Raw genomic sequence first — 57,671 nt, forward strand, 5'->3', positions numbered from 1 at the left:
TCCATCTATCTTTTTCCACTTAATCGGCAAATCCATATCCTACCAACTCCTCATTTACAATTTTTAAAGCATCATCAACTGAACGTGCAATACCATGAATTGTATTAGTTTGCATCAAGTGTTTATGAAAACGTATTTGGTCTTCCCGTGGTCTACCTTTATCGTCTTTCATTTCAATAAAGAAAATTTTATGGTTTGAATGTTTATAGCCAAAAATATCTGGAAACCCATTGGGTAAACCTGTTCTAAACATTCTTAGAAACTTTCCTGAACTATCGCGTAAGGGTACTTGACCAACATTAGCACGAAATACATCACACCCATTAGCCGATAATGCTGCTAATACTTGATTTTGAATATAATGTTCACTAGTCATTTACTTCGGTCACCATCGTAATATATTTCGGATTAACTAGAATTAATCCTCCAGTATTTTTTTCTTTAATAAGTTGAATATCAGTCGTTGACATTCTTTGCATCCAGAAATTTAAATCACCATCATTAGTTTCGATCACATCTCCAGTAATCGTTTCAATTTTAATCATCATGAACACCCTCTTTAATACATTTCTCTACGATTTCTGTTGCTTTATCTACTAACTTCTTCCATCTATCAGAAGGCTCAATATAAGATAATTCATATTCCTTATCATAGATTTCTAGAATTAGTTTCTGTAAATATTGCTTATTCATGTTTATTTAAACTTCATAATAATTGTCTAGTGCATTAATAATTGTTTCTTTAAGTCCTTTAAAGCTAGTTGACTTCATATCTTTTTGCAATTCATTAAATACTTTATACGGCACTTCTAACTCGCCAATATTTAAATTAATATTCTTGGGATGTTTAGTGAATTCAACATAAACTTTAGCTTCAATAGCAGAAACATAAGTTACTTTGTAACTATCAATTTTAAAAGCGTAACCTTCACCTAAGTAATCTTCTACCCTATTCTCAATTAATCCAAGTTGTGGATCTTTAAAATTAACCGTAAAACTCATATTACCTTTCATTTATCTTCCTCTATTCTATAAAGTAATTTTTTTCGTCCGCCTTTATGTCTGCTTGGGGTTGCGTAACATCTTAATGTAGTTTTCTTAATTTTGTATTTTTCAGATAAATAATCTATTGTACCCAAATCAATAAATTTGTCGCCATTATACATTGCATACTCAATCATTGCTATTTTTCCTTTTCAGGTTCATCTAACAATTCAGTTTGAACACTGGTTAAATCAACAACTAAATCATTTTCTGCAATTTTACTCAATTGGTTTAAATCAATTTGTTGTGCGTCAGCAGTTAAATTAATAGTTACTAATGAGCCTTTAACTTTAAAGTTTTCAATATCTGAATTAAAAGTAACTTTTCTACCTGTTAATTGTTTATTCATTGTTATTTACCTCGTTTTTATTTATTTAAATTATCTATTGTTTGTTTTAGTGCTTTAACGCAATCAAATACGTTTAAATGCTCCATTCCCCAGTGCATAGTATCGAAACCTGCATATAAATCGTTATCAGATACAACTTGCAATTGATCTAGAAATGTCATTCCTCCTGGGAATGGGTCAAATGCTGATAGAAATTGTGAATCATTAGCCATAATTGGATATTTAGCATTATCTTCTGACAATAATTGAACATAGCCAGTAAACCAGCCCCTCATATTATCTGAAGGGTAGAATTTTTTAATTAATATATTTCTTCCCCTATATTTTTCCCAAAATACAATCCGTATTTCATCCATCACATCGTGCTCACTTTCCAGATAAATAGAGCTAAGACCGATAGTGCTATTACTGCACAACCGAAATTAACTAAATCGAATTTATTCATCGGTATCCTCTCCGAATTTACGTCCACACATCGGACAGTATTTAATTTCTGCCGTTACATCTTCAAAAGTTTCAATCCAATAGGTTCCATTGTCTGTATCATAAACAATTGCAGATTCACCATAGCGGTCTTCCCACTTTTTACCTCTTAACCATGTTTCTTCTGGTTCATCAGCTTTATTAAACGTGCAATACTCGCATTTAGTTTTCATAAACAGGCATATCCTTTCCACTCTAGAAATATAATTTGCTGCATGTTTAATATCAATAACTTTATGATTCTTGATAAAATCGTTAATTTCTTCGTTAATATTCTCGAAATCATTCTCAAAAATTTTCACTTTCATTTTTCTACTCCTAAATTTAACTAGACCAATTTTGTTTACCACTTTTTAGGTGTTATATTAAACCAATCTTCAATAAAAATTTGAATTTGCTCATCTGAATAGCCTGCTTCTTCGGCAATTTCAATAACTTCTTCTTTGCTATATGCACCTTGTAAATATTCCACGCTTACACCAAAGAATTTTGCTAATTTATTCCATGTTTCATTAGTTGGGGTGTTTAAACCTTTTTCCCATCTAGAAAAAGTGGCATAAGTTGGAGCCTTTTTTGAGTGAGTACCATTAGTGAACGTAAATTTATTAAATTCGTGAGCTAGCTCTTTTTGAGAAAGTCCTTTTTTCTTTCTTAATTGCTTAATTCTATTCATAATTCGTCCGCTAAATGTAACAGTAAAAATCCGCTTGCTGTCACGCTTTTTATCCTTACTCTATCAAGAGGTTTGCCTGTGTTGTGAACAGTAGAACAGTAAAATCGGGGTCGCCTTTATATAGGCACGCTTACTACTATATATACTTATATATAAATATTTTATTAATAAATATATATATTACTGTCACTAGTACTTAGTAACACTGGCATATCAACATTTGTCGTGTTGACAGTTAGTGTTTATTTACTGTTACTTAACTGTCACTTTTCTTTAAAAAACCTCTTACAACTTTTCCTTCAACCCTTTTTCTTGCTCCGACATCGTAACCAAGATGCTCCATGTAATATCTAATGCTTCGTGCATCTTTACTATTTCTACCAAGAGCATCTTTATCAGAAAATAATGAGAATGCTAATTCTTGATTAGTAATAAATTCAGTATCTTTATATTTATTTTCAAGAATCGACATTAGTTCTTCTTCAAGACCAGTAGTATAGATAAATTGCGTCTTATTATCTTCTAATAATTGTTCTTGATGTTCAGTTAATAGGAATGGATCTTGAGCAATCTTGTATAAATGAACTGCTTCACCCCAAAGCTTCTTTACATACTCATCTGTTAAATCTGAAACTGGACTTTTTTCCTGCTTTTTAGGATTAACATAAATTGAAATAAATCTTCTATCTCCAGAGCGATCTTTCAAGTGCCTAACTTCATTAGTGGTACGGGCAATAACAAAGCTTTTTGCAAATCTAACTGTTTTTCTTGCGTAACTTTTACGATATTCAAAAGTCTGCATAGTGATGAATTTTTTCAATTCTTCTGGTGATGCGGCATTTGATGCAGTCATTTCATCATCATTGACAATCAAAGCATTCTTCATGACTTCAAAATCATCTTTTTGCTTGAAGGTATTAAACTGGTCGGTATATAACCCGAGTGGTGCTATTTTCTGTAATAATGATGTTTTACCAGTCCCTTGGCCACCTACTAAATCCAAAACATAATCAAATTTAGTTGTAGGATCATATACCTTAGCTACAGCGCCCATGAACCATAATCTTGTAATTAAAGCCGTGGTTTCATTCTTTTCTGCACCTAAATAGGTTGGGAAAAAATTATCTAATCTGTGTTTTTCATCCCAATGCTTACAAGCATCATCCATATAATCAACTACAGGATTGTATGAGTTCATATAAGCAACATTAGTAATCCCTTGGTCAATCACCGAATTTTTAAAAGTTGCACCAACATAAGTAGGATTAGATTCAATATATAGTTCAATTGAATTAATCACTTGATCTGTATATTGACCTTTTGAAATCTCAATGGTCCCCAGGGATGTTTCTAACTTAACGTCTTTAACCACATCGACTTCTTGGGTAAATTCATTAAACTTAAATAATCCAACTAGCTTAGGATCGTTCTGTAAAATCAAAACTACATTTTTGACTGAAGTCGTTTTTAGTCCACCATCTCTAGTCAATTCGAAAGGCGAGCGTTTATTTTCATTATTTCTGACTACATCAGCAGCTTCTTTATTAATTTTTATGACTTTCTTTTTATCATCCGCCACTTCTACGTCTTGCCTCCTTTTCGATCATGGAATTTACAGTTCGTTCAAGTTCGTTCATTGGTAGTGGGTCTGGGGTATTTTCATTAGCAATCACTGCTAATTTTGCTGCAACTTCTGGATCAACATTGCGTAATAATAAACCGCCCATAAAACTAGCCAAACTATCATTTCTTTGCCCAGTGTCACCAAATCCCTCAATAATAGTTTCAAACAAACCTGTCGTTTTTGTCTTTTTGTTCATCCCAACATAAAGTTGAGCAACTTTAGTTTTAGGGATTTTATCAGCTTTTTCTTTTAAAAGATCTAATAATCCTTGAGGAGCTGGTTTCATTGGAGCTTGATTAAGCCACTTATATTGCTTATCTCCTAATGCACTTGGAGCAACAACCACGTAATTATTTACGTGTGCCTTCAAATCAACACCTGGTAAGAATCCAATGTTTTGAGTTATTTCGCCATTAGCTGGTTTTTGAAAATAAAAATGATAACCATCGTGCGCGGTTTTTTCGGTCAACGTGTCTTTAAACCATTCATCATGATTTATTTTTTTTATTGACTCTAGCCCATCGACATCCCCGTGACGGTCGACATCAACCACGAAGAATTTATCAGTTTTTAAAGCGATATTTGCTAAAGGGTGTGTTTGCCAAATTTTCCTAATTTCATCAGGTGTAAGAGCTGGCTTACCAGCAAACTTAATTAAAGGCTTTTTGCCGGCTCCAATTGGAATTACTGAAAATCCTTTTTCTGCATAATCAACCGCATAATTAACTAAGTTTTGTAGCATACCTTACCCTCGCATAATTTAAAATGGTAAATCATCATCAGTGACTGTTACGCCAGTGGCTTTAGCTGCATTTGGATCAATGGCTTTAGGCTGCTCCACTTCATCAAATTCTAAATTTCTGTAAGGTCTATCAGGGTCTTTTTTATTTTCAGTGGTTTTAATAGTTAACTTAAGCAATTTACCTTTGTAAGGCTGGAAGGCATCTTGTAATTTTTCATAGTCTTCTGATTCGGTTTCTTGTAAAAAACATTCGTCCGGAACAGGATCAAGACCAACCATTGCTCCCAATCTTTGAATTTGCTTGATATTTCTGGTTAACACACCGGCTGGCATTTTTTTACCTTTAGAAGTGGTTTCCGCAAGTGTAGGTGTAAAGAATTCTTGTCTTCCAGCTTCATCCCCAGTCGCTACTTCTAGACTAAATCTAATAAAGTCTGTTTGACTGTTCGGCCATACTCCGTGAGTTGCCCCGCTTAAGGAAACGATATATTCACCATCTGGAATTCGCTCAAATCCAGAACCTGGCTTGTCCTTCTTAGGGTCGTAATTTTCTTTTTTAATTTGATTAAGTGCATCTGCTAAACTCATTATTTATCACCTTTCTTTAACTTTTCCATTTGGTCTTTTGTAAACATACCTTGGCAACTTTCAAGTAATTGCAACACTCTTTTATCAGTGATGTTTTCAGGATCGTATTTTGTTCTTACAGCTTTAACTTCACGCATGTAAGTAATATTTTGTCCTTGACCAATCTTTGAAGTTCTGATTACTAGATCACAGTTACCATTTACGATGTTGTAGTACTTATCCTTAAGGGATTGCTTGAAAGTAGTCCTATTTGTGTCTTCATCAGTAATACTAATTTCACGGCTAATATAAATTACATTCATTGGTAAAGCTTTTAAGTCCATGACAAATTGTTGTAATGCTGCATTAAACATTGCATAACCTTTACCATAGGCAATATCAGCTAATGATTGAACGCCATTTTCTAAACAAATAGCTTGTTCGATCATGACGCAAATATCATCAATAACATCAACTACTACAGTTTTAAATTGTTGGTCTTCACTACCTTTTTGGTTTTGCAAAGCCACAATAATATCATCTAATTGTTGGATTGCCGAATGGGTTAATTTACCGTTTTGGTCACGTTCGTTTCTAATTTGAATTGATGGTGCTTGCCCTTGTTCGCTATTACCATCGGTATTCAAAATTAGTGGGTTTGGGAAGTAACTAGCAAAATATGATTTCCCTGACATTGTTTCTCCCCAAATAAAGAAGTTATGTGGTTGTGATTTTGGTTTTAATGTTTCTACCTTTGGTAATGTAATCATGATTATTTAAATATTCCTTTCTTTTTAGCCATGATATAAACCCATCCTGGTTTAAATCCATGTAACTTTTGATAAGCTTTCAATTCTGCATAAGACTTAAGTTCACTAACACTTTTATTCATAACGTTAGTCATAACCGTATCGTGAATAGCGTCCTCAATGATCTTTTTACGTTCTTTACCTCTTTCAATTAAATCAACATCGGCTATTTTTTTAGCTTTATCAGGTACTTTAATTGGATTGCCACAAATTGGACATTTACCGTCTTTTACCTGTGAAGCTTTAACTACCGCAAAGCAATAATCGCAAGTAGCAATCGCAAAAGTTGGTTCGCTTTCTTTAACCTTTTTACTTTTAGAACCAGTTATCATTGCCGACTTCCAGTCTCTTTCATCGTCTGGATAACCAAACTTTTTAAAATTATTAGCATGGTCAATGATAATCGCTGTTTTATCAGGTCTAGGATTTAAACAACGCATTGAGAATTGTAAATATAATGCTAGTGAGGCTGTCGGTCGTGCCATTATGACGCAATCAACGTTAGGTAAATCTACACCTTCAGTAAATAGGTTCACGTTAACTAAGATTTTTAATTTCTGATCTCTAAATTTTTGAACTATTTTTTCACGTTTATCTTTAGGCGTAGTTCCATCTACTTCGCTTGCTGATATTCCTGCCTCATTAAATTCAGCCGTAATTTTTAAAGCTGCATCAATTGAGTGGGCATAAACTACTGCTTGTTTATCATTAGCAATTCTTTTATATTGCTTAACAATGTGACCAAACAATTTATTACTTAAAGCTTTATCCATAGAATCTTTTGTATAGTCACCGGTAGATGATTTTTTTAACTGCTTAACGTCAAAATCATTAGGTGGTTGAAAATATCTAAATGGTGCTAAAAAGCCTTTTTCAGTTAATTCTTGGATTGATTGACCAACGATAATATCATCGGCTATTAAATCTAATTGCTGCCGCCCTGTTCTAATAGGTGTTGCTGTAAATAGCAAAATAAACGCATTCGGAAACTGCTTTAAAATTCTCTGGTAACTTTTAGCCAAAGCATGGTGTGCCTCGTCTATTAGAATTAATTGCGGCTCTGATAATTTGTCAACTTTACGAGTTAATGTTTGAACCATACCTGCAGTTAGTAGCTCAGGAACTACATTCTGTTCTTTAAATGTTCTAACCGCTTGATCTAGAACTTCTTTACGATGAATTAGAAATAAAACTCGATTAGTTTTAAGCGTGGTTCTTCGTGCAATTTCTGCCATTACTACTGTTTTTCCAGTACGAGGCGGCGACTGTACGACAATTGATTTATGACCTTTTTTCATTGAATTAGTGATTTTAGTGATTAAGTCTTGTTGATAAGGTCTTAGTTCATACATCTCTTAGACCACCTCCCATTTAAATCCTTTAACCATTACTTACGTTTTAATTCATTCAAAATATATACTTGCTGTTTGTTTGATCTATCACTATATTTTTTGAATTCTGTTTTCATAAAACTCATAAAATCATCAATCTTTTTATTTAATAATTCGATTTCTTTTCCTTGAGATTTGATTTTTTCTAATATCAATTCAAAAGAATAATCATTGTGTGATTCAACATTGTTGTTAATTGAAATAGATTGCTTACTTGAATTATGATTAATGTTTAATTCCTTATGGGTTTCAATCATTTTGTCGGTTGGAAAGTAATCAATCATATAAGATTCTGAACAATGGAAATACTCTGCAAGCTGCTTTCTCTTTTCTTTGCTAATAAGACAACGGTAAGTTAAATACTCTCGCAGAGTATCTTTTCCCCAATTTAAATCCTCACTCACTTTGGTTGGAGTTAAATTTAATACTTCTAAATAATGATTAACTTTTTTGTGTTTAAGTAAGTTTTGTTTGATGCTACTGAATATTCAGATCTTGGTTTACTCATTACTTTTTTACCTCTTCCTTTAGTGCTAATTTATAAACTTCATGAATCGCATCATCATAAGTTGTTCTTACAATGTTTTGTAGTTGGTCTTCCAGGGTTCCATTTGAAAAACCTTTAAGTTCTGGTTTGTTTTTCTTTAACCAATTAATGGCTTTCTGATAAGTTCCTTGCTTTAAAGCTTCTCTCACTAAATTCTTAGTCCAGTCATTAAAAGCAAGTTTTGATTCTTCATAATACTTTCGATAAGCTTCAATCATAATTTTTCACTCTTATAGATGTCATTTAATATATCGTCTATCCATTTATCAGGTGGCATTTCATTAGTATTTTCTAGTAGCTCTACTATTAGTTCGTTTTCATCTACGTCTAATTCTTCCGCAAATTTTTCTGGTCCTAATTTTTCTAAACGTGATTTTAGAAATTCGACACCATTGTCGAAATCTGCTTCAGTGATTTCTGATGAAATAAACCAAGGTCGGTTATCTGCGTAAGCGACTAAACAGCCAGAACCTTTAAGACGTTTCATTTTGTCTGCTATGTAATATGGATCATTAATCATTTACAATTTCCTCGCCTTCTACATAACTAATTTCATCTAGTTGACCTGAATTAATCTTGTCAATAATTGGAATGCTGTCGAACCCGTAAATAGGATTATGTGGTTTAGCATTGATTCCTTTGCCGTAGCCTAAAGCAGTCATTATTACGTTTGGAAAAGATCTTTTATTAAAAACTTTCATCATTACTCTCCTAAATCCAACTAAACAATAAGTAACCAAAGTACATTGTTAGAAACACACCAATACCGATAATTTCCATACAAAACGCTTTTTCTAGTTTGCCCATTTCCAATTAATTTCCTTTCTGTGGTTCTCCATCCATTCAGCAGCAGGGTATTCAAAGATAGTTATCTTTCTACCTCTACCAGGGTGGATATCATCAACCCAATCAGGCTTAAATTTATAAAAGATTTCTTGCTTTACCCATGCTTTACTTCGACCGCCGCAATACTTTTTTCTAAATTCATCAAGACTGATTGTTTGTCCCATGAGGGTATGTCTTGGGACTAAATCAAGCTTGATTACTGCTTTTTGTATTGCTTCATCTAATTCATCGGGTGGAATTACAACTTGCATTGCTATTATTCCTTTCTATTTTTTTATAGAACCCTCTAGCTTTCATTAATTTTTTTGGCTGAGTAATTGGTTTAAAAGTACTTGATCTGCTAAATCAAGTGCTTTTTTTTATTTCAAAATAATCAGCATTTTCATTTTCTAGAGAGTGAATAATCGCATTGGCTAAATTTCTTGTTTTAGAATCTGAACTCATAACAGGTTCTACTACTCTTAATTGATATCTCTTCATTTACCTTTCCTTTCTAGATTTTGAAATCTTGAATGACCTTTAAAATGAATTTATTAGCAGTACTACCAGTTCTTTTCCCGCTTAAATACATGCTTACTTCCGATTTGGTCATTCCATACATTTTTGCTAGATCAGATGGTTTAATGTTATTTTCTTTTAAATAATCATTTACTAGGTCTAATCCAGGTTTTGTAGTTGGCATTGTTAACCCTCCCTTTTATCAAAATTAACTAAAAAGTTAACAATCTTGTTGACAATTTGACCCAATAGGATAAAATGAGAGTGTAATAAATAAGCGAAACAAACAAGCCCCTACTTGGTTTTTGATTCTCGCTATTATATTATTTTGTGAACATTTTTGTTAACGAATTAGCTTACAAAAATATATTAACCCTATTGGATAAAATATGCAACATTTTTTATCCAATTTAGCTAATTTTATTTTTGCATGCTCTAGAAAGCATTGATATGAATACATTTGATAGAATTAAAAAATTAGCGAAAAAGAATGGAATGAGTCTTCAAATAGTTGCTGAAAAGTCCGGCATTGGAATTAATACTATCTATAAATGGAAAAATTATGATCCTAAAGGAACGGATTTAGCTAAAGTGGCTAAACAATTACATACAACCACTGATTATCTTTTGTGTAATACTGATGATCCGAAAATCCCTGATAGTACTACTAATGATGGGTTATCTTGGTCGGACCTTGGTATGCCATACGGTGGCTCTATTCCTGATGATTTAAAAGGCTACTATAAAGTTATGGCTGAACAATATGTAAAAGAGCATCCCGATTTATTTAAGGGAGATGAGTAGTAATGTACGATGATATAATTGCGTACGAATTAAATTTTGCATTAGATCATGGTATTGGTTGCCTTATGGATAAAAATTTACCATCTGATGCTCCTAGCGTTGGATATGCCGGTAAATTCCCTATGGTGCATATAAATACTAATTGGCATGAGAAAGATGAACTACCGTTTATTATTGCCCATGAGATTGGTCATGTTTTACTAGAAAATGGTATATATTATCATTTGGCATTTTTAGGTAAGCAACGGGGTGAAGCAACTGCTAACGCTTTTGCAATTCAACTATTATTAAGATATTGCCAAGATAACGATTTATATTTTGATACTTACTATAATTTTGCGGAATGCTTTAAAATTCCAAAAAATCAATATTATTTATTTGAAAGCATTGCATAGTCCACACCGTCAATGACTATAAACTTAAGGCAATATAGGAGGCTTATATGAAAAAGAGATATGTATTAGGTGCTACTGCACTTGTATTATTAGGTTTAGGTACTAGTGCTTGTTCAAGTGATGGTTCAAGCGGCAGTGATAATTCACACTCAAAGACTGCTTCTACCCCTAAATACAACACCTTCAAAGGTAAGACTTTTACCACAAAAGATGGTGTATTAAAGATTGATAAAGTAATTAATGTTAAAGTTCATGATCCAAACTTACCTGATTCAGATTCAAACTATAACGTTGTTATGATTACTGCTTCATTCAAAAACACTTCAAAGAAATCAGTAAGTCCAAACGATTTCTTCAGAGAAAATATTAAGTTGGAGCAAAAACTATCTAATAGTACTCACGAATTAAATACTATTGGTGGTTCATACGATGAAGGCTTATTTGGCAAGTATGCTGATTTAATCAAAGCCAATGATAATAAAGTTGATCCTGGTAAAACTGTTCAAGTAGCATTCGACTTTGACCTTGATTCTAAGAATGGAGACAAGTTAGTCGACAAATATATTTTCCAACCTGTAGATGGTTTAGGTAATGAAAATGGTAAAGCGTTAACCATGACGGCCACTAGTGAAAGTCTAATTGCTACGGATGAAACAAATACTGATGATTCATCTACTGACACTGATACCAGTTCTGATAATGACACTGACACTAATTCGGATTCTGATTCATCTAATGATACAGACACTGATAACAACTCTGATTCAAATTCAGATAGCGATAAAGAAAATAATCAGTCGGACAGTAACACTGCAGATACTAATGACAATAGCGATACAGATACTGATGATTAATTAATTGCAAACAAAAAAGCCCCACACGGGCTAGGTGTAGAGCTTAGGCAATATTTAATATTTAAATGTTATCAAAATATAAGAGATGGGCATTTACTCGATGCCTATTTCTTATACCCTATTTTAGCAAAAATGGAGGTATTTTTAAATGGCATCTGTTTATAAACGTGGTAAAACATGGACAGTCAGGTTTACTAAGAGAGAAAATGTCTATGATCCTGAATTACAAAAACGTGTTTCAAAATTAAAGCAGAAATCAAAGGGTGGTTTCAAAACAAAGGCAGAGGCTACTCAATACGGGATTAAACTTGAAGCTGAATCTATTTCAGGAGTAGATGTTACTAAGAATCCAATCTTTGCTGATTATTATAAAAATTGGATTGATGCGTTTAGATTACCTGGTGCTCGTCCTGCTACTGAAAGAAGATATCAAGTATATGTAAAACATATTAGAGATTATTTTTCTGATGAAAAAATAAAATCTATTACCAATATTGAATATCAGAGAATAATAAATAATTTCGGGCAAAAACATGCTCCTGAATCAGTTAGAAAATTAAATGGTTCTATTAGAGCTTGTGTTAAATATGCAATAAATGAAGGAGTACTGAATAAAGACTTTACTGCCAATATTAAAGTTACTGGTAATGAAAAGAAAAAGCGAAAGGTTAGCTATTTAAATGCCAATGAAATAGAAAAAGTTCTTAAAGAATGTGAAAGCAATTTACAGTCCAAGTATACCAGTCGCTACATTATTTTAACTGCATTTTTAACTGGTGCTAGAATTGGCGAAATTACCGCTTTGCACTGGGAAGATATTAATTTTAAAAATAAAACAATTGATATTAATAAAGCACTTGATCAGGCTACCCACGAATTAGGTCCTACTAAAAATAAATCCTCTGTTAGAAAAATAAGTGTAAATGACAAGTTACTAGACTACTTAAAACAACTTAAAGAAAACAATGAAGATTATGTGTTTGGTTTAAAAGCTACTCACATGCCACCTACAAACAATGCAATTAACAATACACTTAGAAGCCTTTTAAAGAAAACTGGTATTAACAAACCTTCTTATCATATTCATAGTATTAGACACACCCACGTAGGCTATTTAATTTATAAAGGTGTAGATATTTATGCAATAAGTAAAAGATTAGGACACTCAAATTTAACAGTTACTTTAGATACCTACGCTAATTTACTTGACGAATATAAAGACAAGGAAAATAAAAAGATAGTTGGTTTACTTGGACAATTATTTTAAATTTGTGCATCATTTGTGCATCACTTATAAAATTTATATGTTTTCTTAATTTCTAAAATACCGTTAAATCAACATTCTTTATTCTTAATTTCTTATAATTTCTTATAATTATGACCCCCGTGAGATTCGAACTCACCTCTACGGTTTAGGAGACCATTATTCTATCCAGATGAACTAGGAGGTCAAACTAGTTTTACTTTATCATAAAACTAATTTTTACACTATTATTTCTTAATATTGTGGCATATAAAAACTTCGGTTTGGATTATCTTCACTAGCAATCTTATCAGCAGCAAATACAAATGGCATCCAAATTAAAAGAGCTATGATGATATTAACGATTGACAAGACAATAGCTCGCCAGTCATAATTACAAGCCAGATAGGGGCCTATAATTGGAGGCATAATACTAGGAACAAAAATTTGTACCGGATTAACCCAACCTATCTTTGTAATCCAATAAGCCAAAGACACATTAATTAGAGGTGCAACAATAAAGGGTATCAAATAGACGGGATTAAATATTACTGGTAATCCAAAAAGAACCGGCTCATTAATATTAAAGATTGATGGCGCTAGAGCCATTTTAGCAATAGTTCGAAAATCAGCCCGTTTTGAGAAAATCAAAATCGCAATTACTAATGCTAATGTTCCACCTGCTCCTCCAAACCAAACGAAGACATTAAATGAATCTTTTACCCAAATGAATGGGACATGAGTTCCAGTGTGCACAGCAGCCACATTACTATTTTCTGGAGTTAACCATAAAGAATCAATTACTGGGGTAAATACACTAATACCATTGATACCAAAAAACCAAAAGATTTGTACTAAAAGTGTTACTAATAGGACAACGCCAAAGCCTTGCCCCAATTTTACTATTGGACCTTGAATAGCAGTCAATAACCAATTTCCAAAATATGTACCTGTTAATCTTTGAAAAATATAATTAATAATTCCAACCGCAAATACAGAAAAAATTGATGGTAACAAAGTTGAAAATGCTACCCATTCAGCATGAGGCATATTACTCTGAACTTTTAGTGTAATTCTAGCTTTATAAAGTAAAATAAATAAACCAGCACCTAAAGCACCAAATAAAATTGCCGTAAAGAGACCAGAAGTTGAAAATTGCGTTACATCAATCGCATGTTTTAAACTTACAGTATCTTCAGTGGAAATTTTAAGTTTGACAATGTTGGTGATGCTCATGACAAACGCAATTAAGGCAACGATACTTGTTACAAAACGGTTTACTTCAAATGCCCTTCCAAGATGATAGCCCCATGAAATGGCGAAATAAACTGCAAAAAGTGCAAATGTACCATTCCAAACAATATTGTCAACTACCATTAAGGGCTGAAGAATAGACGCTAAATTATTCCATCCCCATTGCAACTTAAACACATTAATCATACTATTGAACAATATTGCCAAGGATCCCGCCATAGTAACTGGTAGCAAAGTCACAAAAGCATCTCGCATCGCAACAAGCCATTTTACAGAAGCTAATTTTGCTGCTAAAGGTAAAATATATGTCTCAAGCCATTTAACTATTTTTGCCATTACTCTTTAGCTCTCCTTTTTTGGGATGATATCCTTTATTTTTTTGTTTTTTCCAACGTCTCTTTTTGTGTTTATTCTTTTTATTAACAGCCATAGAATTTTTAATGTTACTTTTCTTTTTCTGTGTTTTTGGTGGCGTGATAGTTAGCTTATACCCATCAAAATATACCCGTTCTAACTTGTACTCACTATCTAGTAATTTTCGCAAATTACGCAAATCATGATCATCACCTAAAGTAACAACAGTGCCAGCCTTATTCATACGTCCCGTTCTTCCGCTACGATGAATATAGGTATTTAAACTATCTGGAACTTCAAAATTAATTACATAAGTAACATTAGCTATATCTAATCCACGAGCAGCCAAATCAGTTGCAAGTAATAATTTTATTTTTCCTAATTTAAAGTCCTTAAGAATTCTTTCTCTTTTCTGTTTATTAGTTTCATTATTCAATACTTCAAACGATGTCTTACTATGACTAAATATTTTAGCAAAATGATGTTCATTTTCGTTTGAATCAAAGAATACCAGCCCCTTAAAATGGTCTAGTTTTGTCAAACGTTGTAAATACTGTAATTTATATTCATTGGATACTTTAAGAAAATAATGTTTTACCACTGATGCTTGTTCTGGCCTCACATCAATTACTAAAAATGTTCGGTTGAACAAATTCTCAGCATTTTTAGTAATTGTTGACTCAGAAGCTCCGAATAACAAAATCTGAGACTTAGAAGCAAGATTTTGCCCTAAACTAGAAATTAAATCAGCTTTTGAAAATTCTAAAATATCATCAGCTTCATCAATAACTAAGCTTGTTATTGAATCGATGTTGATTTTGTTTTCTGACACAAAATCAAATAATCTTCCTGGCGTACAAACTAAGACACTTGGCTTTTCTTTTTTTAATTTTTCAAGTTGACGTTTTCTGTTACCCGCCCCTACTAATGCCAACATTTTTAAATCCAATGAATTAGCATAAGGTAATAAAGCATTTCGTGTTTGGATAGCTAATTCTGTGGTTGGTTCAAGAATTATCGCTAGGCCTGCAGTTTCTTTTGTCCTAATTAACGTTGGCAAACCATACGCAAGTGTCTTTCCTGTACCGGTTTTCGCTAATCCTACTAAACTGGCACCGTTTTTTATTGGTTCATAGGTTCTTTCTTGAATTAAAGTTGGTTTATCTTTATGATATTTTTTCAAAATTTGTTTAATCGAATCTGGATACATCTTTTTATTCCTTATTGTGTAAAACTACTACCATATTGAGCTTCATAATTGCTCATTCCTCCAATGTATGCAAACATAGTAACATTACTATTTAAGTTATCAACATTTTTTACTTTACCAGTTTGGGTATAACACCAAAAAGTATACTCTTTTTTATCATGCAAACTTGAACCGGTGTACAAAAAATCTGTTCCTGTTGGAAAATACTTCTTTTTACTATAATCGCCAGCAATTAGAACCCTTTTCCCTACATTATTCAATTTTTGACTAAATTGCGCCATTCTTTTCCAATATGCCTCTGAATCATCTTTAACCGCCGGCACAATCATGACTGGTAAATTACCAGTATTATTCCCAACTTGCTGTTCAAAGTAATTAAATTGATCTGCCACACTACTTTGATTACTAAAGGTAATGATTGAGCCAAATGAGAGTTTGGTTCCTAGCAGGCGTTCACGATATATAAGATAATTATCATCAAAATATGTTTTTCCTTGTGTTGCACGTAAGTATACAAATGAGATTCCATTTTGCTCTAATTTATGCAGATCTACTCCATCCGTATTTTGATCCAATTCTATTCCTAAAATACTCATATTTGAACCACGCGGAACCGTAGTATTAGTGCGCATATTAAAAAAAGCAAATAAGAACCCACATACTATAATAATCAAAAGTATAATAATAGCAGGAAAAGTAAAACGATGTTTAAAACGATGCACAGTAAATCCTCCTAGTGAATATTCTAACTAATTTTTAGCAACTGCTGCAACACTTGTAAATAATATAAGAGGATCATATTCTAACTTGTGAAAAAGACGTATTCAAATGAATGATATGAACCCTAAAATTAGGACATATTATTAAGCCATTTGATTTAAAACCATATTTCGATATTGAATCGGAGTATGGTTTTTTATTGAGCTCTTAATTCTTTTGTTATTGTAGTAATAAATATATTCTTTGATTGCTTCTTCCAGCTCATCTAAATTCTTAAATGTTTTCTCAAAGCCATAGAACATTTCTCGCTTTAAAATGCCAAAAAATCCTTCCATTAATCCATCATCTAATGAATTACCTTTTCTAGACATTGATTGTTCAATCCCGTGATTTTTAAGCCAATTTTGAAAAGCTGGATGTTGATATTGCCAGCCTTGATCAGTATGAAAGATAAGCCCATTTAATGCAGGATGATCTTTATAAGCTAATTCAAGCATGTTCATTACTTGTTCTAAGACTGGATGACGACTAAGAGTGTAAGAAATTATTTCATGAGTGCAACCATCCATAATGGTGATAAATATAGTTTTTCTCCATTTAAATGAAATTCGGTTATATCAGAGTACCACTTTCTATCTGGCAAAATAGCTAGAAAATTGCGACAGATCAAATTAGGTTTGATTTTACCTACGGTACCCTGATAACTTGAGTATTTTCTTCTACGTCTAATTGCAATACCAAATAGATGCATCTTTTTCATTAGACGCTTTACTTTCTTGTGATTAATTTTAACGCCTTCAATGTGTAATTGGGCTGTAATTCTCCTATAGCCGTATCTATGCTTGTGTTCCTCAAATATTTCTTTAATCCGTTTCATGATATCTTGATTTTTTAAATCTTTATCATCCTGTTTTAAAACATAGTAGTAATTGCTTTTAGATAAATGAGGCAAATCAGGATTAGAATTAATTGTATTTAAGATAAAAGTTACGGTTACATGAAGTTCATGCCTTAGTTCAGTAACCACCTGAGCTATTTCTTTGGCTTTTGGTTTTTTCTTTGAGAAACTAAGGCGCTTAATTTTTTTACAAATTCGTTTTCGACAGTAAGCCTTAAGTTCTCTTGTTTTAGGTCTTTTAGTTGTTTTTGAAGTTCTTTGATTTGTTGGTCTTTGTTTTTCATGAGATGGTTTGCCTTTCTTGTGATTAATGACATTATACCCATCTTCTTTATATTTGCGAATCCAATTATGGATTAGACCCTGGCTAGGCAAGGCTAAATCTAAGGATACGTGTTGCGCAATTTCATTGTTAATAAGTACTCTTCTAATTGCTTCTTCCTTAAATTCAATTGTATAAGCAGAAGAAGATCTATCTAAAATATTGATTCCATGACGATCTATCAAATTAAGCATATAACGGATATTACCTGAGTTTATTCTGTATTTTTTACTTAACCATGTAGAAGTTTTTCCATATTTTTTCCAATAATTATAAATATCAATTTTATCTTGTTTTGTTAATTTAGACATAATAAAACCCCGAAATTCTTGTCCAAATTTCGGGGTTCATATCAGAATACGTCTTTTTCGTTAAATATTAATATTCCAAATCTTCTTAACTAATCTTTGTAAACACAATTCTACTACTCCGACCCACATTAGAGCGAATGCGAGTGAGCCACACACATCAGATGGGTAATGTGCTAACAAATAAACTCTTGAACACATTACTAATATTAACCAAATAATTAAAAGTACATCAACCCAAATTCTGGTTGTTCTATTTTCCATTACTTTTGGTAACAATACCATTATTAGCCAAATAACTAAAATTCCCATGCCTAGAGTATGGCCGCTGGGAAAACTAAAACCATCATCAGATGGCATATGACCGATAGGTCTCGCTCTCTGTACAAGATGCTTAACTATAAATCCAACAATATCCGCACTAATCAAAGTAATTACAAGACTTGACGCCATGGGACGCATTCGCTTCAACCAAAGAATTACTGCTAAAATTACCATCCAGAGCAGATCCATTTTTGGTGAGGCAAGAAATGAAATTCCAATCATTATACCACGCAATCCTGCAATACTCTTAATTAGACCTTGATAAAAGCTATCAAAACTATTAATCCAACTCGCCTGGATCATGATTGAAATAGCTAAAATCAAGAATATAGGTAAACCAAAATAAATTGCTATCTTAAATCTTTTCATAAAAATTCTCATTTCTTTCAAATTGACATTTCAATTCTATCATCTTAAAAACTTGCTGAAAAGATTCGAAATCAATTCATTCAAAACATAATGTCAATATGTGATATTTCCCGGGTTATTAATTATTCTCTCACATTAATTTTGCTGTGGTGATAACCGTAACCAAGATAAATAATTAATCCTAATCCAAACCAAATCGCAGCAAAAATGAAAGTATTTATTGGCAAAAAGCACATCATGCCAACACATGCCAAACCAGAAATAATTGGCAAGACTGGATAAAAAGGTACCCTAAAACTTGGTTTTGGTAAATCTTTTCGTCTTCTAAGTAGCAAAACACCAAATGAAACAAAAGCAAAGGCTAGCAAGGTACCAATTGAAACTAAATGAGTTAATTCATCTAAGGAGAAGAATCCACCCATCAATACAATGATTAAAGTTACTAACCAAAGTGCATTTTTAGGTAAGCCATTTTCGTCAATTTTTCCTAAAGATTTTGGTAATAAGCCGTCACGACCGATTGAATAAACCAATCGGGAACTGGAGTAAGTCATTGAGATCATCATTGTCGTCATCCCCACCAAAGCACCTAAAGAAAGTAAATCAGCAAGCCAGCCCTGGTTAACTTGACGCAACGCGAAAGCTACTGGATTGGCAACATTCAATTTATTAAAATGAATCATTCCCGTTAAGATAATTGATACAGCCATATAAAGAACCGCCGCAATTAACAAGGTGCCAATGATTCCAATTGGCATATTCCTTTTAGGATTTTTCACTTCAGCTGCAGAAGCAGATACACAATCAAACCCTAGAAAGGCAAAAAACACTGTAGTTGCACCGTGGAAAATACCATTCGTTCCAAATGGTAAAAATGGATGATAATTTGCTGGTTTAATGAAAAAGAGTCCTACTCCCACAAAGATAAAGATAATAATTATTTTTAGAATAACTGCAATATTATTAATCTTCATCGACTCTTTTAATCCTCGAGATAAGAGCAAAGCAATTAATAAAACACTCACAGCAGCCATCAGATTAAAGTATGTACCCTCATACGGATTAAACGCATTGGTTAAAGCATGTGGAATTGACAAGCCAATGCTATTTAGCAGGGCATTAAAATATGCTGCCCAACCAGACGAAACGGCTGCTACAGAAAGCATATATTCTAAGATTAATGCCCAACCTAAAATCCAACCAATAATTTCTCCAAAAAGTAAATTCCCATAGGAATATGCTGACCCCGCAACTGGAATGCTAGAAGATAATTCCGCATAACACATACTACAAAGGCCACAGACAATCGCTGCTACTAAAAAAGAGAGAGTTACTCCGGGACCTGCGGTAGTTGCAGCAACAGTTCCTGGTAAAATAAAAATTCCAGTACCAATTACTGCACCAATTCCCATGGCTAATAAGTCTTTTGCTCCCAAGCTTTTAATAAAACCTTTATCCGTTGCCAAATAACGATCAATACTTTCTTTCCTTAAAAGGTTTAACTTCATAATTATCCTCACACGTTTAAAATCTTTTTATGAAAAAATGCTAACTAGTATACCTTCTTGGTAATCTAGTTAGCATCGATAGACTTATCAACAAAACTTTGTGCAATATAACTTTAATGCTTCACTAGATTCATTCCTAGCAAAGCCACATTACAAATAACTTTGCTTAGGTACACACTTTAGAGCACATACCTAAGTAGAAAAGGCATATGCTCTACATAAAGTAAGCAAAGTTAAAAAAGGATTGTGTTAAATGTAATGCGTTTAAGTTATTCATTGCAAAACTTCCTTTCAATTGTTGTATAACATTAAAACATTATAAATATTTTTTGTCAATTTTCATTTAATAAAAAAAGTTGCCCATCAGGCAACCTTTTAACGATTTAAATTAGCTTGAATAACTTCTGGCTTAAGTACACCAATATATGGTAAATTACGGTATTCATTTAAATAATCTAAACCATAACCTACTACAAATTCATTTTCTACATTGGCACCATAATAATCAACTTCTACATCTTCTTCACGACGCTCAGTTTTATTTAAAAGTGCACAACATTTTACACTCTTAGCTCCGCGCTTAAGTAAATGTTCTTTCATAAACTTCAAAGTATGACCAGTATCAACAATATCTTCTACCAAAAGAACATCACGTCCCTTGACATCTGCTTCAACATCAATATCTAATCTTACTTTTCCACTAGATTCAAAGCCATTGCCATAGCTTGATACATCCATAAAATCATTTTGCATTTTAACATCCATCTGACGTACCAGATCTGTTAAAAAGAAAACTGCCCCCTTCAAAACACCAACAACAATTGGATTTTTTCCAGCATATTCTTCAGTTAATTGTTTACCAAGTGTCTGACACATTTTTTGAATATCTTCTTGACTATATAAAACGCGGTCAATAATTTGATCAATATTATCGCTTTTTGCCATTTTATCTCTCCACTACTAATTACTCTAAAATAATACAGATGATTTTATAAATTGAATTAATTATTAGTTGAATTATAACATTTTCATATAAAAAAAAGCACTTACTCTAAGTACTTTTTGAGAATTATTTTTATTTTTGATAAAAAGTATCATTCACAGCACGGGTAATAGCAATCTTGTCATGCGCATAGGAAAGTCCGCCTTGAATGTAAAGCATGTAAGGATCTCTTAAAGGTCCATCAGAAGACAATTCAATCGTTGAACCTTCAATAAAACTACCAGATGCCATGACCACCTTATCTTCATAACCTTCTTGATGGTAAGGAATTGGATCAACAAACGAATTCATTGGAGAATAATGTTGAATGGCAGCACAGAATTTCACCATTGGATCTGGTTTACCAAAAGTAACAGTTTGTACAATATCAGTTCTTGGAGCATCCCATTTTGGTGCTACATCCATGCCCATTTCTTCACATAGGGCTGCAGTATAAATCATTCCTTTAAGAGCCTCCCCAGTAGTATGTGGTGCCATAAAGAATCCTTGATACATATCACGTAAATAACCCCAAGTAGCGCCCTCACTTTTTCCAGCACCAGGAACGGTTAAACGACTCCCTGCCCCATCAATTAAATCTTGACGGCCAACAAGGAAAGCTCCACTTTTGACTAATCCTGCACCAGCATTTTTATAAAGTGAGCCAGCCATCAAATCTGCTCCATAAAAACTAGGTTCAATACTTTCAGAAAATTCGCCATAACAATTATCAATAAAAATATTAACATCTGGACGAACTTGTTTTACAAATTCAATCATTTCTTTAATTTTATCAACAGTAAAACTTGCACGTGTTGAATAGCCTAAAGAACGTTGGATAGCTACAACTTTAATTGAAGGATCCATAATATCCTTCTTTGCTTGCCCATAATTAACGTTACCATCAAGTAACTCAGTAGTCTTGAAATTAATATCGTATTCTTTCATATTACCTGGTTTATTACCAGCTAACCCAATTACTTCTTGAATGGTGTCATATGGTGTGCCAGTTAAATAATACAAAGTATCATGAGGACGCAACATGCTAAATAGTGCAACTGCAATTGCATGAGTTCCAGATGCAAATTGCGGACGAACTAAAGCATCATCTACTTTGAAATAATCAGCATAAATTTTTTCTAATTTATCACGGCCCATGTCATCATAGCCATAACCAGTTGATGGAACCAAATCTTCTTCTGCAACATGATGTTTTCTAAATAAATCTAACACTCTTTGTTGGTTGTAAAGAACTTGTTCATCAATTTCATCAAGCTTAGGTTGAATTTTCTTTTCAACCTTTGCTACTTTTTCTTGTAACTCTTGTGGTAAATTTTCTTTCCAGGATAAAACCACTCTTAGATCTCCTTTGATTAATTATTTTCTTTCAAGACTTCTGCTTGGACTTTTAGTTTACCATTTTTATCTGGCTTAAAATAGACTCCCTGAATTTCTGGTACAAAACCAGGAAACCGTTCAATTGCGCCTTGCAGCACTTCAAAATACTTTTGATCTACCTTACTCCATCGTTCCCCTGGTGCTACGACAAAGATCCCAGGTGGATATGGTAATGCTCCTTCAAGGGCAATCCGAGTATCAATATTTTTTAAATCAACTAATTCACTTTGATTCTTCATAAATTGATAATCTGCTTCTTTAGGAGTAAGAGAATAATTTTGAAAATTATCTTTTGCAAATAATTCTTTTTGCAGTGTAAAAGTTTTATTTTTTCGATAATAATCATGCATCTCACTAGCAAGCTGTTGAATTGTATAATTTCGATAGCGAGCTGGATATTGTTTAGCTAGTTTTGGCAATACTTTTTCCAATGGAGCATTTTGCGCAAAAAGCTCTTCAAACCTAAGTAACGCATCCAATAATACATCTAAATCATAGTTTGTATCACCCGGCGTCAGCAAAAATAGTAATGAATATAAGTCATTTTTGGCACGAATAATCCTTTTTTCCATTAAGAATTCTGAAACAATCGCTGCTGGTACTCCTTGATCTTCATAGCTATTTTTTGAATTATTAATCCCTGCAGTAGCCAAAGTGATTTTCATTGGATCAATCATTGCTTCATTTGAGGCAATTTCATTAAAGCCATGCCACTTTTTCCCAGGAGTTATTTGCCACAAAGCACTATTGGTTGCTAGTTCCTCAGTGGTATAGTTATCAAAGCTATCTGGTACAAATGGCCTAAACAATTTGGAATGTTTAATTAATTGTTTTCTGAATTTAATTCCCGCACGTAAAATTTGATCCCACCATTTTTTATTACCACTTCCACTAGTTAAGGCAGAATTAACTACTAATGAAGCATAAAGTGGATATGAATAGCTAGTTGTAACAAATTTTAAGTAGGCATTATTAAAGTGCTTATGATCAACGTAACGATCTTGTCCTTTAAGATGACGATCCTTTTTTAAAATTTGTGAAGCCTGCCCCATTCCAGCTTGCTGCTTATGCAAAGATTGTGTAACAAGTATTCCGGGATCATCAGGTCCTAACTCTAAATTAAGCGGAGAAAGATCCTTCATAATTGGTAAGAAGCTTTCAAATCCTCCCCAGGCACAATCAAATAAAATATAATCACACAAGTGGCCAATTTTATCCACAATCCACTGTGGATGATAAAAAATACCATCATAAGTTTCCAGTTGGATAATTGCTAAGCGAAAGGGCCTTTTTTCCTTAGCTCGGTTTGGATCAACTTTAGCAATCTCTGCTCTGATTGCTGCTTCAGAGAGTTTAGCTGGATCCATCCCACCAATTAAGCCGAAAGCATTTCGATCAGTCGGAATATATACTGGTTTAGATCCTGTCATTACCAATGCACTATTATAGAGTGACTTATGATTATTACGATCAAATAATACCAAATCATCTTCTGTTAATAAGGCTGCCGCACAAATCGAGTTAGCGCTTGTTGTCCCATTGGTACAAAAGTAAACTTTATCAGCATTGTAAGTTTTAGCAGCTTGTTGTTCCGCTGTTAATGGGCTGCCACTATGCATCATCATGTCTCCGAGTTCCGGTACGGTGTCGCTTGTATCAGCATACATCATATTTTTGCCAAAAAAGCGGTTAAAAACAACTCCCGCGGGATGTTTATCGTAATATTGACCATTATGGTGTCCAGGAGTGGTGAAACTTACAGGTCGATCAGTTGAAAAATGAATTAAATCTCTTAAGTATTTTGGAACCATCTTCTTGTAATAGTCAGTTGCCTGCTCAAAGATAAATTGATAATTAATATTTTTCTGTTCAAGATTAATTTTAATAATAGGAGGTTTTAACCCTGACAAAGTCTGCATCTTTTTAACAAGATCTAAATCCTGTTCATTATTTGCATCGATTACAAATGCTGCAATACTTGCTATATTTAGCTCAGTATCAAGAGAAACCAAATTCCAGTCTCGATTTTGAGGTAAAGTAATATTTTCCCCAACCGCAATATCTAAAAAGTTCAAAATTAACCTCCAATAATCAACTTTTTAATTCGCCTTGAATTATTTATAAAAATCTATATAATTTTTGGCGGACATCCTTTAGGGATAAATTATAAGGATTTCGGAGATAAGTACAAATGAAAATATTAAGTCCACTTTTACCTTTACGCCCTCCAAACCATGTTTTTAGCTAATTAATCATTAATACTAAAAACTAATTCGGAGGTTGTTTTTATGGAACATATGGAATATATCGATCTTGAGCCACAAAAAAAGCATTATATGGCGTGGCCGGTTATTGCTTTAATTGATTTTGTAACAATTATCAGTTTTGAAAATATTTTTTATCCTTTTCAAAACCAAGGTCTATCAGTTGTTATTTCATGGATCTTTTTATTCTTTTCTTACATTTTGCCCTATGCACTTATTTCGGCACAGATGAGTTTAACCTTTGATAATCAAGCCGGTGGACTAGCTTCCTGGGTACGGCGTAGCAGTAATGATACCTTAGGCTATTGGACTAGCTGGATGTACTGGGTACAAAGTGTGCCTTATATTGTCGATGTTTCTAACTCAGTAATTGTTTCAGTTAGTTGGATGATTCTTGGCAATAACAGTTTAGACAAAAAAATGTCAACTTTTTGGTTTGGAATCTTAACTTTTGTCATCATCTTACTGTTTATTCTTTTAGAAAATCTTCTTAAGAATTCACTTGAAGTGCTATCACTTATTGGTGGCGGTGCAATGTTTATTATGTCATTTTTATTTGTCTTATTAGCTGGCTATGCAGTAATGCATGGACATCACATTGCTACCCAACCCTTTAATTTAGCAGCATTTAAACCATCATTTAGTTTGAATTATTTCTCAACTACTGGTCTTTTAATTTTTGCTATTTCTGGAGCAGAATTAGCTGCACCTTATGTTTCTGAAATGAAAAATCCTAAACGTGACTTTCCTAAGTCCATGTGGTTGCTAGCTTTAATGACAGGATTTCTAACCATTTTTGGTACTTTGGCATTAGCTATGTTCTTCAACGCTCATCATATCCCCCATGACTTCAAGATGAACGGACCTTACTATGCCTTCCAATTACTCGGTGAGAGTTTAGGAATGGGTAAAGCCCTAATGTATATTTTTGCAGTAGTTCAAGCAGTCTTTATGATGGCGCAGCTTGCTGTTCTGCTAGATGCTTCTAGTCGTGTCTTTGCTGGAGACGTTGCAGACAAATTTATGCCCAAATGGCTTACTAAAAAGAATAAAAATGGTCGTCCGATTCACAGTTATACCATTACCGCTGGTTTGAGTTTATTCTTATTACTCCTAACTGGTACCTTGCCTAATATCAATACTATTTATAACTGGCTCTTAAATGTGAACGGAATTATTTCTCCCTATAAAACCTGTTGGGTGTTCTTTGCTTTTGTAGCAATGCGCATGCACCAAGAGAAATATCATTCTAGTTATACCTTTATTAAAAATAAGGCTGGTGCCTTAGCTATTGGTTTTTGGTGTTTAATTTTTACCTTTATCTGTGCAACTTTAGGCTTTATACCTCAAAATATTGCCTTTGGTACACAAGGATTTAATCACCAATTAATCATGAATATTATTACTGTGCTCGTTCTATTTGGTCTTGGTTTTGTAATGCCATGGCTTAGAAAAAGAGAAAAAGCACGCGAAAATAAATAAATTTAAAATTAAAAGACCAAGTTTCGAGTAATTGAAGCTTGGTCTTTTATTATCTTATTCATTATTTTTTGATGAATTTAAATCAGTTGTTTCTGAACTACTTGATTCTTCTTTAGTGTCTTTAAGCTTAGAAACTATAAACCAACGCATAAAGCCTTGTTCAACGCTATTAAGTTTAAATTTGAAACCATCAAATTCAACACTTTGGCCTTGTTCTAGATCAGGATAATGTTCCATCATATATCCACCGATAGTAATTACATCACTATCTTGAAAAGTTTTAATTTTTACATGGAAATAACGTTCAAAGTCATAAAGAGTTGTTTTACCAGAAACGTGAATTTGACCATGATCATCCTTAATAATATATTCATCTGAAACATCATCAATTTCATCCTTGATTGTACCAAATAACTCTTCATAAATGTCTTTATCAGTTACAATTCCACTAGTTCCACCATATTCATCTACTACTAAGACAATTGGTGTATGACGCTTGATCATTAATTGTAAGATTTCCTGAATAAGCATTGACTCAGGCACTGTAATCATGGCACGAATAATTCTGGAAATTGGTGCCTCAGGGTCTTCTTGATATTGACTAATGATGTCATAGGCATAAACATATCCTACTACATCATCCTTATCATTATCCCGAACAACTGGGAAACGGCTAAATCCTTCTTTTAGATACATTTTTAAGGCTTTTGCTACATTATCGGTTGCATCTAAAACTTCTAATTCAGTTCGATCCGTCATAATGTCTTTTGCAACTTTATCATTAAGTTCAAAAGCTCTTTCCATATACACCAAGTCATTTTTATCTAGTGATCCACTAGAGACGGCATTTTTGGAAAGCTTTAAAATCTCCGATTGAGAATAAACTTGCTGCTCTTCATCTGCAGACTCCATTCCTAAGAGATGGAGAATCCCACTTGCAGAAGCATTTAACAGCCATACAAAAGGATAAACAAGCCAATGAAACGCATTTAAAGGATTAACAATTGCCATTAAACATTTTACTGGCATATCAATTGCAATATTCTTTGGAACGATTTCCGTAATCACAACTTCTAAATAAGTTAAAAGGATGATCCCACAGACAGCTCCTAAAACTCCAGCTGTTTTTTCACCAAAAAAATGTCCAATTCCAAATAGATCGGTTAATAATTCTTCTATCGTCGACTCACCGAACCAACCTAAAATAACCCCGACCAAGGTGGTCCCAACTTGTGTCGTAGATAACGATTCATTTAGGTTATGGACCATATGTAAGGCACGTTCAACCTTTTTTTTATTACCAGTTCCATTTGCAAGCATTTCTTCTAATTGACTTGGTCTCGTAGTTACCAAAGAAAATTCAGCAATTACAAAGAAAATTGCCACAATAAAAGTAATAAGTATAATTATTAAATTTGTAGTTATTGTATTCGCAGACAAATCATTCACCTTTTTATTAATTCTTTCTCACACCTATATTCTAGCATTAATTAGATTTTTGAAAATAAAAAGAACTGGAGTAAGATCCAGTTCCTCTCATTATTAATTTTTAATCTTAGAATATTACTTCAATGCATCTTTTGTTAGTAATATACTTCCTATTATCATTAAAATTAGGGAAAAAATAAACAACGATGTCATCTTTTCATGGAGAAAGAGAACTGAAAGTAAAACTGATAAAAATGGTGCAACCGCATAATATGCACTAGTTTTTGCTGCTCCAATATATCGTTGTGCCAAAATATAAAAGACAATACTAATACCATAAGCAAAAAAGCCTAAAATCAAAGCTAAAATTATTACCTTTATATTAGGTAGCTTTTCATTAAAAAGTACTGCTAAGATTAAACTCCCTATTCCTACTCCTAATCCTTTAATCATAGTTACCTGTATTGGATTTCTTTGAGAAAGAACTTGAGTAAAATTATTCTCAAATCCCCAAAAGATAGTTGCCACAACAGCTAAAAAAGACCCCAAAGATAGACTTAAATTCCTTATATCACTACTACACAAGACACAACTTGCTAGTGTAATTAGGACGATTGCTGCCCAAAGAACTTTAGAAATTTTTGATGAAAAAATATTAAAGCTACAATGGCTGTCGCAACTACTTCAAAATTACCTAGTAAGGCAATATTACCTGCACTTGTTAATTGAACACCCCAATTCATAAATATACTTGCCGCAATATTGGTGAATATTACAAATAGGAGTGCTTTATAATCACTTTTTTGAATACTTTTTGCTTTAAGGTTCGCTTTAGTTAAAGGAGTAAAGAGAATCAAGCCGCCAAATGTTCCTAAATATAAGAATGCCGCTAAATAAATTGGTGGACAATTTACAATCAAAGACTTAGCAATTGGAGGGTAAAGAGCATATAGCATAGCTGAGAAAAGTGCACAAAAAATTGCAATTTTAATCTGAGAATTTTTCATTTTTACTCTAATTAATCTTATTGTATTGCTTAATCACTTGTTGCAATTTTTCCATCTCGTCTGCAACATTTGCGCCATCTTCTACTCTCAATAGTGCATGATCAGCCTGTGCTTCTAATAAAATCTGACTTACTCTTTGAAGCGCAGATCGTGCAGCATTTATTTGAATCAGAATTTTATCATAATTATCTTCATTTCCTTCTTCAACCATTTTTTTGACTGCATTCACTTGTCCGCTTATTCTATTAAGGCGTTTTAACAATTTATCTTGATGGTGTTCTTGGTGTTCTTTTGAAATCTTCATTTCAATCTCTCCTCTTTACAAAAAAGAATACCCCTGAGGGGTATAATTGTAAAGAGTAAATTAAACTAATAAAAAAATTCCGAATACAATTCGGAATTTACAAAAGTACTTATTAAATTAATCTTTAACAAATTTTACTACTCGATCAAGAGATTCACGCTTTGAACGATAATCATTAATTGAAGCACGTCTATCTTTATAGCCTAGACCAATTCCTATACCAATTGCCTCATCCTCTGCAATTGGCATATATTGACGAATGATATCAGGATAACGCACAATTGCATGTGCTGGCATGGCAGAGATACCATGATCTACAGCAGAAAGCATTAAAGTTTGTGCGAAAGCTCCTAAATCAAAAATAGACCAAGCAGGTGATTTCTTTGGAATTGTTAAGAAAACCAAAGTTGGTGCATTAAATAAATTAATTTGAGCTTCATCAAATTGCTTCATTTCACCATGTAAAAAATAATTTAATGTATCACTCATTGTAGCCATATTTTGGCTTGGATAAGTATCCCACTCAACTTTCATTAGAGAAGCAAAATCTTCTCTAGGCTGTTCACCCGCTTCTGTTAAAGTCCTAAACTTTTCTCTAATTTCTCTAACTACTTTTCCAGATGCAACATATGCACGCCAAGGTTGAGAATTTAATAAAGATGGAGAACGTTGCGCATCAGCCAAGATTGCACGAACAGTTTTTTCACTAACTCTTTGATCAGTAAATTTTCTAACTGCACGTTCTTTCTCTAAAACTTCTTCAAATTCCATAGATATTCTCCTAACAACTTAAATATTCTTCCAAATACCCTATCCTAATATTACGTAATATTAGCTGATATTTGCAAGTATTTTATTAAAAAAATATTTGGTTAATATAAAAAGAGGCTACTTTTTGCCTCTTTTTATTTATTTATTTTTCTAAACCTGTCCATTTCCATTCAGTAACTTCTGGCATATCTTTACCATTATCACGAATGTATTGGTGGTGTTTTGAAATCATATCATCCATTTCACTAAGGAAAGCAGCGTTCTTTTCTACCATGCCTGGAACACTTTCAACGACATCTTTTGCTAAATCGAAACGATCCATGTGGTTTAAGACACGCATATCAAATGGAGTAGTAATGTCACCATTTTCTTCATAACCATGAATATGAACATCATCTTTACCACGGCCACGATCAAACCAAATAGATTCCATCATTGGTTTGAAACCATGCCAAGCAAATACTACAGGAATATCCTTAGGGAATAAGCGATCAAATTCTTCTTTGCTCATTGCCTCTGGATTCTTTTCTGGAGTCATCATCTTCATTACATCAATTACGTTTACGTAACGGATCTTAAGATCTGGGAAACGCTTATGAAGTAAATCGATAGCTGCCAAAGTTTCGATTGTTGGTTCAGTACCAGTTGAAGCTAACACGATATCTGGTTTTGCATCTTTATCGGTAGATGCCCAATCAACATATCCTAATCCTCTGTCTACTAATTTTTTAGCTTCTTCAATTGTAAACCATTGTGGACGTGGTTGTTTTGAAGTAACTAAAACGTTGATAACTTCACGATCTCTAAATGCCTTATCAGATACTGCAAGTAAGGAGTTAGTATCTGCTGGAAGATATTCATGAATTAAATCTGCACGTCCCTTTTCAAATAAGTGAGTAAGTAAACCTGGATCTTGGTGAGTATATCCATTGTGATCTTGTTGGAAAACAGTGGAGGTATCCACAATATTCAATGCTGGATAATCATGACGCCATTCTTGTTCTTTAGCTTTTCTCAACCACTTCATATGTTGAGTTAACATTGAATCTACTACACGGCCAAACGCTTCATAAGTAGCAAAGAAGCCATGACGTCCAGTAAGAACATAACCCTCAAGCCAACCTTCATCTTGGTGTTCTGATAATTGAGAATCAATTAAACGACCAGTCTTGCTTAAGTCTTCATCGTTTGGTTCGTGAATACTTTCCATCCATTGACGTTTTTGATTATCAAGTAATTGGAATAAGCGGTTAGATTTAGATTCATCTGGACCAAAGCCACGGAAATTATCTGGATTTAATTTAGCGATTTCATCTAAATATTTTGCCCATTCGGCCATATCTTGTTTTTCAACAGAACCTGGCTTATCAAACTTAATCGCAAAATCACGATAATCTGGCATGTTCAAAACTTTAGGATCAATTCCACCATTAGTTACAGGATTCATTGCCATTCTTTGGTCACCTTGAACAGTATTTTCCAAGACAATATCCTTTGGAGAACCATCTTCATTGAACAATTCTTCTGGCTTGTAGCTCTTCATCCAGTCGATCAACATATCTTTATGCTCCATATCACCTTGAGCTACTGGAATTGGAATTTGGTGAGCACGGAAACTATTTTCAATTGGGTTACCATCGAGATCAAACTTAGGACCAGTCCATCCCTTAGGAACTCTAAAGACAATCATTGGCCATTTAACTTGAGAATCATCATTATTTTCACGAGCATTCTTTTGAATAGCCTTAATTTCTTCAACTACTTGATCCATAGTCTTAGCCATTTCTTCATGAACTTCCATGTGATCCTTGTAGCCATTAAATTCACCATCTTTATAAGCAGATACAAAGTATGGCTTCCAGCCCATTCCTTCAAAGTATTTAGTTAAATCTTCATCACTCATACGTGAGACGATAGTTGGGTTAGAAATCTTAAATCCATTAATTTGTAAGATTGGAATTACTGCTCCATCTTTAATTGGGTTAATGAACTTACTTGAGAACCATGATGCAGCTAATGGACCAGTTTCAGATTCACCATCACCGATTTCTACAGCAGCAATTACATCTGGATTATCTAAAATTGCACCTACACCATGAGAAAGTGAATAACCTAGTTCCCCACCTTCATGAATAGAACCTGGTGTTTCAGGAGCTGCATGTGAAGCAACTCCACCTGGGAAACTAAACTGTTTAAACAATTTAGTCATTCCCTTTTCATCTTGGGTAATCTCTGGATATCTTTCAGTATATGAACCATCAAGATAAGAATTTGAAACCATTACTTGGCCACCGTGACCAGAACCTTCAATATAAAACATATTTAAATCATACTTCTTAATTGCACGATTTAAATGTGCATAAATAAAGTTCTGTGGCACAATTGTACCCCAGTGTCCAATTGGCTTAGGCTTAACATCTTCAGCTTTTAGTTCATCTTTTAAAAGTGGATTAGACATTAAGAATAATTGACCAACTGATAAATAGTTGGCTGCGCGCCAATATGCATCTACACTATTTATATATTCTTTTGAATCGTAATTTACTGCCATAATTTTCTCCTTAAAGTTATGTTGTAAACTTTTATTCTTCCTACAGTTAATAATAAAATAGTTAACTTCGTTATTCAACCATTTTATCAATTGGTAGGTTCCAATTTTAATTTTTCTTAATAAAGCAAAAGAAGGCAGTCTTCTCCGCCTTCTTTACTATAAATACTTGCTACCTTCTTTAATTGAAAGCGGAGCTAATTTATCTGAGTATTTTTCGATAAAAATTTTTACCCAATTAGGATTAGTTTTTGAATAATCACGTAATGCCCAACCAATAGCCTTGTTGATAAAAAATTCATTACTATTCAGATTATTAAGGATAATTCGTTCTAATAACTCTGTATCTAATTTTTCTTTGCGTAATAACTGATGTTCAATTGCAACACGCCGTATCCAAAGATTACTATCTTTTGACCAAGTTAGCATCAAGTCTGCAATCCTATTATCTTTCAAACCTAAATATCCGATTGGTTTAATCAAACTATCAATTGTATCCCACCAGGATTTTGTTCGAATGTAATTTTCAATTTTACTCATATCTGAAAATTCTAAATACTTTTTCAAAGCAATTAAATAATCACACGCAAAATATTGCATCTCGCGATGAGGATCATCCCAAGCTTGATCCAACAAAATCCAATCAATTTTTTTATTTTTCTTTTCCTGCTTTAGATCCTCAGCATATATTTTTCGCCGTTCAGGAGTATGGTACCCATAAAACAAAAATTTGTCTTTCATATACCGCTGCATTTCATTAGCCATTTTTGCATCGGCATTTTGCACAAATTTATTTTGTAAATTTTGAAAGTCCATATTACTCTCCATTCAAGTTCACAAAAGTATTATATTTCATGTACTTATAATGAATGCGCATATTTGAAACTTCAAAAGGAGTTCCATCATCTAAGAAAAAGATTCCCTCCATTACACCAACAGGTTCATTAGGAGCTAACATTAACTTGGACTGATCATCTAAATTAGACGGTTCTACAGTAATTGTTAAAAATGAACGAGTTACAGTTTTAGACTGCGTATCTTCCAGGTAGTTAAACAAAGATTTTTTTAGGATTTCTGGATTAAGTTCTGGTGCAATCTTAATGGGAATAAACCCTGTTTCAATCATAAATGGCTGATTATCTAACAAACGTAAACGTTTAATTTGATATACGAAATCAGAGTCTTGCAAGAATAAATCTTGTTTTAAGTCTGAATTAGCCTTAATTACTTGATAATCTAGCAATTCAATACTTTGCTTTTTGCCAGGTACACTAAATGAATCGGTAATTCCCAAGTTGGAACCATCATACTTAAAAAGAGCTTGATTTTTTAAGTATAAAGGATTGATAAAAGTGCCGCTTCCTCTTTTTTTAAAAACTATTCCCTGTTGTGCTAGCAAGCCAAGAGCACGTTTCATAGATGAGCGGCTAACATGATATTGCTCACTTAATGATCTTTCATCGGGCAGTCGCATACCATCATATTCTTTATTAAGAATTTTTTGTTTAATGTCACGCATCACTGAGCGATAAACTAAATCGGCCATTACTTTCTCCCTTGGTCTGCTTGTTTAATTTCTTCAATAAACCATTCAGCAAATTTTTGGGTATCAACATCAGCTGCTACTTCTGTATTAGGATTATCGCTTAAAAAGTCCATTACACTAGCACCATAAGTATAGCGACCAGCTAATTCAATTTCGATATGAGCTGGTTTTAAATCAAAGAATTCAGGATGAAGTAAAATTCCCACAGCTGTTGGATCATAGATTTTAATGCGTTCATCACCATCAGGTTCATGAATATTAGAAAATAGTGAATACAACATATTTCCTACTTCACCACATGCCTTAATTTTATCTAATTCAGATGCAGTAATGTGAGCCTTATTTCCAATTTCAAGTGGAGCAATGCGTGTTGGCAAACCACTTTGCAACACAATTTGTGCAGCTTCTGGATCGCCAGCAATATTATATTCAGCAAATGGGCTGTGGTTACCGTGACCAATATTTCCACCCATAATTACAATTTCTTCAATTTTTTCAAGATCTTCAGGATATTGCTTAAAAAGTAAAGCAAAATCAGTTAAGGGTCCAATTCCCATCAATGTGACTTTTTCAGGACTATTTTGAATTTCTTCGTGCATTAAAGTTGCAGCTAACCCCTTTTTAATTAAGCTAGTATCTTCCTTAGGAAATTCGTAACCCGCAATTCCAGTTTCACCATGAACAGATGCAGCACTGATAGCTGGACGTACCAAAGGTTGATTTGCTCCAACTACAACTGGAACTTTAGTATGTAAAAAAGTTTCTAATTTTAAAGCATTTTGAAGCGTATACTTTAAAGACACATTGCCCCATGTCGCTACAATCATACGGAGATCAACTTGAGGATCAAAAAGTAAAAATGTTGTTGCGGCAATATCATCAATTCCTGGATCAGTACTTAAAATTACTCTCTTTTTGTCATTGCTCTTTTCCGTCCTTTCTAGTAAGACTATTAATCATCATCTTCAGAATATTTAGCTTCTGATTCACGTGCCTTTTGATATTGTTTAATAAATTGTTCTTCGGGGATACTTACCTTGTTATATACATCATTTGTTGGCCAGTGTCCCTTTTTCTTAAATGTTTTGAGCAGGTTGCCAGATTTTTCAGCTTCAATTGAAAAATGATCCTCATCACCATTCCAATCAAAACTAAGTTTAAATCTATTATTGCCTAGGCTCACCCACTTACCACTTGCATAAGTAGCATAGTAGTTATTAGTTTCTGGCATTATATAAAGCAAAGTACCATCTTTTTTGAAATAAAAATAATCTGGCCTTTTATCCCCCTTCTCTGCTATGAAGACATCTTCAGCTGTAACTTTGTAAGCTCCATTTAAGATGGTAGCTTCTTGATGATTACGATATATTACAAAACCAATAGCAGCAAGGATAACTAGGACTATGATAATAATCCAATTTAAACGTTTTTTTCTTTGTGGGGTTTGTGTTGTATTATTTTGATTTTCCATCTTACTTACTTTTTATCTAAATTCTACTCTTTATTTCAATCGCACCATTAGCTTTAGCAATAATAACTTTGTCGCAAATACCTAAAAATAAACCATGTTCAACTACACCGACTGTTTTATCAAGATATGCAGCCAATCCTTCTGGTACAGGAATCGGCTCTATTGCTAAATCAATGATATAGTTTCCATAATGAGTAACATAGCGACTACCATCTTCATTCTTGCGCCACTGTGGCTTTAAGCCTTCAGCTTCAAATTTTTTAAAATTTTGCTCTGCTGAAATTGGTAAAACTTCAACAGGAAGTGGGAAACCACTCAAATGCTCTACAACTTTAGATTCGTCAACTATCCAAATATTTTGCTTTGAATTTATAGCAACATTTTTTTCTAAAGTTAAGGCACCGCCACCACCTTTTATTCCATCTAGATTTCGATCTACTCGATCAGCGCCATCAACGGTTAAGTCAGCCTGATCGATATCTTTTAATTCATCAACCTTGAAACCCAAACTTTCTAATTGTTTTTTACTACGATTAGAAGTTGTAACAATATGTTTTAAAGTTAACCCTTCTTTATCCTTCCGCTTTCCTAAAGCATCAATGAAAAAGGCAACCGTTGACCCAGTTCCAACTCCTAATACTGAACCATTTTTTACTAAAGCAGCTGCTTTAATTGCTGCTTCTTTTTTTAATTGATCCTGTTCTTTTTTATCCATTAATTTTCCTCCTTCAAAGCTTTTTCTACAATTTCTCGTTTAGGGATAGAAGGAAAAGCCCCAAGCTTTTGTACCGTAAATGAGGAAGACTTAGAGGCGTAAATCACACTATCTTTAATATTGCTTAAATCAGTCTTCAATTCACTTGCTAATGCTCCAATAAAAGTATCACCTGCTGCTGTTGTATCAACTGGTTGGACTTTAAAAGCGGGAACTATTTCTGCTAAATCTTTATAAGAAACATATGAACCTGTACTTCCTAAGGTGATGATAACACCTTTTACTCCTAAATCATGAAAGTATTGCGCACTTTTTGCCATTGAGGCTTCATCTACAACTTCAATCCCAGTGATCCCTTGGGCTTCGGTTTCGTTGGGAGTAATAATATCTGTTAACTCTAATAATTCTTTTGGAATATTACTTTTTGCTGGTGCAGGATTTAAGATTGTTACTTTTCCTGCTTGACGTGCAATTTTAAAAGCTGCACTTGTTGCTTCAATAGGAGTTTCAAATTGAGCAATTACAAAATCACTACTTGCAATATCGTCTCTAGCAGCTTCCACATCTTCTACACTTAAATCAAAGTTAGCACCGTGCTGAATAATAATTGAGTTTTGCCCCGATTCTTGTAATAAGATATAGGCTTGTCCAGTTTGTTGATTATTACTCATTGCTATATGATCAACCTTTATGCCATTTTCTTTAAATTGATCAAGCATAAATCTTCCATTTTCATCATCACCAACGCGACCAACAAATACAGTTTCATTTTCTCCACGCACACTTGCAATTGCTTGATTAGCACCTTTACCACCAGCGGCTTTAGAAAATTCTGTCATGGCTATAGTTTCACCAGGTTGAGGTAATTTTTTGATATGTAAAATATTATCAACGTTGATTGATCCAATAATAGTCACTTTATTCATCAGTTTCTATATCCTTTCATCAGCTATTTGGTAATTTAATTATATCAAAAAAGCATCCCTAGCCGAGATGCCTTTAAGTAAATTATTAAAATACTAAATTAACTTTATTCACCAGCACCTGGACGTTGACCCAATTCTGCTGCGATAAGCCAAATTCTCTTCTCAATTGCAGTATGGAACTCAATTAACATATCATTAGTTGAGTCATCACCTTCAGCAGCTGATACCTTAATTCCCTCTTCATAATCGTCACGAAGAGTCTTATAGGCATCTAAAATAAGTTGAAGTCTTTCATCCATACTTAAGTCCCAAGAACCCTTTTGGTCAGGAATCTTAGTTGCTGCCAAAACTTCTTCATAAGTGGAAATTGGGCTACCATTAATTTCAATTAAACGTTCAGCAACCGTATCTTGTTGATCAGACAATTGATCCATGACTTTATCTAAATAAAAGTGTAATTTGATAAATCTGTGTCCTAACATGTACCAATGATGTTGGTGTACTACCATATGTGCTTGAGTTAAATCTGCCACAATCTGATTTAATACTTGTTCTGTTTTAGGATATGCCATAATTGTTACCTCCTAATTCCCTTTTTCCTTGTTCAGCTTTATCCTAACATCAAAAAGTGCTTATCTACAAAGATAAGCACCTTGGAATTTTAGTGATGTAAGAACAGATTTATCTCTTTTACTGAACTAAGTGGATATTGAAAAATGGAGCCGTTAACAATTTTTCTCCTAAATTAACTTTTATTTTTTAAATTGACTCTTCACATATTTAGCATATTTAGGTGTAGATTTAATTAATTCTTCATGCGTACCAGCGCCGTCTACAGTACCATGATCAATAAAGTATATTCTGTCCGCATCAACAATTGTACTTAGTCGATGGGCTATAACTAAGGTGGTTCTATTTTTCATTAATTCATTTAACGCCTTTTGTACCATTGCTTCAGATTCTGAATCCAAACTAGCTGTTGCTTCATCAAGCATTAGAATCTTAGGATCGCGTAAGAATGCTCTTGCAATTGCAATTCTTTGTCTTTGACCACCCGATAGTTTTATTCCACGTTCCCCAATTTGCGTGTTCAGTCCATCTTCCATTTCTTTAACAAAACCATCTGCATATGCTAACTTCAATACATGCCATAATTTATCTTCAGTAACTTCTTTTTGGAGTCCATAAACTAAATTTTCTTTAATAGTTCCTGGCATGACGGCTGAGTTTTGGCCTACTAAACCAATTTGCTTACGCCAATGAGCTAAATCAATTTGATCAATATTTTCATTACCAATTTTTATTTCACCAGATGTAGGCTGGTAAAAACGCTCAATTAAAGCAAAAATGGTTGATTTACCTCCGCCAGATGGTCCTGCAAAAGCGACTACAGAATTGGGTTTAGCCTCTAAATTGATATCATGGAGAATCTGTTTACCATTTTCATAAGAAAAGTTCACTTTTTCAAATTTTAACTCTTTGTTTGCAATATCAAATTGCTTCTTCTCAGTAAGAAATTCTTCATTTTCGCTAAGAATTTGCTGCAGACGTTCAGTTGACCCACTAGTTTTTGATAATTCGTTAAAAAATTGACTAATAATTATTACGGGACTCATAATTTGGAAAAGATACATTAAGAATGAAACCAGAGCTCCCATAGTCATTGACCCATTCATCACCCGTATTGCACCATAACCAAGAATTCCCAAAAATAGAATCATCATCAACATATTAGTAATCGGTTGAGTAAGCGAATTAATAAATGCTTCTTTTACTCCTACCGCGTATAACTTATGAATACGATGGTGGCCATTGTTAATTTCATAGTTTTCACTATTCGATGATTTAACTAGTCTTATTTCACTTAAGACCGTTGTTGATTCACTGGAAAAATTAGCTAATTCATCTTGACGTTGACGTCCAATCTTGCGAGATTGTTTTAAAATTGGAAGCATTGCAAATACCAAAAGTGGAACTCCCACAAACATTAAAATAGTCATTTGCCAATCCATGGCAATCATAATTACAAGTGCACCAAAGAATTGAAATAAAGAAGTCAAAGCATTGGGCAAAGTTGAAGCTAATAGCTGTTTTACCTGTGAAGTATCATTTACTAATCGCGAAGTTGTATCACCAGTTTTATTATTATCAAAATATTTAACTGGTAAGGCAAGTAATTTTCTCCAAACTAACTTGCGCAAATTAGACACCACATTTTCACCAAAAACTCCTAAAATATAGCCAGAGATAGCACTAATAATTAGCCCGCCAATGAAGACAATTAGAGCGAGAATAATTAACTGTGGATTAAGTGACTTAAAATTATTAATTAAACGCTGAGCTAATTGAGGAACAAAAAGATTGGCAGCTGTTCCCACAAGTCCTAATAAAATACCGATTATTAATCGTGAATAATGTGGATGCAATTTATTAATTAAACTAAAAAATTCTTTAAAACTTAATTTTTGTCGTTCTGCGCTTAAATTCTCTTCTTTAAGCGCACTCTTATGTGAAGTGTTCATTTCTTTTCCTCATCAAATTGTTAGATATCTAATTTTTATATATTTAAACATGTAGATGTCTAACTGTCAATTATCTAACTTATTTCGATTAAAAGTATAAAGATGCCCGCAATTAGCATCTTTATTCAAAATTTATCTTCTCCATGTCTTTAATAATATGTTTCATGGCTTTATTTATCATATCAAGGTCATGCTCATCAATATTATGTAAGAGTTGTTCGTTCACCTTAGTAAAAAATAGATTAATTTGTTCAACACTCTCTTTGCCCTTTTGAGTTAAATAGATACGTTTGATGCGTGCTGACTCTTTATCTTTTTTCCGCTCAACATAGCCATCTCGTTCAAGATTTTTAACCATATTAGTGATAGATGCATTTCTTACACAAAATTTTTGTCCCAATTCTCTTTGAATTAAACCGGGATGACGCTCTATATAGGCTAGCGACCGAGCTTGCTGCGTGGTCAAGTTCATCTGTGCAGCATAAGAATTAAAAATTCGCTGCGTATTTTTCATATATATTCTAAAGAGTTGATTAGCTTCTTCAAATTTTTCTTTTTTATTCACCATTATAATCATCCTTTACATTTTTATTATAACAGTTAGATATCTAATTAACATTATTTAATAAAAAAATCTTCCCTCAGGAAGATTTTTAATGCTACTCTTTTGAAGTGTCCGGATCAAGTCCTAACTCACTTTCAAGACTTTCATCTTCATTTAAATCAACTAGTTCACCGGAAACTTTGTAAACTACCCATTGGGCTAAGTTAACTACGTGATCACCAATACGCTCTAAAAGGCGAATTACCATAAAGTAACTTGCCGCTGCCGTAGCTGCGGTATTATCTGTTTTTACACCCTCAACAATTGATTTTCTAGCTTGCACATAAAGTTGGTCAATCTCATCATCTTCTTTTGCCACTGCACGGGCTAAGGTTTCATCACTTTGAACAAAAGCTTTTAAAACTTGGTCCAACATAAAAGTTACTTTTTTAGACATTTGGGTAATAATTTCTTCTGTTTCTTCAATTCTTTTATTACCCTTAACCCTAATTGTTTCAGCTGCAATTGACATTGCATTTTCACCAATTCGTTCCAAATCAGTAGTAGCCTTTAAAATAGAAATTACATTTCTAAAATCACTTGCAACTGGTTGCTGTAAAGCAATTAACTTCAACGTTCTTTTTTCTACTTTTAAAGCATCCGCCGAAATATCTTTATCATCTTTAATTAACTTTTGCGCTGCCTTTTTATCATGGTCAATAAATGCTTGCGTAGAGCCATCAATTTCTTCACTTACATCAATTACCATGTTCATAAATCTTGTATTTAACTTCTTTAATTCATCTAAAAAAACTTCATGCATCTTTCTTACTCCTAACCAAAACGACCATTAAGGTAATCACTTGTAATTTGATTTTTGGGATTCAAGAACATCTCTTCAGTTGGACCATACTCGATAAGATCGCCATTCATTAAAAAGGCAGTCTTATCTGAAATACGACTAGCTTGTTGTAAATTATGCGTAACCATAATAAAAGTAAATTCATGCTTTAAGTTTGCTAAAGTTTCCTCAACTTCTGAACTTGAGATGGGATCCAGTGCACTTGTTGGTTCATCAAGCAATACCACCTTTGGATGAACTGCTAAAGCTCTAGCAATACAGATTCTTTGTTGTTGTCCACCAGAAAATGCTTGCGCATTTCGATTAAGATCATCTTTAACTTCATTCCAAATGGCAGCTTGTTTCAAACTTTCTTCTACTCGTTGATCAATTAAAGCTTTATCTCTAATTCCCTCAAGCCGTAAGCCATACGCAATATTTTTATAGACAGAAAATGGAAATGGTGCAGGTTGTTGAAAAACCATTCCTACTTCTTTTCTTAACCAAACCAGATCTGTTTTGGGACTATAAATATTTTTTCCTTCAAAACGAATATCACCGGTAATTTTAATATTCGGAATGTCATCATTCATACGATTCAGACAGCGTAAAAAGGTTGATTTTCCACATCCAGATGGGCCGAGCAAAGCAGTTAACTCATTTTCTTTAAAATCTAAGCTAATACCATGAAGTGCTTCATGACTACCATAGCTTAAATGGACATCTTTTGTGGTAATAATTGCACCTGCATTATCTACCATACTATTCTCCTTATCCAAAACTACCTCTAATGTAATCTTCTGTTAATTTTCCTTGTGGATTAGTAAAGATATTAGCTGTTGTATCATACTCAACTACATGTCCTAAATGGAAAAACGCAGTATAATCACTAATTCTTGAAGCCTGCTGCATATTATGTGTAACCATAATCATTGAATAATCAGATCTTAATTGCTTCAAAGTATCTTCAAGTTTTGAAGTCGAAACCGGGTCAAGTGCACTTGCGGGTTCATCAAGTAAAAGTACTTCAGGCTTTAAAGCTAAAGCTCTAGCAATACATAACCGCTGCTGCTGACCACCAGACAAAGCTAAAGCACTTTTATCTAAATTATCCTTAACTTCATCCCATAAAGCTGCTGCTCTTAAACTCTCTTCTACAATTTGATCAATTTTTTTCTTGTCTCTTTCCCCATCTGCAGTCAAAGCATAGGTAATATTCTCACGGATAGATTTTGGAAATGGATTAGGCTTTTGAAATACCATCCCAATATTTTTACGTAATTCATAAACATTAATATTAGATTTGTTAATATCTAAACCATGATAGATAATTTTTCCATCTACTCTAGCAACTTTATCATTCATCCGATTAAGACAGCGTAAAAATGTCGACTTACCAGAACCAGATCCACCAATTAAGGCAGTAATTGTTCTTTTCTTAAACTGTAAGCTTGCATCAAATAACTTTTGTGTAGTTCCACCATAAAATACACTTAAATCTTGCGCTGATAAAATACAATCTTTTTTGTCAAAATCAATAATATGTGGCTTTTCATTGGTAAAACTAGAAGTTTTATTTTCCATTAAACTACCTCTAACTCTTTGCTGCAGTCATTTTGCTATATAAATGATTGCCTAGTATGCGTGCACCCAAATTAAATAAAATTACTACAATAATCAATAAGGCACCGGTTGCTGCTGAAACCATATTGGCATCCGGGATGATTCCTTCAGTATTAACACGCCAAATATGAACAGCTAATGTTTCTGCTGGGCGCATGATATTCAAAAAACTTGTGGGACTAAATGGATTCCAATTAGTAAAGCTAATAATTGAACCACTTTGACCTGCAGTATAAATAAGAGCTGCTGCTTCCCCAAAAATACGACCAGCACTCAAAATGACACCAGTTAAAATTCCTGGAAGAGCTGCTGGCAATACGATTCCCTTGATAGTTTTCCAGTTAGATAAGCCCAAAGCAAGGCCCGCATCTCGCTGTGATTGGGGAACTCCTTCTAAAGCTTGCTGAATATTACTTGTCAAAGTTGGCAGATTAAAAAAGGTTAATGCTAAAGCTCCAGCTAAAATTGAAAAACCAAAGTGAAATTCAACAACAAATAATAAATATCCGAAAAGACCGACCACGATCGAAGGAAGTGAACTTAAAATTTCAATAGTAGTTTTAATTAAAGCAGTAAACCAATTATCACTAGCATATTCAGATAAATAAATTGCCGCACCAATGGCTACAGGAATTGAAATTACTAAAGTTAATATAAGTAGATAAAGCGAATTCCATAATTGATCGCGAACTCCTCCACCAGCTTGAAAAGAAGAAGCTTCAGATGTCAAAAAGTGCCATGATAAGTGAGGAACTCCAGATACTAAAATATTACCCAAAATTCCGACCAAAATAATTACTACAACTCCAACTAAAGTATAGATAACTGCAGTAGCAATCTTATTGGTTATCTTTGCATTCATTATTTTTCTCCCTTTCGACCAATTAAGCGAACTAAAAAGTTAAAGAATAAGGCCATTATCAATAGTAATAATGCTAGTGACCAAAGAGCATTATTCGGTAAAGTTCCCATAACTGTATTACCCATTTGACTAGTTAACTGGCTAGTTAAAGTAGCAGATGGACTAATTAAATTAGTTGGCATTAATACCGCATTACCAATTACCATTTGTACTGCTAAAGCTTCACCAAAGGCTCTTGCCATTCCAAAAATAACTGCAGTTAAAATTCTAGGAGTTGCTACACGTAAAACTACACGATGAATTGTTTGCCAGTGTGTAGCACCTAATGCTAATGACGCTTTGCGATAATGTTTAGGGACAGCTTTCAAAGCATCTACTGTTAAAGAAGTAATTGTTGGTAAAACCATTACAAATAACACTAGTGTAGCTGCTAAAATCCCAAAACCTGTACCTCCGAAAATATTTCTAATAAAAGGTACAACTATTGTTAAACCCAAGAAACCATAAACTACTGAGGGAATTCCAACTAGAAGTTCTACTACGAATTGCAAATATTTACTTCCACGCTTAGAGGCATATTCAGTCATAAATAAAGCAATTGCAATCGCAAATGGAGTTGCTACAATCGCTGAAAAAAGTGTTACTGCAAAAGAAGTTACAATCATTGGAGCTGCTCCAACAAAATTCTTTCCTGCCCCTGGATTCCAATCAGATGATGTTAAAAACTTCCATAAATTAACATGATTTTGAGTAAAGGTTGCTAATCCATGAACAGCAACAAACCCGATAATTGAAACAACTAAAATAATAATTAGAATGATTGCCGCATAGGTCAATCCCTTACCCCAATATTCTTGTCGTGTTTCTTTAGAAGGTCTAGTTAGTTTATCAACATTAGCCTTATCCGGTCCAATTTTATTTAATTTTACGTGTTTGATTGTTTGATCTTCTAAGGCTTGATTAACAACATCTTTTAGATCTTCTTTGTTTTTATGTTTTATATTCATTAGCTCTCCAGCCTTTAATTACTTATAACCTGATTATTACTGTCACGAGTAACTTTCATTTCATCGATACTAATGTAACCTAATTGTGGAATTAAGCCATTTTGTACTTTCTTCGAAAGCAAATAATTAAGAAATTCCTTAGTCATTTTATTAGTTTTACCTTTTGTATATGCATGTTCGTATGACCATAATTTCCACTTATTAGTTGTAATATTCTCATTTGTGGGCTTAACGCCATTTAAACTTAATTTTTGAATATGAGAATCTTTAGCATAAGGAGCAGAAATGTAAGAAATAGTTCCTGGAGTTGAACTAACAATTTTTCTCACAGTCCCATTCGAGTCTTGTTCTTGCGCTTTCATTGGTTCACGATTACCTAAAATTAATCTTTCAAAAGTAGAACGTGTTCCACTTCCTTTAGAGCGGTTGATAACAGTAATAGGAATATTTTTTCCACCTACTTGTTTCCAATTCGTAATTTTACCCATAAAAATTTGTGCTAATTGCTCGGTGGATAAATTCTTTACACCAGTCCCTTTATCCACAATCGGAATGATTCCAACAACGGCAATTTTATAATCTGTTAACTTAGAAGCATCGATTCCCTTTTGATTTTCTGCAAATACATCTGACGTACCAATTTCAACTGCACCAGCTTGTATTTGACTTAATCCTGTACCAGATCCACCACCTTGAACAATAATATTGCTATTAGGATGATCTTTATGGAAATCATGACCTGCTTGCTCAGCTAAAACTTGCATAGCAGAGGATCCCATTACAGTTACCTTGTTTGCCTTAGAATTTGAACAAGCAGTAGTAAGACCAATAAGTAATAAAGCAATTAATGCTAAAGATAATTTTTTATAATTTAGTCTGTGCATTCAGCTACTCCATATAAAATTTTATATAAACAATTAATATTTTACCATATAGCTACTAAAGGCAAACTTATGCAAAAAAATAAAGATCGAAAAAATTCGATCTCTATCTTTTCTTATTCAATAACTTCTTTTTTCTTGATAAATAAACAAGCTATGACTGCTATTAGAGCACTAAATACTAAACTTAAAAATGCCATCGTGTATGAACCACTATATTGAACTACTAATCCAATTAATAAAGGGCCAATAAAACCTCCCAATTGTCCACCAAAATTAACAATTCCAACTGCTGAACCATACTGCTTTTCTAAGATTATCTGAGAAATAAAACTAAAGATTCCCGTAAATGCCAATGACTTAAAGAAATAAACTAGCATTTCAAAGGTAACAATTGCACCAAGTGAAGCAGATTTATATAATCCAAACATAAAAATTAAAGTTAGAACTGACGAAACAGTTATCATTCAACGTTCATGATTTCTAAAAATATGCACCATAACAAATCCAGCAATAAAAGCTGCTACGCCACCAGCTAAGGTAGGTAATGGGACAAGCCAAGTTAAACTTTTTAAATTAATTTTTCTTGCTTGTAAGAAATAAACTGGCATCCAGGTCTCTAAACCTTTTGTAATTATATTCAAAGCTAAGCCTATAATTATAAATGCCCAGAGGCGCTTATCCATATTTTTCCAATCAATCTTTTGACGTGCAAACTTTTCTTTTCTCTCACTATTTATCGGACGCTCAAGCAGATAATAAACAATTAAAATAATTAAACCTGCGATTCCCAACCATACAAAAGAGAAACGCCAACTGCTTGCAGCAATAATTGGAACAATTATTAGTGGTGCAAGGACAGCTCCTAAATAATTAGAAGAAATTAACGCTGAAGTTGCTTGTGCTTTTTCTTTTTCTCCATAATCTTCAGATATATTTTTTAAAGCTGCAGAGGGATAAGGCCCCTCAGTAATCCCAAAGATAAAACGAATAACAATCAATGAACTTAATGACCAAGCCCATCCAGTAATCACAGTCATAATTGACCAAAGTAATAAAGATAGAATAATCATTACCTTACTACCGAAGCGATCAGCCAAGTAACCCCCAGGAATTTGCATTAGTGTATAACCTAAAAAGAATGCACTGGCTGTAGTTCCCAAGGCGGCAGCTCCAACATGAAAATCTTTTCCTATATAGGCAAGTGAAATATTTAATACTGTTCGGTCTGCGAACAATAACATATAACCTAAATACAATAGTAAAAACGAACATAGTCGTTTTAAATTTTTAGCTTTCATCCTTAACTTTTAATTTCTCCATTAATCTAATCTTTTTTGTAGCTTAAAACGTTGAATTTTTCCACTAGCATTCTTTGGTAATTCTTCCACATAAACAAATTCTCGTGGCACCTTATAATGTGCTAAATGTGCATAACCATAGGCAATTAAATCCTCTGAATTTTGTGGTTTTCCTACAACAAATGCTACTGGTACCTGCCCCCATTCAGGATCATCTTTTCCAACAACAGCTATGTCATTAATTTCTGAATCTTGGGAATAGACTTCTTCAACTTCTTGTGGAAAAATATTTTCTCCTCCAGAAATTAACATATCATCCAATCTTCCATCAATATACAAAAAGCCCTCTTGATCTAAATGACCAACATCTCCCGTTTTATACCATCCATCAACTTCTTTAGCAGGAAGTTTTTTTGGAAGGTTAAGATAGCCAGGAGTTAAAGCAGGAGTTTTAATTAAAACCTCGTTTTTTGAACTTAGTTTTAATTGTGTAGAAAATAATGGTTGACCTACTGAACCAAGCTTTCGTAAAGCATCACCTGCACTAAGAGCAACAATTTGAGAACAAGTCTCTGTCATCCCATAGCATTGAACAACTGGAATTTTTAACTGTTCGCATTGTTGCAAAGTAACCAAATCAATCGTGCCACCGCCCAACAACATACAGCGAAATAAATTTTGATAATGCTTATGAGAGGTCTGCTGTTGAAGTAGTAATTTTTTTAACATGTAAGGAACGACCGACATAATTGTTATTGGTTCTTGAACTAAAATATTTTCAATTTTTTCTGACTCAAACTTATCTACTAAACGTACTGTCATTCCATAAATTAAGCCACGCATAACAATCGAAAAACCACTAATATGAAAAATTGGTGCTACACAGAGCCATTCATCGGTATTTTTTAAACCTAAATTCAGCGCAGAAGAAATTGCTGAATAAAAATGATTAGCAAAAGTCTGTAACACTCCCTTTGGATCACCAGTTGTACCAGAAGTATACATAATACTAGCTACTTTATCGAAATCAAATGTATCTACTAAATTCACTGGTTTTGCTTCAAGAGCAAAAAAATCCTTAAACTCCATAAATACTTTATTAGTAGCCATCATTGTACGATTTAAATTTCTATCAACTAAACATAATCGCAATTTAGCATCTTTTATTTGTCGTCTCAATTCTTCATCAGATAAACGCCAATTTAGCCAAACAATACTACGCCCCGTTGATATAACTGCTAGAGCTAAACAATAACTTTCAATATCATTTTTCGCTAATAAACCCACTGCGTTACCAGGAGTTAATAAATTTAACTTACCAGCAACTAATTCGACCCTTTCTTTTAATTCACCAAAAGTAAGTTTTTGCTTTCCATCATCAATTGCTAAATGATTAGGCTGCGTAGCAGCTTGTTTTAATAACCAATTTTGTGTTTCCATAAGGGCCTTCTTTATGGAAATTTAGGAAATTGATCAAAATTAGGATCTCGTTTTTCATTAAATGCATCTCGGCCTTCTTTACCTTCATCAGTAGTGTAAAAGAGCATCGTTGCATCCCCACCTAACTGCTGTAAACCAGCTAAACCATCTGTTGCAGCATTCATGGCAGCCTTGATAAAACGTAATGCTGTTGGTGATCGTTTCAAAATTTCTTCACACCAAGCTATAGTCTCTTCTTCTACTTTATCTAAAGGTACTACTTTGTTAATCCAATTCATTTGATAAGCTTCTTCGGCAGTATAAAAATGATTTAAGAACCAGACCTCTTTAGCTCTTTTTTCACCAATAGTTCTTGCTAGTAATCCAGATCCATAGCCTGCATCAAAACTACCTACCTTAGGACCAGTTTGCCCAAACTTTGCATTGTCAGCAGCAATTGTTAAATCACATACTAATTGTAAAATATTACCACCGCCAACTGACCAGCCTTTTACCATTGCAATCACTGGCTTAGGAATAATTCTAATTAAGTGTTGTAAGTCTAAGACATTTAAACGAGCAATTTTATCTGGGCCTACATAACCACCATTACCACGTACACCTTGGTCACCACCAGATGAAAATGCCTTATCACCCGCTCCAGTTAAAATAATTACTCCAATTGTGCTATCATCTCTACAGATAGTAAATGCATCAATCATTTCTTGCACAGTGACTGGTGTAAAAGCGTTCATTTTTTCTGGACGATTCATGGTGATCTTAGCAATTTTGCCTGAACGTTCAAAAATAACTTCTGAATAATCCTTTACTGTCTCCCAATTTACTTTTGTCATATCTTCATTCTCCTTTTAATAAACGAGGTTTCATAAATGAATTTATTAGAAAATCTAGAAATTCAGATTCAATCTATCACAGCTAACCAAGCAATCATCACGATTGAAGTAAGCGATAAATTAAAACAGCCTTATGGCATTGTTCACGGCGGAATTAATGCTGTATTAGCTGAAACAGCCGCTTCTCTTGGTGCAAATGAATGGCTAAAAGCTCAAGGTCAAACTCAAATCGCTATTGGTGTCAATCTTACCACACAGCACCTACGACGGGTAGTAAAAGGACGAATTAAAACTATTGCTACACCCCTTAAAACTGGTCGTACTATGCAAACATGGGAAGTTAAAGAATTTAATGAAAATGATTTGATTAGTGCAAGCACAGTCACCTTAATGAATAAAAGGCAGCCTAAATAAAAAAGAGATTTTAGATATTGAATCTAAAACCTCTTTTTTATTAATTATTTTCTTTTGTTAGCATTTCATAAACATATGAAATTTCGTCAGGGCGATATACTCCGTGTAATTCTCCCACTCTGCTAAAGCCCATCTTGTCAATCAAGTGTTGCATTGCCTTATTATCTTCGTGGGTATCAATTCTAATTGAATCTACATCTGGGCGATTATTACGAATATAGTTAATTACGCCTTCTAATAACTGTGTTGCATATCCATGACCAGCATGTTGTGAATGAATCGCCACACGGTGAATTACTAAATATTTATCTGTATCAATTAACCAATCACCATGTAAATTATCATATACATGATCAGGTCCAGGAACGATTGCAATAGCTCCAACAGTTTGATCATCATCTGACTGAGCTAAATATGCCCAACCATTTTCTATATCCTCTTTAATTTGATCAGGGGATGGATAATCTCCTTGCCACTGCTCAACTCCGCGCTCAGCGAGTTGATTGGCTCCATCTTTTAGTATCATCATAATTTGATCAAAATCTGAACTAGTTGCTTGTCTAAGCTTCATACTTTTCATCCCTTTCAATTCTTTACAAAAGACTATTATACGAAAAAGCAAATTTTATGTAAAAGTAATTCACTTATAAAAATAACCCATGGGAAGCCATGGATTATCTTTATAAAACTTTTGATAAAAAATCTTGAGCACGCTTACTTTGAGGATGATCAAAAATTTCTTCAGGTTTTCCTTTTTCAAGTACATACCCATCTGCCATAAACCAAATTTGATCAGATACTTCTCTGGCAAATCCCATTTCATGAGTAACAATTACCATTGTCATTCCTGAATCAGCCAAATCATGCATTGTCTTTAAAACCTCACCAACCATTTCTGGATCTAAGGCACTAGTAGGTTCATCAAAAAGCATCACTTCAGGATCCATCGCTAAAGCTCGAGCAATGGCTACACGCTGCTGTTGTCCCCCTGAAAGACTGGTTGGATATTGCTTAGCAATTTGTTCTAAGCCTACCTTTTTTAAGAGCTTAATAGCTGTCTTAGTTGCTTCTTCATCACTCACACCTTTAACTTTCATTGGTGCTAGCTTAATATTTTCCATTACACTCATATTTGGAAAAAGATTAAAATTCTGGAAAACCATGCCCATTTTTTCCCTTAAAGCATCTAGTTCTCTTTCCTTTACATGAGTTAAATCACTACCTTCAAAGATAACTTTTCCAGCAGTTGGTGTTTCTAAGACATTTAAGCAGCGTAAAAAGGTTGACTTCCCTGCGCCTGATGGCCCAATAATTGAAATAACTTGTCCCTTAGTAACATTTTCATTGATATCTTTTAGGATTTCTTTTGAACCATAATTCTTTTTTAAGTGTTTAACTTCAATTAATTTGTTATTAGCCATTTTTCTTCATCCTCTTTTCAAAGTGGTTCAACAATCTAGTCAATGAGAAGGTCAAGATGAAGTAGATTATCATCGCTATAAATAACGGTAAAACTCCTTTATAAGTGGAAGTTTGAACTAATTGAGTTTGATACATTAATTCCCCAACACCTATGACTGATACTAAAGAACTGTCTTTTACTAAGGTAATAAATTCATTACCTAATGCTGGCCAAATATTTTTTATTGCTTGGGGAATAATTACATAACGATAAGCTTCACTTCTACTTAGTCCTAACGATCTAGCAGCTTCATTTTGACCTTTTGGTAGTGAATTAATTCCTGAACGGATATCTTCTGCGACATAAGCTCCTGAATTAAGTCCAATCGCAATGATTCCCGCTAATAGAGCTGACATGTTAGAAATCAAATATCCGATACCAAAGTAAACAAATAATATTTGTACCATTTGTGGGGTGCCACGAATAAATTCAATATAGCAGACCGCAATCCAGTGAATAAGTGGATTCTTTGATAAGCGCATCAAAGCTAACAAGGTTCCTAAAATGATACCAATTAAAACAGAAAAAATTGTAATAACAATGGTATACCAAATACCCTTTAAGAAATAATTCCAATAAGCTAGCATCGTATTATGCTTATTAGCAGTTTTCATTTCCTTAGCAGCGGCTGGTAAATATTTTTTATCAATTAAATTTTCTTTTTTTACGCGCTTGATTGTTTTATTAACCGCATTTACTAAATCAGGTTGACCTTTAGCCATAGCAACGGCGTTGCCAGATTGAGTAGTCTTTAAGTTAGATTTAATCGCAACTAAATTAGGATTATTTTCTTGATAGGCCTTTGCCGTTAATTCTTCTAACACTAAAGCTGTGTCTTTACCTGATTGAAGTGCTAATACTAAGTTATTAACTTTGTTTAACCCCTTAAGTGTAGAATCTGGCATCTGCTTTTTGATTTCATCGTATTGCAAACTTCCAGTTTGAGCCCCTACAGTTTTTCCCTTTAAACTCGCGATTGTAGTATATTTATGGGCATCCTTTTTATTAACTAAGAAATAATCCCCCTTAGCACGATAGTAAATATTAGAAAATGCAACACTTTGTTTACGTTCAGGAGTTGGTGACATCCCTGAAATAACCATATCTACTTTTCCGGTTTCAAGTGCTACTAAAAGTGAATCAAAACTCATATTTTTTACTACAAGTTTGACATGAAGATCTTTTGCAATATCTTTTGCAAGCTCCATATCTATGCCCACATATTGTGTCTTACCATGACCACTCTTAGTAAATTCAAGCGGAGGATAGTCAGCTGATGTTCCAACTATCAATTTGCCACTTTTTTTAATCTTTTTCATTACACTACCAGTTGCCACTTTTTCTGTTTTTATAGCAGCTTGAACTGGCTTAGAATTAAAAAGCCCAAGTACTGGGGTAACTAACAGCAATAAAGCCAAAATAAATTTGGCTATTTTGGAATTTTTCATTAAAATTAAGCTCCTCTATTTTATTTAAATTTGTTAATTGCTGTTGAGTTACGTCGTCGTTTCATATACTTTCGCTCCAAACTTTATTTTTAAATTATTTTTAATATAGTATCATACTTACTTAATACTTAGCTATAGTATTTGTAAACTTTAATTTTTTGCCCTAAATTATTCATAAAATTAATAAAAAGTACAAAAAATAGGATAAATATCGTAATATACTGCCCATTTTTCATTATTTTAGAGTATCATTGTAATAGTTTAAAGAAGGAGAATTGTCATGCTGAAGAGTGAACGACCAATAATTATTGGAATTGCCGGTGGATCTGGTAGTGGTAAAACAACTATTGCTAACGAAATTTACAACCAATTACATCAAAATGATCGTATTTTGACTATTACACAAGATTCTTACTACAAGAATAATGACAAACTTTCAATGGATGAGAGAAAGAGAATAAACTACGATCATCCAGACGCTTTTGACATGGAATTACTAGTAAAACAACTAGATGAGTTAATCCATTATCAATCCATTGAAATGCCAGTTTATGACTTTACCGCCCACACTAGAAGTCATGAAACCATTCATACTGAACCAGCAGATATTATAATCTTAGAAGGAATTCTAGTTCTTTCTGATAAAAAACTTCGTGATTTAATGGACATCAAGGTCTTTGTTGACACTGATGAGGATATCAGATTTATTCGTCGCTTACAACGCGATACTGAACAACGTGGACGAACTGTAAGTTCAGTCATTAAACAATACTTAGCTACAGTTAAGCCAATGTACAACCAGTTTATTGAGCCAACTAAGCGCTATGCTGATATTATTGTGCCAGAAGGTGGAGAAAATACTGTTGCCATTGATATGTTAACTACTAAAATTCGTTCCGTTTTAACGCGCTAATTAAGAAAAGGGAAGAAGTAACCACTTCTTCCCTTTTTACTTGACCAAATTATCGCCATCTAGAGTAACCATCCTTAAAACAAAACCAGTTGGATTAAGTTTAGCTTTCATTGAACTTGTACCATTGGTGCTCTCTAGATCTGCCCTTTTAACATTTATATTCCAAGCGGTATTATTCCCTTCATTATTATTCACAATATAATCGCTCTTTAAAATTACATTAGTTAATGTAAAGTTACCTTCATAAAGAGAGCTTGAACCACCACGAAGAGTATTATCAGTCATAATAATATTTCCTTCAGTAACATCTAACTTTATTTCATTTAAATCAGAGCACAGAACTTTTAACTCACCTTCATAAGCAGATAAACTGCCCCCATTAATGGTACAGCTATGGACAATGAGATCACCACAATTAGTTTTAAGTTCAGTTTTTCCAATTCTAGAATTATAAACTTTTAATTGACCTTCCTGACACATTGCATGTAACTTTTCAATATTTAACTTGTTGAGATCAATATCACCTAATTTATTAAAAAGTTCACACTCTTGCAATTCACATGAAGCAGGAATAATTATTTTTAAGACTTGATTTGCCAAAATTCCCTGTCTATTTAAATGGGGAGTTTGGCGAATATAAAGTGTATCATCTTGCACTTTGAAAGTCGGCAAGAGATTTTCATTTCCAGCAAACACAAGTTGATAATCATTTCCTCTTTCAATAAAAAGAGTTATTTTTGCAAACTTTCCGATAATTTTAGAAAAAGAATTTAATTTAAAAACTTTTTTATGATAAGTTTTACATTTGATTCCAAGTAAATCGCCAAAATTCATAATTTTTCCTCTTACTAAACTTTCAATAAGTAATTAAATAAGATTGTGATTTGATTATTGTACTACTTTTTTAATTCGGAGCAAAATTTTACCAAGGCTTATCAAGAGAAATATCAGATAAAAAACCTTCTTGTCTTCGACGTTCATTTTTACGTACTTCCATTCTTTTTGAATACAAACCTGTAAGCTTTTTTTGTTCTTTTGTTTCAGCAATTAGTTTTTCATAATTTACCCTTTTCATAGGATCAAGGATTACAAAAATCATAAAGCAATAAAATCCTAGAAAGCGTTCACCAGTTAATAAATGTTCACCAATTATTTTTACAAAAACTTCGATTGAACGCTTACCAAATCCAGTTACATATGCTTCTAAACACATTGAATCGCCTAGTTTAAACGGTTGAAGAAATTGAATTTTATCCAAAGCTGCAGTGGCAAGCCTGCTGCGAGCCACTCTCGAGGCAGCAATGGAAGCTTGTCCGTCTACCAACTCTAGAATTCTACCTCCATATACTGTTTCATGTTCATTTAAATCAGAATTTAAAACCAGGTGGTTTGAAACTACTAAAGTATCGTTACACTTGATTGTATTCATCGAATTTCTCCTTTAAACCTTAAATAATTTAAGCAAATCATCTATTCTCCTTTAAATAAAAAAGCATAAAAATAAAAACTGATTTTCCGATAAAAGGAAATCAGTTTTATTCAATCTTACCAGCCTGTCTTTTGCAAATGGTTGGCAAACATTGATAACGAAAAACATACAATAAAGTACATTACTGCAATAATAATATACATTGGAATCAAATAGGTTGAATTTTGTCCATAGATAATTTGGGCATGATACAGCAATTCTGGCAACACTATAATCGTTGCTAAAGAAGTATCCTTAACTAAAGATACAAACTGAGACAACAAGGACGGTACCATCTTATGAAGGGCTTGAGGCATAATAACATGAGTCATGGCCTGCATGTAGGTCATCCCATTTGAACGGGCGCCCTCCATTTGACCAGGATCTACAGCTCCAATCCCACTCCGAACTATTTCAGCAACCATTGCCCCTTCAAATACTACTAAAGCAATGATTGAAGCTACAGTTGGATCAGTAACTAAGCCTAATTCTGGTAATCCAAAATAGGTAAAGAAGATAATTAATAATAGTGGCAAATTACGTATGATATCAATAATAAATCCCACGACTGCTGAAACATATTTTATTTTGACATAACGAATAAAACCCAAAATAATTCCAACAACAAATGATAAAGCAATTGAAATTAATGAAACATAGATCGTTACCCACAAACCTTGAAGAAGAAAGCGGATATCAATCCAAGAATATGCATGAATAAAGGTTTCCATTGACTAATCTTTCTCCTCTCTAGGCTAATTTCTTTTCTAGATAGCGCATATAATAACTGAGCGGTAACGTTAAGATAAGGTAAAATACGCCAACAATTATATAAGTATTAATCGTTTCTAGTGTTGAAAAGGCAATCGTATCTGCTTCGTACATCAAATCAAAACCAGCAACAAAGGCTAAAACTGATGAATTCTTGATTAAGTTGACGAACTGATTTCCTAGTGGCGGAATAACAATTCTTAACGCCTGAGGTAAAATCACATATCTCATTGCCTGGCTATAGGTCATTCCGTTAGATCTTGCCCCTTCCATTTGTCCTTTTCCAACCGAATTAATACCTGCGCGTACCGTTTCCGCAATAAAAGCAGACGAATAAAGTGCTAGTCCAATAGTTCCAGCTGCAAAACCGGACATCTTAATTCCTGATCTTGGTACAACCAAATAAAAAATCATTGTGATAACCAATAAAGGAATATTTCTAAAAATCTCAATGTATACGTGTGCCACAGCACTAGCTACTTTTGAAGGAGCAACTTCCATTAAAGCAAAAACCACTCCCAAAACCAGGCTAAAGAATAAGGCAATTAAACTACACCAAATGGTGGTCCAAAAGCCATGAATAAATTGTGGCCAGTTATCAACTAGAATCTTAACCATTAATACCTTCAGCCTCCTTTACATTGAATCCTGGAATTCCTGAGAACCATTTCATAATTAAACGATGATAAGTTCCATCCTTTTTTAATTCTTCTAGTCCTTTATTAATTCGTTTAAGCATATCTTTTTGGCCCTTATTCACTGCAATCCCATAAGGTTCAGTTGTATAAGTTCCACCCACCAACTTATAACCAGGATTTTCGCTTGCTATTCCGGCTAAAACACCATTATCAGTAGTCATAGCTTGTCCTTGACCTGCTTTTAGAGCTGCAAAAGCTTGACCATAGTCATCATATTCTAATACTTTTGCTTTAGGAGCAAATTTTTTAACGTTTGCGACTGCAGTAGTACCTTTTACAGCAACTGCAGTTTTACCATTTAAATCCTCTATGTTCTTAATATCACTACTATTCTTTACCAATAGTGATTGCCCTGCGTTAAAGTATGGAACTGAAAAATCAACTTGTTTTTTTACGTTCTGGCGTAATCGTCATTGTTGCAATTGCGGCATCGATATTTCCATTTTTTAACAAAGGAATTCTTGTTTTAGGGGTGGTTTGGATAAATTGCGCCTTACCATTTTTTCCTAAGATTTGCTTGGTTAAGGCATTGGCCAAATCAATTTCAAAACCTTCAATTTTTCCAGTTTTGATATCCATTAACCCAAACAAACGAGTATCAGCTTTTACACCCCAGTAGATAGTATTGTCTTCCTTAGCTTGCTGATATACATTTTCTTCAGACTTGCGGCCACAAGCTGATAAAGAAAACAATAATAAGAGAAATAATGGTAAGACCAGAATTTTCTTAAATTTTTTCATGATTAGCCACCCAACTTCTCAGTAATAACTTTACTTAAGAATTGACGTGCACGCTCTGATTTTGGATGGTCAAAGAATACTTCAGGTTTTTCATCTTCTAAAACTTGACCTTGGTCAAAGAAAATCAAACGATCGCCGACTTCACGTGCAAAGCCCATTTCATGGGTAACAACTACCATTGTAATACCTTGATCTGCGACATAACGCATTACATCTAACACATCTTGAATCATTTCTGGATCAAGGGCACTAGTAGGTTCATCAAATAAAATCACTTTTGGATTCATTGCCAATGAACGAGCAATAGCAACACGTTGCTTTTGTCCACCAGATAATTGAGCTGGATACATATTAGCACGATTTTCCAAGCCAACTCGTTTTAACAAGTCCATTGCTCTTTCTTTATTTTCAGCATCTGGGCGTTTCAAAACAATCTTAGGGGCTAAAGTAATATTTTCAAGGACAGTATGGTTATCGTACAAATTGAAGTGCTGGAATACCATTCCAACATCTTTTCTAATTTTATTTAAATTAGTTTTTTTATCTGCCAAATCAAAGCCATTAACAATTAATTTACCCGAATTAATTGCCTCTAAACCATTAATTGTTCTAATTAAAGTACTTTTACCAGATCCCGATGGTCCGATAATTGAAACCACTTGTCCAGCATTGATGGTCAAATTGATATCTCTTAAAGCATGGTAGCTGCCATAATATTTTTCAACATGCTTAAATTCAATTATTGGTGTTGCCATATTATTCTCCTCTATTTTTTCTTATCAGATCCATTTTACTACAAAAAAAGAGATCCAAAATTGAATCTCTTTTTTATTTATTACTTTTATCTTATTTTACTTTTATTTTTCTTCGCTCATTAGTCGGTCAATACCCTTTACCATGAAGAAAAGAATAATACCAAAGACG

The 57,671-nt window shown here is 33.5% G+C and carries 69 protein-coding genes, 1 tRNA gene and 3 pseudogenes (2 of these 73 running past the window's edge); 7 read left to right on the forward strand and 66 right to left on the reverse strand.

Annotated features, from left to right (window positions below):
* The 22 genes from FP432_RS04155 to FP432_RS04260 form a co-directional block, all read right to left on the reverse strand.
* Positions 1–36, reverse strand: partial view of an NUMOD4 domain-containing protein gene (locus tag FP432_RS04155; RefSeq protein WP_265488069.1) — the 5' end (the start) only. Its footprint begins 396 nt before the window's first position; only the first 36 of its 432 coding nucleotides appear in the window; the start codon lies at positions 34–36; its stop codon lies beyond the left edge, outside the window.
* The gene (locus tag FP432_RS04160) at positions 20–376 is read right to left on the reverse strand and encodes a VRR-NUC domain-containing protein (protein WP_265488070.1); all 357 of its coding nucleotides are present in this window, start codon (positions 374–376) and stop codon (positions 20–22) included. The genes FP432_RS04155 and FP432_RS04160 overlap by 17 nt, the downstream gene beginning before the upstream one ends.
* On the reverse strand, positions 369–548 hold the full coding sequence (locus FP432_RS04165) for a hypothetical protein (protein ID WP_265488071.1): 180 nt from the start codon (positions 546–548) through the stop codon (positions 369–371). The genes FP432_RS04160 and FP432_RS04165 overlap by 8 nt, the downstream gene beginning before the upstream one ends.
* Complete coding sequence (locus tag FP432_RS04170; protein ID WP_265488072.1) at positions 538–693, reverse strand: hypothetical protein; 156 nt, start codon at positions 691–693, stop codon at positions 538–540. The genes FP432_RS04165 and FP432_RS04170 overlap by 11 nt, the downstream gene beginning before the upstream one ends.
* Positions 694–699: 6 nt before the next feature.
* Complete coding sequence (locus FP432_RS04175; protein WP_265488073.1) at positions 700–1,014, reverse strand: hypothetical protein; 315 nt, start codon at positions 1,012–1,014, stop codon at positions 700–702.
* Positions 1,011–1,181, reverse strand: a complete 171-nt coding sequence (locus FP432_RS04180; RefSeq protein ID WP_265488074.1) for a hypothetical protein — start codon at positions 1,179–1,181, stop codon at positions 1,011–1,013. Before FP432_RS04180 ends, FP432_RS04175 begins: the two co-directional genes overlap by 4 nt.
* Before the next feature lie 2 nt (positions 1,182–1,183).
* Positions 1,184–1,393, reverse strand: coding sequence for a hypothetical protein (locus tag FP432_RS04185; protein WP_265488075.1), 210 nt, complete (start codon positions 1,391–1,393; stop codon positions 1,184–1,186).
* A gap of 17 nt (positions 1,394–1,410) precedes the next feature.
* Positions 1,411–1,749 carry a hypothetical protein gene (locus FP432_RS04190; protein WP_265488076.1) on the reverse strand — a complete coding sequence of 113 codons (339 nt, stop codon included), beginning with the start codon at positions 1,747–1,749 and terminating at the stop codon, positions 1,411–1,413.
* A gap of 81 nt (positions 1,750–1,830) precedes the next feature.
* Positions 1,831–2,184 carry a hypothetical protein gene (locus tag FP432_RS04195; protein WP_265488077.1) on the reverse strand — a complete coding sequence of 118 codons (354 nt, stop codon included), beginning with the start codon at positions 2,182–2,184 and terminating at the stop codon, positions 1,831–1,833.
* Between the two features lie 35 nt (positions 2,185–2,219).
* On the reverse strand, positions 2,220–2,549 hold the full coding sequence (locus tag FP432_RS04200) for a helix-turn-helix transcriptional regulator (RefSeq protein WP_265488078.1): 330 nt from the start codon (positions 2,547–2,549) through the stop codon (positions 2,220–2,222).
* A 256-nt stretch (positions 2,550–2,805) separates the two neighbouring features.
* A complete protein-coding gene (locus FP432_RS04205) occupies positions 2,806–4,128 on the reverse strand; it encodes a VapE domain-containing protein (protein WP_265488079.1) in 1,323 nt (440 codons plus the stop codon).
* The gene (locus tag FP432_RS04210) at positions 4,118–4,915 is read right to left on the reverse strand and encodes a bifunctional DNA primase/polymerase (RefSeq protein ID WP_265488080.1); all 798 of its coding nucleotides are present in this window, start codon (positions 4,913–4,915) and stop codon (positions 4,118–4,120) included. Before FP432_RS04210 ends, FP432_RS04205 begins: the two co-directional genes overlap by 11 nt.
* Positions 4,916–4,933: 18 nt before the next feature.
* Positions 4,934–5,503, reverse strand: a complete 570-nt coding sequence (locus tag FP432_RS04215) for a single-stranded DNA-binding protein (protein WP_265488081.1) — start codon at positions 5,501–5,503, stop codon at positions 4,934–4,936.
* Positions 5,503–6,252, reverse strand: a complete 750-nt coding sequence (locus FP432_RS04220) for an ATP-binding protein (RefSeq protein WP_265488082.1) — start codon at positions 6,250–6,252, stop codon at positions 5,503–5,505. Before FP432_RS04220 ends, FP432_RS04215 begins: the two co-directional genes overlap by 1 nt.
* Before the next feature lie 2 nt (positions 6,253–6,254).
* Entirely contained in the window at positions 6,255–7,643 is a 1,389-nt protein-coding gene (locus FP432_RS04225; RefSeq protein ID WP_265488083.1) for a DEAD/DEAH box helicase, read from the reverse strand.
* Positions 7,644–7,678: 35 nt separating this feature from the next.
* On the reverse strand, positions 7,679–8,086 hold the full coding sequence (locus tag FP432_RS04230; RefSeq protein ID WP_265488084.1) for a hypothetical protein: 408 nt from the start codon (positions 8,084–8,086) through the stop codon (positions 7,679–7,681).
* Between the two features lie 103 nt (positions 8,087–8,189).
* The gene (locus FP432_RS04235; RefSeq protein WP_265488085.1) at positions 8,190–8,447 is read right to left on the reverse strand and encodes a hypothetical protein; all 258 of its coding nucleotides are present in this window, start codon (positions 8,445–8,447) and stop codon (positions 8,190–8,192) included.
* The gene (locus FP432_RS04240) at positions 8,444–8,749 is read right to left on the reverse strand and encodes a hypothetical protein (RefSeq protein ID WP_265488086.1); all 306 of its coding nucleotides are present in this window, start codon (positions 8,747–8,749) and stop codon (positions 8,444–8,446) included. The genes FP432_RS04235 and FP432_RS04240 overlap by 4 nt, the downstream gene beginning before the upstream one ends.
* Positions 8,742–8,930: a hypothetical protein gene (locus tag FP432_RS04245; protein WP_265488087.1), complete on the reverse strand. Its 189-nt coding sequence runs from the start codon at positions 8,928–8,930 to the stop codon at positions 8,742–8,744. The genes FP432_RS04240 and FP432_RS04245 overlap by 8 nt, the downstream gene beginning before the upstream one ends.
* Positions 8,931–9,023: 93 nt before the next feature.
* Positions 9,024–9,326 carry a hypothetical protein gene (locus tag FP432_RS04250; protein WP_265488088.1) on the reverse strand — a complete coding sequence of 101 codons (303 nt, stop codon included), beginning with the start codon at positions 9,324–9,326 and terminating at the stop codon, positions 9,024–9,026.
* Between the two features lie 94 nt (positions 9,327–9,420).
* Positions 9,421–9,555, reverse strand: coding sequence for a hypothetical protein (locus FP432_RS04255; protein ID WP_265488089.1), 135 nt, complete (start codon positions 9,553–9,555; stop codon positions 9,421–9,423).
* A gap of 13 nt (positions 9,556–9,568) precedes the next feature.
* A complete protein-coding gene (locus FP432_RS04260) occupies positions 9,569–9,757 on the reverse strand; it encodes a helix-turn-helix domain-containing protein (RefSeq protein WP_265488091.1) in 189 nt (62 codons plus the stop codon).
* Between the two features lie 266 nt (positions 9,758–10,023).
* On the opposite strand from FP432_RS04260, the gene FP432_RS04265 reads away from it, so the two are divergent.
* The 4 genes from FP432_RS04265 (at position 10,024) to FP432_RS04280 (ending at position 12,893) form a co-directional block, all read left to right on the forward strand.
* Positions 10,024–10,377, forward strand: coding sequence for a helix-turn-helix domain-containing protein (locus tag FP432_RS04265; protein WP_265488092.1), 354 nt, complete (start codon positions 10,024–10,026; stop codon positions 10,375–10,377).
* A 2-nt stretch (positions 10,378–10,379) separates the two neighbouring features.
* Positions 10,380–10,772 carry an ImmA/IrrE family metallo-endopeptidase gene (locus FP432_RS04270; RefSeq protein ID WP_265488094.1) on the forward strand — a complete coding sequence of 131 codons (393 nt, stop codon included), beginning with the start codon at positions 10,380–10,382 and terminating at the stop codon, positions 10,770–10,772.
* A 47-nt stretch (positions 10,773–10,819) separates the two neighbouring features.
* On the forward strand, positions 10,820–11,626 hold the full coding sequence (locus FP432_RS04275; protein ID WP_265488095.1) for a DUF5067 domain-containing protein: 807 nt from the start codon (positions 10,820–10,822) through the stop codon (positions 11,624–11,626).
* A gap of 148 nt (positions 11,627–11,774) precedes the next feature.
* Complete coding sequence (locus tag FP432_RS04280) at positions 11,775–12,893, forward strand: tyrosine-type recombinase/integrase (protein ID WP_265488096.1); 1,119 nt, start codon at positions 11,775–11,777, stop codon at positions 12,891–12,893.
* Between the two features lie 111 nt (positions 12,894–13,004).
* On the opposite strand, the gene FP432_RS04285 is transcribed toward FP432_RS04280, so the two are convergent.
* The 10 genes and pseudogenes from FP432_RS04285 to FP432_RS04330 form a co-directional block, all read right to left on the reverse strand.
* Positions 13,005–13,077: transfer RNA gene (locus FP432_RS04285), tRNA-Arg, on the reverse strand.
* 47 nt (positions 13,078–13,124) lie between these two features.
* Positions 13,125–14,459, reverse strand: a complete 1,335-nt coding sequence (locus FP432_RS04290; RefSeq protein WP_265488097.1) for a PTS sugar transporter subunit IIC — start codon at positions 14,457–14,459, stop codon at positions 13,125–13,127.
* Positions 14,443–15,687, reverse strand: a complete 1,245-nt coding sequence (locus FP432_RS04295; RefSeq protein ID WP_265488098.1) for a DEAD/DEAH box helicase — start codon at positions 15,685–15,687, stop codon at positions 14,443–14,445. The genes FP432_RS04290 and FP432_RS04295 overlap by 17 nt, the downstream gene beginning before the upstream one ends.
* An 11-nt stretch (positions 15,688–15,698) precedes the next feature.
* The gene (locus tag FP432_RS04300) at positions 15,699–16,409 is read right to left on the reverse strand and encodes a GH25 family lysozyme (protein ID WP_265488099.1); all 711 of its coding nucleotides are present in this window, start codon (positions 16,407–16,409) and stop codon (positions 15,699–15,701) included.
* 141 nt (positions 16,410–16,550) lie between these two features.
* Positions 16,551–17,938 (reverse strand): annotated as a pseudogene (locus FP432_RS04305) (IS3 family transposase).
* Positions 17,939–17,998: 60 nt separating this feature from the next.
* Entirely contained in the window at positions 17,999–18,628 is a 630-nt protein-coding gene (locus FP432_RS04310) for a phosphatase PAP2 family protein (RefSeq protein WP_265488100.1), read from the reverse strand.
* Positions 18,629–18,750: 122 nt separating this feature from the next.
* Positions 18,751–20,136 (reverse strand): APC family permease, encoded by a 1,386-nt coding sequence (locus tag FP432_RS04315; RefSeq protein WP_265488101.1) that lies wholly within the window; start codon positions 20,134–20,136, stop codon positions 18,751–18,753.
* 375 nt (positions 20,137–20,511) lie between these two features.
* Complete coding sequence (gene hpt, locus FP432_RS04320) at positions 20,512–21,081, reverse strand: hypoxanthine phosphoribosyltransferase (protein ID WP_265488102.1); 570 nt, start codon at positions 21,079–21,081, stop codon at positions 20,512–20,514.
* A gap of 130 nt (positions 21,082–21,211) precedes the next feature.
* Complete coding sequence (locus FP432_RS04325; RefSeq protein WP_265488103.1) at positions 21,212–22,474, reverse strand: aminotransferase class I/II-fold pyridoxal phosphate-dependent enzyme; 1,263 nt, start codon at positions 22,472–22,474, stop codon at positions 21,212–21,214.
* A gap of 17 nt (positions 22,475–22,491) precedes the next feature.
* The gene (locus FP432_RS04330; RefSeq protein ID WP_265488104.1) at positions 22,492–24,591 is read right to left on the reverse strand and encodes a putative ornithine decarboxylase; all 2,100 of its coding nucleotides are present in this window, start codon (positions 24,589–24,591) and stop codon (positions 22,492–22,494) included.
* A gap of 213 nt (positions 24,592–24,804) precedes the next feature.
* Between FP432_RS04330 and FP432_RS04335 the strand changes: the two genes are divergently transcribed.
* A complete protein-coding gene (locus FP432_RS04335; RefSeq protein ID WP_265488105.1) occupies positions 24,805–26,262 on the forward strand; it encodes an APC family permease in 1,458 nt (485 codons plus the stop codon).
* Positions 26,263–26,316: 54 nt separating this feature from the next.
* Here the strand turns inward: FP432_RS04335 and FP432_RS04340 are convergent, their stop codons facing one another.
* From FP432_RS04340 to menB, 24 genes and pseudogenes are all read right to left on the reverse strand, one after another.
* Positions 26,317–27,702 carry a hemolysin family protein gene (locus FP432_RS04340; protein WP_265488106.1) on the reverse strand — a complete coding sequence of 462 codons (1,386 nt, stop codon included), beginning with the start codon at positions 27,700–27,702 and terminating at the stop codon, positions 26,317–26,319.
* Between the two features lie 123 nt (positions 27,703–27,825).
* Entirely contained in the window at positions 27,826–28,239 is a 414-nt protein-coding gene (locus FP432_RS04345; protein WP_265488107.1) for a DMT family transporter, read from the reverse strand.
* Between the two features lie 56 nt (positions 28,240–28,295).
* Positions 28,296–28,697, reverse strand: coding sequence for a DMT family transporter (locus FP432_RS04350; RefSeq protein ID WP_265488108.1), 402 nt, complete (start codon positions 28,695–28,697; stop codon positions 28,296–28,298).
* 7 nt (positions 28,698–28,704) lie between these two features.
* Entirely contained in the window at positions 28,705–29,001 is a 297-nt protein-coding gene (locus tag FP432_RS04355) for a metal-sensitive transcriptional regulator (protein WP_265488109.1), read from the reverse strand.
* Between the two features lie 117 nt (positions 29,002–29,118).
* Positions 29,119–29,772: a nitroreductase gene (locus FP432_RS04360; protein WP_265488111.1), complete on the reverse strand. Its 654-nt coding sequence runs from the start codon at positions 29,770–29,772 to the stop codon at positions 29,119–29,121.
* Positions 29,773–29,914: 142 nt separating this feature from the next.
* Positions 29,915–32,323 (reverse strand): phosphoketolase family protein, encoded by a 2,409-nt coding sequence (locus FP432_RS04365; protein WP_265488112.1) that lies wholly within the window; start codon positions 32,321–32,323, stop codon positions 29,915–29,917.
* Positions 32,324–32,479: 156 nt separating this feature from the next.
* Entirely contained in the window at positions 32,480–33,136 is a 657-nt protein-coding gene (locus FP432_RS04370) for a DNA alkylation repair protein (protein WP_265488113.1), read from the reverse strand.
* A 1-nt stretch (position 33,137) separates the two neighbouring features.
* The gene (locus tag FP432_RS04375; RefSeq protein WP_265488114.1) at positions 33,138–33,866 is read right to left on the reverse strand and encodes a GntR family transcriptional regulator; all 729 of its coding nucleotides are present in this window, start codon (positions 33,864–33,866) and stop codon (positions 33,138–33,140) included.
* The gene (locus tag FP432_RS04380; protein ID WP_265489604.1) at positions 33,866–34,819 is read right to left on the reverse strand and encodes a nucleoside hydrolase; all 954 of its coding nucleotides are present in this window, start codon (positions 34,817–34,819) and stop codon (positions 33,866–33,868) included. The genes FP432_RS04375 and FP432_RS04380 overlap by 1 nt, the downstream gene beginning before the upstream one ends.
* Complete coding sequence (locus FP432_RS04385; protein ID WP_265488115.1) at positions 34,819–35,337, reverse strand: hypothetical protein; 519 nt, start codon at positions 35,335–35,337, stop codon at positions 34,819–34,821. The genes FP432_RS04380 and FP432_RS04385 overlap by 1 nt, the downstream gene beginning before the upstream one ends.
* A gap of 16 nt (positions 35,338–35,353) precedes the next feature.
* Positions 35,354–36,052, reverse strand: coding sequence for a ribose-5-phosphate isomerase RpiA (gene rpiA / locus FP432_RS04390; protein ID WP_265488116.1), 699 nt, complete (start codon positions 36,050–36,052; stop codon positions 35,354–35,356).
* A complete protein-coding gene (gene rbsK / locus FP432_RS04395; protein WP_265488117.1) occupies positions 36,052–36,978 on the reverse strand; it encodes a ribokinase in 927 nt (308 codons plus the stop codon). Before rbsK ends, rpiA begins: the two co-directional genes overlap by 1 nt.
* A 104-nt stretch (positions 36,979–37,082) precedes the next feature.
* Entirely contained in the window at positions 37,083–37,550 is a 468-nt protein-coding gene (locus FP432_RS04400) for a Dps family protein (RefSeq protein ID WP_265488118.1), read from the reverse strand.
* 180 nt (positions 37,551–37,730) lie between these two features.
* Positions 37,731–39,500: an ABC transporter ATP-binding protein gene (locus tag FP432_RS04405; RefSeq protein WP_265488119.1), complete on the reverse strand. Its 1,770-nt coding sequence runs from the start codon at positions 39,498–39,500 to the stop codon at positions 37,731–37,733.
* A 121-nt stretch (positions 39,501–39,621) separates the two neighbouring features.
* The gene (locus FP432_RS04410) at positions 39,622–40,068 is read right to left on the reverse strand and encodes a MarR family winged helix-turn-helix transcriptional regulator (RefSeq protein WP_265488120.1); all 447 of its coding nucleotides are present in this window, start codon (positions 40,066–40,068) and stop codon (positions 39,622–39,624) included.
* 91 nt (positions 40,069–40,159) lie between these two features.
* Positions 40,160–40,867, reverse strand: a complete 708-nt coding sequence (gene phoU / locus FP432_RS04415) for a phosphate signaling complex protein PhoU (RefSeq protein ID WP_265488121.1) — start codon at positions 40,865–40,867, stop codon at positions 40,160–40,162.
* An 11-nt stretch (positions 40,868–40,878) separates the two neighbouring features.
* The gene (gene pstB, locus FP432_RS04420) at positions 40,879–41,646 is read right to left on the reverse strand and encodes a phosphate ABC transporter ATP-binding protein PstB (protein ID WP_265488122.1); all 768 of its coding nucleotides are present in this window, start codon (positions 41,644–41,646) and stop codon (positions 40,879–40,881) included.
* Between the two features lie 10 nt (positions 41,647–41,656).
* A complete protein-coding gene (gene pstB, locus FP432_RS04425) occupies positions 41,657–42,469 on the reverse strand; it encodes a phosphate ABC transporter ATP-binding protein PstB (protein WP_265488123.1) in 813 nt (270 codons plus the stop codon).
* Between the two features lie 10 nt (positions 42,470–42,479).
* Positions 42,480–43,370 (reverse strand): phosphate ABC transporter permease PstA, encoded by an 891-nt coding sequence (pstA, locus tag FP432_RS04430; protein ID WP_265488124.1) that lies wholly within the window; start codon positions 43,368–43,370, stop codon positions 42,480–42,482.
* Positions 43,370–44,377, reverse strand: a complete 1,008-nt coding sequence (pstC, locus tag FP432_RS04435; protein WP_265488126.1) for a phosphate ABC transporter permease subunit PstC — start codon at positions 44,375–44,377, stop codon at positions 43,370–43,372. Before pstC ends, pstA begins: the two co-directional genes overlap by 1 nt.
* 14 nt (positions 44,378–44,391) lie before the next feature.
* Entirely contained in the window at positions 44,392–45,261 is an 870-nt protein-coding gene (locus FP432_RS04440; RefSeq protein WP_265488127.1) for a phosphate ABC transporter substrate-binding protein, read from the reverse strand.
* 113 nt (positions 45,262–45,374) lie between these two features.
* A pseudogene (locus FP432_RS04445) lies at positions 45,375–46,559 on the reverse strand (MFS transporter).
* A 21-nt stretch (positions 46,560–46,580) separates the two neighbouring features.
* Positions 46,581–47,999: an o-succinylbenzoate--CoA ligase gene (locus FP432_RS04450; RefSeq protein ID WP_265488128.1), complete on the reverse strand. Its 1,419-nt coding sequence runs from the start codon at positions 47,997–47,999 to the stop codon at positions 46,581–46,583.
* Between the two features lie 11 nt (positions 48,000–48,010).
* The gene (gene menB / locus FP432_RS04455) at positions 48,011–48,832 is read right to left on the reverse strand and encodes a 1,4-dihydroxy-2-naphthoyl-CoA synthase (RefSeq protein ID WP_265488129.1); all 822 of its coding nucleotides are present in this window, start codon (positions 48,830–48,832) and stop codon (positions 48,011–48,013) included.
* A 36-nt stretch (positions 48,833–48,868) separates the two neighbouring features.
* Here menB and FP432_RS04460 point away from each other — a divergent pair, with 36 nt between their 5' ends.
* Positions 48,869–49,246 (forward strand): PaaI family thioesterase, encoded by a 378-nt coding sequence (locus tag FP432_RS04460; RefSeq protein WP_265488130.1) that lies wholly within the window; start codon positions 48,869–48,871, stop codon positions 49,244–49,246.
* Positions 49,247–49,286: 40 nt separating this feature from the next.
* On the opposite strand, the gene FP432_RS04465 is transcribed toward FP432_RS04460, so the two are convergent.
* The 3 genes from FP432_RS04465 to FP432_RS04475 all read right to left on the reverse strand — a co-directional run bounded on the left by FP432_RS04465 (position 49,287) and on the right by FP432_RS04475 (position 52,156).
* Complete coding sequence (locus tag FP432_RS04465; protein WP_265488131.1) at positions 49,287–49,817, reverse strand: GNAT family N-acetyltransferase; 531 nt, start codon at positions 49,815–49,817, stop codon at positions 49,287–49,289.
* A 109-nt stretch (positions 49,818–49,926) separates the two neighbouring features.
* A complete protein-coding gene (locus FP432_RS04470; protein WP_265488132.1) occupies positions 49,927–50,667 on the reverse strand; it encodes an amino acid ABC transporter ATP-binding protein in 741 nt (246 codons plus the stop codon).
* Positions 50,660–52,156: an ABC transporter substrate-binding protein/permease gene (locus tag FP432_RS04475; protein WP_265488133.1), complete on the reverse strand. Its 1,497-nt coding sequence runs from the start codon at positions 52,154–52,156 to the stop codon at positions 50,660–50,662. The genes FP432_RS04470 and FP432_RS04475 overlap by 8 nt, the downstream gene beginning before the upstream one ends.
* A gap of 280 nt (positions 52,157–52,436) precedes the next feature.
* On the opposite strand from FP432_RS04475, the gene udk reads away from it, so the two are divergent.
* Positions 52,437–53,069 carry a uridine kinase gene (udk, locus tag FP432_RS04480; RefSeq protein ID WP_265488134.1) on the forward strand — a complete coding sequence of 211 codons (633 nt, stop codon included), beginning with the start codon at positions 52,437–52,439 and terminating at the stop codon, positions 53,067–53,069.
* 36 nt (positions 53,070–53,105) lie between these two features.
* Here udk and FP432_RS04485 read toward each other — a convergent pair whose 3' ends face one another.
* From FP432_RS04485 to FP432_RS04515, 7 genes and pseudogenes are all read right to left on the reverse strand, one after another.
* Entirely contained in the window at positions 53,106–53,903 is a 798-nt protein-coding gene (locus tag FP432_RS04485; protein ID WP_265488135.1) for a DUF4097 family beta strand repeat-containing protein, read from the reverse strand.
* A gap of 88 nt (positions 53,904–53,991) precedes the next feature.
* A complete protein-coding gene (locus tag FP432_RS04490; protein ID WP_265488136.1) occupies positions 53,992–54,498 on the reverse strand; it encodes an acyl-CoA thioesterase in 507 nt (168 codons plus the stop codon).
* 116 nt (positions 54,499–54,614) lie between these two features.
* Positions 54,615–55,268, reverse strand: a complete 654-nt coding sequence (locus tag FP432_RS04495; RefSeq protein WP_265488137.1) for an amino acid ABC transporter permease — start codon at positions 55,266–55,268, stop codon at positions 54,615–54,617.
* Positions 55,269–55,287: 19 nt separating this feature from the next.
* Positions 55,288–55,926: an amino acid ABC transporter permease gene (locus FP432_RS04500; RefSeq protein WP_265488138.1), complete on the reverse strand. Its 639-nt coding sequence runs from the start codon at positions 55,924–55,926 to the stop codon at positions 55,288–55,290.
* Positions 55,919–56,747: pseudogene (locus FP432_RS04505) on the reverse strand (transporter substrate-binding domain-containing protein). Before FP432_RS04505 ends, FP432_RS04500 begins: the two are co-directional and overlap by 8 nt.
* A 2-nt stretch (positions 56,748–56,749) precedes the next feature.
* Entirely contained in the window at positions 56,750–57,502 is a 753-nt protein-coding gene (locus FP432_RS04510; RefSeq protein ID WP_265488139.1) for an amino acid ABC transporter ATP-binding protein, read from the reverse strand.
* Between the two features lie 102 nt (positions 57,503–57,604).
* Positions 57,605–57,671 carry the 3' portion of a peptide MFS transporter gene (locus FP432_RS04515; protein ID WP_265488140.1) on the reverse strand. 1,424 nt of this gene lie beyond the right edge of the window, so only the last 67 of its 1,491 coding nucleotides appear in the window; the start codon falls outside the window, past its right edge; the stop codon is at positions 57,605–57,607.

Origin of the sequence: Lactobacillus sp. PV034 (assembly GCF_014522305.1) — a bacterium.
Taxonomy (GTDB): domain Bacteria; phylum Bacillota; class Bacilli; order Lactobacillales; family Lactobacillaceae; genus Lactobacillus.

Coding starts and splice junctions, on each gene's coding strand:
- FP432_RS04160 (WP_265488070.1), bottom strand. CDS start 376: ATGACTAGTGAACATTATATTCAAAATCAAGTATTAGCAGCATTATCG.
- FP432_RS04165 (WP_265488071.1), bottom strand. CDS start 548: ATGATGATTAAAATTGAAACGATTACTGGAGATGTGATCGAAACTAAT.
- FP432_RS04170 (WP_265488072.1), bottom strand. CDS start 693: ATGAATAAGCAATATTTACAGAAACTAATTCTAGAAATCTATGATAAG.
- FP432_RS04175 (WP_265488073.1), bottom strand. CDS start 1,014: ATGAAAGGTAATATGAGTTTTACGGTTAATTTTAAAGATCCACAACTT.
- FP432_RS04180 (WP_265488074.1), bottom strand. CDS start 1,181: ATGATTGAGTATGCAATGTATAATGGCGACAAATTTATTGATTTGGGT.
- FP432_RS04185 (WP_265488075.1), bottom strand. CDS start 1,393: ATGAATAAACAATTAACAGGTAGAAAAGTTACTTTTAATTCAGATATT.
- FP432_RS04190 (WP_265488076.1), bottom strand. CDS start 1,749: ATGGATGAAATACGGATTGTATTTTGGGAAAAATATAGGGGAAGAAAT.
- FP432_RS04195 (WP_265488077.1), bottom strand. CDS start 2,184: ATGAAAGTGAAAATTTTTGAGAATGATTTCGAGAATATTAACGAAGAA.
- FP432_RS04200 (WP_265488078.1), bottom strand. CDS start 2,549: ATGAATAGAATTAAGCAATTAAGAAAGAAAAAAGGACTTTCTCAAAAA.
- FP432_RS04210 (WP_265488080.1), bottom strand. CDS start 4,915: ATGCTACAAAACTTAGTTAATTATGCGGTTGATTATGCAGAAAAAGGA.
- FP432_RS04215 (WP_265488081.1), bottom strand. CDS start 5,503: ATGAGTTTAGCAGATGCACTTAATCAAATTAAAAAAGAAAATTACGAC.
- FP432_RS04220 (WP_265488082.1), bottom strand. CDS start 6,252: ATGATTACATTACCAAAGGTAGAAACATTAAAACCAAAATCACAACCA.
- FP432_RS04225 (WP_265488083.1), bottom strand. CDS start 7,643: ATGTATGAACTAAGACCTTATCAACAAGACTTAATCACTAAAATCACT.
- FP432_RS04235 (WP_265488085.1), bottom strand. CDS start 8,447: ATGATTGAAGCTTATCGAAAGTATTATGAAGAATCAAAACTTGCTTTT.
- FP432_RS04240 (WP_265488086.1), bottom strand. CDS start 8,749: ATGATTAATGATCCATATTACATAGCAGACAAAATGAAACGTCTTAAA.
- FP432_RS04245 (WP_265488087.1), bottom strand. CDS start 8,930: ATGAAAGTTTTTAATAAAAGATCTTTTCCAAACGTAATAATGACTGCT.
- FP432_RS04250 (WP_265488088.1), bottom strand. CDS start 9,326: ATGCAAGTTGTAATTCCACCCGATGAATTAGATGAAGCAATACAAAAA.
- FP432_RS04255 (WP_265488089.1), bottom strand. CDS start 9,555: ATGAAGAGATATCAATTAAGAGTAGTAGAACCTGTTATGAGTTCAGAT.
- FP432_RS04260 (WP_265488091.1), bottom strand. CDS start 9,757: ATGCCAACTACAAAACCTGGATTAGACCTAGTAAATGATTATTTAAAA.
- FP432_RS04265 (WP_265488092.1), top strand. CDS start 10,024: ATGAATACATTTGATAGAATTAAAAAATTAGCGAAAAAGAATGGAATG.
- FP432_RS04270 (WP_265488094.1), top strand. CDS start 10,380: ATGTACGATGATATAATTGCGTACGAATTAAATTTTGCATTAGATCAT.
- FP432_RS04275 (WP_265488095.1), top strand. CDS start 10,820: ATGAAAAAGAGATATGTATTAGGTGCTACTGCACTTGTATTATTAGGT.
- FP432_RS04280 (WP_265488096.1), top strand. CDS start 11,775: ATGGCATCTGTTTATAAACGTGGTAAAACATGGACAGTCAGGTTTACT.
- FP432_RS04290 (WP_265488097.1), bottom strand. CDS start 14,459: ATGGCAAAAATAGTTAAATGGCTTGAGACATATATTTTACCTTTAGCA.
- FP432_RS04295 (WP_265488098.1), bottom strand. CDS start 15,687: ATGTATCCAGATTCGATTAAACAAATTTTGAAAAAATATCATAAAGAT.
- FP432_RS04310 (WP_265488100.1), bottom strand. CDS start 18,628: ATGAAAAGATTTAAGATAGCAATTTATTTTGGTTTACCTATATTCTTG.
- FP432_RS04315 (WP_265488101.1), bottom strand. CDS start 20,136: ATGAAGTTAAACCTTTTAAGGAAAGAAAGTATTGATCGTTATTTGGCA.
- hpt (WP_265488102.1), bottom strand. CDS start 21,081: ATGGCAAAAAGCGATAATATTGATCAAATTATTGACCGCGTTTTATAT.
- FP432_RS04335 (WP_265488105.1), top strand. CDS start 24,805: ATGGAACATATGGAATATATCGATCTTGAGCCACAAAAAAAGCATTAT.
- FP432_RS04350 (WP_265488108.1), bottom strand. CDS start 28,697: ATGAAAAATTCTCAGATTAAAATTGCAATTTTTTGTGCACTTTTCTCA.
- FP432_RS04355 (WP_265488109.1), bottom strand. CDS start 29,001: ATGAAGATTTCAAAAGAACACCAAGAACACCATCAAGATAAATTGTTA.
- FP432_RS04360 (WP_265488111.1), bottom strand. CDS start 29,772: ATGGAATTTGAAGAAGTTTTAGAGAAAGAACGTGCAGTTAGAAAATTT.
- FP432_RS04365 (WP_265488112.1), bottom strand. CDS start 32,323: ATGGCAGTAAATTACGATTCAAAAGAATATATAAATAGTGTAGATGCA.
- FP432_RS04370 (WP_265488113.1), bottom strand. CDS start 33,136: ATGGACTTTCAAAATTTACAAAATAAATTTGTGCAAAATGCCGATGCA.
- FP432_RS04375 (WP_265488114.1), bottom strand. CDS start 33,866: ATGGCCGATTTAGTTTATCGCTCAGTGATGCGTGACATTAAACAAAAA.
- FP432_RS04385 (WP_265488115.1), bottom strand. CDS start 35,337: ATGGAAAATCAAAATAATACAACACAAACCCCACAAAGAAAAAAACGT.
- rpiA (WP_265488116.1), bottom strand. CDS start 36,052: ATGGATAAAAAAGAACAGGATCAATTAAAAAAAGAAGCAGCAATTAAA.
- rbsK (WP_265488117.1), bottom strand. CDS start 36,978: ATGAATAAAGTGACTATTATTGGATCAATCAACGTTGATAATATTTTA.
- FP432_RS04400 (WP_265488118.1), bottom strand. CDS start 37,550: ATGGCATATCCTAAAACAGAACAAGTATTAAATCAGATTGTGGCAGAT.
- FP432_RS04405 (WP_265488119.1), bottom strand. CDS start 39,500: ATGAACACTTCACATAAGAGTGCGCTTAAAGAAGAGAATTTAAGCGCA.
- FP432_RS04410 (WP_265488120.1), bottom strand. CDS start 40,068: ATGGTGAATAAAAAAGAAAAATTTGAAGAAGCTAATCAACTCTTTAGA.
- phoU (WP_265488121.1), bottom strand. CDS start 40,867: ATGCATGAAGTTTTTTTAGATGAATTAAAGAAGTTAAATACAAGATTT.
- pstB (WP_265488122.1), bottom strand. CDS start 41,646: ATGGTAGATAATGCAGGTGCAATTATTACCACAAAAGATGTCCATTTA.
- pstB (WP_265488123.1), bottom strand. CDS start 42,469: ATGGAAAATAAAACTTCTAGTTTTACCAATGAAAAGCCACATATTATT.
- pstA (WP_265488124.1), bottom strand. CDS start 43,370: ATGAATGCAAAGATAACCAATAAGATTGCTACTGCAGTTATCTATACT.
- pstC (WP_265488126.1), bottom strand. CDS start 44,377: ATGAATATAAAACATAAAAACAAAGAAGATCTAAAAGATGTTGTTAAT.
- FP432_RS04440 (WP_265488127.1), bottom strand. CDS start 45,261: ATGCACAGACTAAATTATAAAAAATTATCTTTAGCATTAATTGCTTTA.
- FP432_RS04450 (WP_265488128.1), bottom strand. CDS start 47,999: ATGGAAACACAAAATTGGTTATTAAAACAAGCTGCTACGCAGCCTAAT.
- menB (WP_265488129.1), bottom strand. CDS start 48,832: ATGACAAAAGTAAATTGGGAGACAGTAAAGGATTATTCAGAAGTTATT.
- FP432_RS04460 (WP_265488130.1), top strand. CDS start 48,869: ATGAATTTATTAGAAAATCTAGAAATTCAGATTCAATCTATCACAGCT.
- FP432_RS04465 (WP_265488131.1), bottom strand. CDS start 49,817: ATGAAGCTTAGACAAGCAACTAGTTCAGATTTTGATCAAATTATGATG.
- FP432_RS04470 (WP_265488132.1), bottom strand. CDS start 50,667: ATGGCTAATAACAAATTAATTGAAGTTAAACACTTAAAAAAGAATTAT.
- FP432_RS04475 (WP_265488133.1), bottom strand. CDS start 52,156: ATGAAAAATTCCAAAATAGCCAAATTTATTTTGGCTTTATTGCTGTTA.
- udk (WP_265488134.1), top strand. CDS start 52,437: ATGCTGAAGAGTGAACGACCAATAATTATTGGAATTGCCGGTGGATCT.
- FP432_RS04485 (WP_265488135.1), bottom strand. CDS start 53,903: ATGAATTTTGGCGATTTACTTGGAATCAAATGTAAAACTTATCATAAA.
- FP432_RS04490 (WP_265488136.1), bottom strand. CDS start 54,498: ATGAATACAATCAAGTGTAACGATACTTTAGTAGTTTCAAACCACCTG.
- FP432_RS04495 (WP_265488137.1), bottom strand. CDS start 55,268: ATGGAAACCTTTATTCATGCATATTCTTGGATTGATATCCGCTTTCTT.
- FP432_RS04500 (WP_265488138.1), bottom strand. CDS start 55,926: ATGGTTAAGATTCTAGTTGATAACTGGCCACAATTTATTCATGGCTTT.
- FP432_RS04510 (WP_265488139.1), bottom strand. CDS start 57,502: ATGGCAACACCAATAATTGAATTTAAGCATGTTGAAAAATATTATGGC.